This is a genomic window from Streptomyces sp. NPDC052043 (assembly GCF_044548235.1).
Taxonomy (GTDB): domain Bacteria; phylum Actinomycetota; class Actinomycetes; order Streptomycetales; family Streptomycetaceae; genus Streptomyces.
The window spans coordinates 170,891-227,198 of sequence record NZ_JBIUBT010000013.1; the positions used below are offsets into that span (position 1 = coordinate 170,891).

Here is a 56,308-nt window from a genome sequence, read left to right on the forward strand (position 1 = left end):
CACGATCCGGTACCGAAGACGGCCGCCTTGACCGGCTTGCTCACGTGCCCTGCCCCTCTTCCTGTACGGACTCCCGCTCGGCCGGCCCGCGCTGCGCGACCGGCACGGTCCTGCCCTGCTTCTGCTCCTCGGTGCGGCGGCGCTGCTCGATCCGCTCCCGGCGCGGATCGTACGGCTCGGCGGGCGCCTTCTCACCGCGGATCCGCTCCAGCTGGCGGGTGATGGCGGCCATGATGACGTCGGTGGCCTCCTTCAGCAGCTCCGGGGTCATCTCCTGGTCGTAGAAGCGGGAGAGGTCCACGGGCGGCCCGGCCAGCACGTGGTGGGTCTTGCGGGGCAGCAGGTCGGGCTTCTTGGCGTAGGGCGGCAGCAGTTCGTTGGCGCCCCACTGGGCTACCGGAATCACCGGGCACTTGGTCTGGAGGGCGACCCGGGCGGCGCCGGTCTTGCCGGTCATCGGCCAGCCGTCGGGGTCGCGGGTGAGGGTGCCCTCGGGGTAGAAGGCGACGCACTCGCCGCGCTCCACGGCGTCGATGGCGGCCCGGAACGCGCTCAGCGCGTCCGTGCTCTCGCGGTAGACGGGGATCTGCCCGGTGCCGCGCATCGCGGCACCCACCAATCCCTTCTTGAAAAGCCCGCTCTTCGCCAGGAATCGCGGTACGCGCCCGGTGTTGTACTGAAAGTGAGCGTACGCGAAGGGATCGACGTGCGAATTGTGGTTCACCACGGTGATAAATCCGCCGTCGGCCGGAATGTGCTCCATTCCGCGCCAGTCCCGCTTGATCAGAACCACCAGTGGCGGTTTGCAGATCACCGCTGCGAAGCGATACCAGAAGCCGATTCTGCGGCGGGGCACGCGGACACCTTCCTCTAGGGCCTGGGGGGCCGCACAAGTGTCGCCCCAGGCCGCCTGTCTGTCGAGGACACCGTACGCCCGCACGTCACCCGAAAGCGCCCTTGGAAGGGGCTTCGCGCCCCTGCCCCGCCCGGACCGCCGGACGGTTCGGGGGACGTCCGGGAGACAATGACGACCACACGAGAGGGGCGGAACGCCGGTGCAGTGGACCTTGGTCATCCCCCTGAAGCCCCTGACCCGGGCCAAGAGCAGGCTGTCCGACACCGCCGGCGACGGGGTGCGTCCCGGCCTGGCCCTCGCCTTCGCCGTGGACACGGTGGCGGCCGTGCTGGCCTGCCCGGCCGTGGCGGATGTGGCGGTCGTCACGGACGACGCTCAGGCCGGGCGGGAGCTGGCGGCGCTGGGCGCGCGGATCGTCGCCGACGAGCCGGGGACCGGTCTGAACGCGGCCCTCGCGCACGGAGCGGCGGTGGTGCTGGCCGCGCGCCCCCGAAGCCCGGTGGCGGCCCTGAACGCCGATCTCCCCGCGCTGCGGCCGACGGAATTGGCCCGGGTCCTGGAAGCGGCCGGACCATTCCCGCGGGCATTTCTCGCGGATTCCGCGGCCATCGGCACGACTTTGCTGGCGGCGTCCCCCGGCCATCCGCTGCTCCCGGCTTTCGGTGCCGATTCCCGGGCCCGCCACCGGGCGTCCGGCGCGGTGGAACTGTCCCTGGACGCGGTGGAATCCGTACGCCGGGACGTGGACACCGGGCAGGATCTGCGGGCGGCGCTGGCCCTCGGCGTGGGGCCGCGGACGGCCGCCGCCGCGGCGCGGCTGCCGGCCGTGGGGAAGTAGGCTGCCGTCATGCAGGCGACCGCATACACGTACGACCCCGAAAGCCGCAGCGGGCAGGTGCTCCTGGACGACGGCACCCCGGTTCCCTTCGACGCGCCGGCGTTCGACGCGGGCGGTCTGCGGCTGCTGCGGCCGGGACAGCGGGTGCGGATCGAGACCGCGGGCGAGGGGAACGGCCTGCGGATCACCCTGGTGACGCTGCAGACCTTCTGAGCAGGCAGGAAGCCCGTCCGGGCGGGCGCGAGAGGCCGCACGGCGGGCGGAAGGTGCCCGAACACGCCGCGGGCCGGGCTCCCTCGGGAGTCCGGCCCGGCGCGTGAGTGGTCCTGCGCCGCTACTTGCCGCGGGCGGTGGTCTTCTTGGCCGTGGTCTTGCGGGCGGTCGACCTCTTGGCGGGGGCCTTCTTGGCCGTCACCTTCTTCGCCGGCGCCTTCTTGGCCGTGGTCTTCTTGGCGGCGGCCTTGGTGGCCGTCGTCTTCTTGGCGGCCGCCGTGGTCTTCTTCGCCGCCGCGGTCGTCTTCTTCGCGGTGGTCTTCTTCGCCGCCGCGGTCGTCTTCTTCGCGGTGGCCTTCTTCGCCGCCGCGGTGGTCTTCTTCGCCGCGGCCTTCTTGCCGACGGCCTTGGCAATGGTGGCGGACGGGCCGGAGAGGCTGCCCTTGGGCGCCTTCTTGACCGCGATGTCGTGCTTCGGAAGCTTCTTCGAGCCGCTCACCAGGTCCTTGAAGCCCTGGCCGGCCCGGAAGCGGGGAACGGAGGTCTTCTTGACCCGCACGCGCTCACCCGTCTGCGGGTTGCGCGCGTAACGGGCGGGACGGTCGACCTTCTCGAAGGACCCGAAGCCGGTGACCGAGACCCGGTCTCCCGCGACGACCGCGCGGACGACGGCGTCCAGTACCGCGTCCACCGCATCGGCGGCCTGCTGGCGGCCGCCCATCTTGTCGGCAATCGCTTCTACGAGCTGCGCCTTGTTCACGTCTTCCCCTTCGGAGACCTTGCCGGAACGAAAGTGTTCAAGCGTTTTCGCACGTTAGGCAGATATATACCGCAAATCAAACACGAAACGGGCTAATCACCCTTGTGCCGCAACGGACTCGACGGCCTTGGGCTGTTCAGCCTTCCTCCCCGGGGATTCGCCCCTGGTCGAGGTCTGCCGTGAACCGCTCCAGACGCCTTGTCGCACCGGCGAGATCGTGCTTGGCCGCGGCCGTAATGACCAGCAGCTTCCGGGTCAGCGCCATCCGTACGCTCTCCGGGACTTGCAGTGCGCGCACTCTTTCGTGCGCTTCCTTGAGCTGGGCCGCGACCGCCGCATAGAGCTCGAGTTGGCCGTCGTTGTCCATGCACAGATTGTGCCATCTGGGGCGAGTTGTCGCCTGCGCTGGGGGGCAACTGAGGCCTGTGACGGCCCTCCGGGGCGCCGCGCCGGGCCGGGCCCGGAACCTCGCCCTCCACCGCAACAACCCCATTGACGTGGGAAGTTGAGTGTCCCGACGGCGGTGCGCCGGCCGGTACGAGCATCAAAACAGCTGTACCCCCGATCTCCTCGATCGGGGGTACAGAAGGGTCTCACAGTGGCCGAAAGTCGACTTGCCACGGCGCCGGAGAGCGGATCCGGGCTCAGCGGTCGATCATCGGCCGGGGCCGTGGATCAGACCGGCAGGGTGCGCGGCTTGAAAGCCGGGCGCTTCGCCTCGTACGCGGCGATGTCGGCCTCGTTCTGGAGGGTGATGGAGATGTCGTCCAGCCCGTTCAGCAGGCGCCAGCGGGAGTTCTCGTCCAGCTCGAAGGGGGCGGTGATCCCCTCGGCGCGCACCTCGCGGGCGACCAGGTCGACGGTCACCTCGGCCTGGGGGTCCTTCTCGACGAGCTCCCACAGCGCGTCCACGGCCTGCTGCTCCAGGACCACCGTGAGCAGACCGTTCTTCAGCGAGTTGCCCCGGAAGATGTCCGCGAAACGGGAGGAGATCACGGTCTTGAAGCCGTAGTTCTGCAGCGCCCAGACGGCGTGCTCGCGGGAGGAGCCGGTGCCGAAGTCGGGGCCGGCGACCAGGACCGTGGCGCCCTGGCGCTCCGGGCGGTTGAGCACGAACTCGGGGTCCTTGCGCCAGGCCTCGAACAACCCGTCCTCGAACCCGTCGCGGGTGACCTTCTTGAGCCAGTGGGCGGGGATGATCTGGTCGGTGTCGACGTTGCTGCGGCGCAGCGGGACGGCCCGGCCGGTGTGGGTGGTGAAGGCTTCCATGGTTCTCAGACTCCAGCGGGCGTGGGGGCGTCGGACAGGTCGGCCGGGGAGGCCAGGTGGCCGAGGACCGCGGTGGCCGCGGCGACCTGCGGGGAGACCAGGTGCGTACGGCCGCCCTTGCCCTGCCTGCCCTCGAAGTTGCGGTTGGAGGTGGAGGCGGAGCGCTCGCCGGGGGCCAGCTGGTCGGGGTTCATGCCCAGGCACATCGAGCAGCCCGCGTGCCGCCATTCGGCGCCGGCGTCCTTGAAGACCACGTCCAGGCCCTCGGAGACCGCCTGGAGGCCCACGCGCGCGGAGCCCGGGACGACCAGCATCCGTACGCCGTCGGCGACTTTACGGCTCCGCAGGATCTCGGCGGCGGCGCGCAGGTCCTCGATGCGGCCATTGGTGCAGGAGCCTACGAAGACGGTGTCCACGCTGATGGAGCGCAGCGGCTGTCCGGCCTCCAACCCCATGTATTCCAGGGCCTTTTCGGCGGCCATGCGCTCCGATGCGTCATCGTACGAAGCCGGGTCGGGGACGGCCGCCGAAAGCGGGGCACCCTGCCCGGGGTTGGTACCCCAGGTGACGAACGGGGACAGTTCGGCGGCGCCGATGACGACCTCGGCGTCGAAGACGGCGTCGTCGTCCGAGCGGAGGGTCCTCCAGTACGCGACCGCGGCGTCCCAGTCGGCGCCCTCGGGGGCGTGGGGGCGGCCCTGGAGGTAGGCGAAGGTGGTCTCGTCGGGGGCGATCATGCCCGCGCGGGCGCCGGCCTCGATCGACATGTTGCAGATGGTCATGCGGGCCTCCATCGAGAGCTTCTCGATGGCGGAGCCGCGGTACTCCAGGACGTAGCCCTGGCCGCCGCCGGTGCCGATCCTCGCGATGATCGCCAGGATCAGGTCCTTGGCCGTGACGCCGTCGGGCAGTTCGCCGTCGATGGTGATCGCCATGGTCTTCGGGCGGGCCATCGGCAGGGTCTGGGTGGCGAGCACGTGCTCGACCTGGGAGGTGCCGATGCCGAAGGCCAGCGCGCCGAAGGCGCCGTGCGTGGAGGTGTGCGAGTCGCCGCAGACGACGGTGGTGCCCGGCTGGGTCAGTCCCAGCTGCGGTCCCACCACGTGGACGACGCCCTGCTCGACGTCGCCCAGCGGGTGCAGCCGGACGCCGAAGTCGGCGCAGTTCTTGCGCAGCGTCTCCAGCTGGGCGCGGGAGACGGGGTCCGCGATGGGCTTGTCGATGTCCAGGGTCGGGGTGTTGTGATCCTCGGTGGCGATGGTCAGATCGAGCCTGCGCACGCCGCGGCCGCTCTTGCGCAGGCCGTCGAAGGCCTGGGGACTGGTCACCTCGTGCAGCAGGTGCAGATCGATGAAGAGGAGGTCGGGCTCGCCCTCGGCGCGCCGGACGACGTGGTCGTCCCAGACCTTCTCCGCGAGTGTCCTACCCATCGCTTTCCCTCCGGCCGGACGCCGAAGGCGCCGGCCCAACTAGAGATCTTGAGGATGCGGCACCCGCGCCCCCCTCCGGGCGTCCGCCGCCGAGCCCGTCGGTCCACGGGCCGTTGTGACTTCCAGAGTGGCGTGTTCCACGGAAAATTGAACTTGCGTTTCACAGAGTGAGACGCAAGTATCGTTTCATGGACAACAGTAGCGGCGTCGGCGTTCTGGACAAGGCAGCCCTCGTCCTGAGCGCTCTGGAGTCCGGTCCGGCCACCCTCGCGGGTCTGGTCGCGGCCACCGGACTGGCACGACCCACGGCCCACCGGCTGGCCGTGGCGCTGGAACACCACCGCATGGTGGCGCGCGACATGCAGGGCCGGTTCATCCTCGGCCCGCGCCTCGCGGAACTGGCCGCGGCCGCGGGCGAGGACCGCCTGCTGGCCACCGCCGGGCCGGTGCTCACGCACCTGAGGGACGTGACGGGCGAGAGCGCGCAGCTCTACCGCCGCCAGGGCGACATGCGCATCTGCGTCGCCGCGGCCGAGCGTCTGTCCGGCCTCCGGGACACCGTCCCGGTCGGCTCCACGCTCACGATGAAGGCGGGCTCCTCGGCGCAGATCCTGATGGCCTGGGAGGAGCCGGAGCGGCTCCACCGCGGCCTCCAGGGCGCCCGCTTCACGGCGACGGCCCTGTCGGGCGTACGACGCCGCGGCTGGGCCCAGTCGATCGGCGAGCGCGAGCCGGGCGTCGCGTCCGTGTCCGCGCCCGTGCGCGGCCCCTCCAACCGCGTGGTGGCCGCCGTCTCGGTCTCCGGGCCCATCGAGCGCCTCACCCGCCACCCCGGCCGTATGCACGCCCAGGCGGTCATCGACGCCGCCGCCCGCCTCTCGGAGGCACTGCGCCGCGCCGGCTGATCCTTTTCCTTTACCGCGCTCCCCCCGGGCGCGGGCCCGCCTCAACGCCGCGGCGGGCCCGCGCCCGGCCTCGCTTCTCCTTCAGGGCCCTGCGGGCCCGGCTCCCCTCACCCCGGCCCCCGCCCGGTCCCGCCCCGTCCGCGGACCGGCGAGGCGCAGACGGGCCGAGGCGGCGGGACGGGACCCGTGCGGCCCGCCCACCGCACCGCCGCCCGGCTCTTCGGCCGTCGCGGCCTTCCCCTCATCGTGGCCTTCCGATCGTCGCGGACTTCGGGGGCGCCCGCCGGGCGAGCACCCGGGGCGCTCAGGGCTTGCGCAGCCGGTCGGCCGCCCGCTCTCCCCGGCGGCCCACGGGCATGACACCGGTGGCCTTGGCCAGACCCGACTCGGGCATGTTCACGTAGACGGATTCATAGGACCCGGCCGGTACGACATAGGTCTCGTGCCAGAAGCCGACCTTGCCCTTTCCCTCGCGCAGCCGCCGGTTGAAGGCGGCCCAGGCCGGACGGTGCTTCCCGTCGGGCGCGGAGGCGTAGGCGAGGAGCTTCTCCCGGGACTCCCAGTACTGCACGAGATGCAACTCACGGGCTCCGCCCAGCAGGGACCTGAAGCCGAGCAGCCCGCTGCCACGATCGCGGGCGAGTTCCGCGAGCATCGGTCCCATCGCCCTGGCCACCGGCCACCAACTGCGCACCGCGACAAAGCTGTTGATCCGCATCCCGATAAGGAAGACAACCACCTCGTCCTCTCCCGCGGCGGTCATCCGCCCTTCGATCGGCTTGGCACCCATGAGCTCCCCCACTCTCACTCTCTCCCCTCGTTGGATAGTGGCACTATCCATGCTTAGATAGTGGCACTATCCAACAGCAGGCGCAAGAGGGAAAGGGCGCGGAACGGGAATGCGACTGGCGGAGCTGAGCGCACGCAGCGGCGTCTCCACGGCGACGATCAAGTTCTATCTGCGTGAAGGGCTGCTGCACCCCGGCCGCCGGGTCACCACCACGAAGGCCGACTACGACGAGGGGCATCTGCGGCGGCTGCGGTTGGTGCGAGCGCTGATCCAGGTGGGGCGGATCCCGGTCAACTCGGCCCGGGAGGTCCTCGCGGCGTTGCAGGACGAGGAGATGGATCGCAACACGCGCCTGGGCACTGCCACCTGGGCCCTGCCGCACGGCCCGGAGCCGGACGAGGCCGACCCCGCCACCGAGACCGCCCGTCGCACTGCCGACGAACTGATGGACCGGCTCGGCTGGGATTACGGCCGCGCGTGCGACGGAACACCGACGGCGCCGGCGTACGGGATGCTGGTGACCGCGATCGCCGCGCTGTCCCGGCTCGGCTACCCCTGCGCCACCGGGGACCTGGAACCCTACGCACGCGCGGCGGAGCGGATCGCCCTCACCGACCTGGACCTGGTGGAGCGTTACGGCACGCCCGACGAGCAGGTGGAGGCCGCGGTGGCCCTGACGGTGCTGTACGAGCCGATGCTGCTCAGCCTGCGCCGACTGGCGGAGGCCGAGGAGTCGCGTCGCCGGTTCGGCGGGCAGTGAGGTGACAGGGACCGGGTGAACATGCCGAAGGGCCCTCCACAGGGAGGGCCCTTCGATCGCGTACCCCCGACCGGATTCGAACCGGCGCTACCGCCTTGAGAGGGCGGCGTGCTAGGCCGCTACACAACGGGGGCGTGGACACTGCGTTTCCGCAGGCCCGAGCTGGTCTACCTGGACTCGAACCAAGACTAACTGAACCAGAATCAGTCGTGCTGCCAATTACACCATAGACCAATGATGGTTTAGACCAGTCGTACCCCCGACCGGATTCGAACCGGCGCTACCGCCTTGAGAGGGCGGCGTGCTAGGCCGCTACACAACGGGGGCCTTGATCCCTGGAACACACCTGGGATCCGTACCCCCGACCGGATTCGAACCGGCGCTACTGCCTTGAGAGGGCAGCGTGCTAGGCCGCTACACAACGGGGGCTTGCGGATCAAATCCGCGGTGCAGATAAGCTCTGCGAGCTGGCCTACCTGGACTCGAACCAAGACTAACTGAACCAGAATCAGTCGTGCTGCCAATTACACCATAGGCCACTGGAAGGCAAGACCCTTTGGGGATCCTGTTCTAGTGTTGCACTCGCGGTTCCGGACCTTCGGCCCGCGCCCCGCGGCGCAGGAAGAACATTACCCGAAGGTGGACGGGGCTCCAAAACGAGTATCGGCGCCGAGGATCGCGGGCAGTTCGGCGAGTGAGGCGATGCGGTGCCGCCCGGCGCCGTCGTGGCCGTCGGCGTCCACACCCACGCGGTCGATCCAGACCGACACCAGCCCTGCCTCGGCGGCGCCCCGCCCGTCGATCTCCGGGTGGTCGCCGACGTACGCCACCTGGTGCGGGCCGAGTTCCAGGGCCTCGCAGGCCGCGTGGAACGCCCGCGGCTCCGGCTTGGACACCCCGAGCTCCGCGGCGCACAGGACGGCCTCGAAGCGGTCGCGCACGCCGAGGACGCGCAGCTTGCGCTCCTGGACGTGGACGCTGGAGTTGGACAGCACGGCGTGCCGGTGGCTGGCGGCGAGCGCGTCCAGGACGGGCAGCACGTCCGGGAAGAGCGCCCAGGCGGCCTCGTAGTGGCCCAGGTAGCGCTCGAACCACGCGTCGGTCTCGTCGTCGGTCAGCTCCGGCCGGGCGAGGAAGACCCGCACCCGGTCCCGCCGCTGCCCCTCGAAGGTCGCCTCCCCCGCCGAGAACCGCGCCCACTGCGCGTCGGTGATCCGCCGCCAGTGCGCCAGGGCCTCCTCCACGGTCCCGTACCCGTCCAGCAGCCCCTCGGCCACCAGGTGCGCCCGCATGCCGGCCCGGTCGGCGGCGGTGTAGTCGAAAAGGGTGTCGTCGACGTCCCAGAGCACGGCTTCGATCGGCATGTCACCGACAGTACCGCCTGCCGCGGATCGCCTTTCGGATCATTCGGAACCGGGTGCCGTGATCCGGAAGGAGCTGCCGTTGCGCGGGCCGAGCCAGGCATGGACGGACATCCGCCGGCCGCCGTCCCCGGTCGGGACGTCCCTGCCGGCCTCGGCGAGTCGGGCCCGGCTCTGCCCTCGGTACCGGAAGTACACGCTGACATGGTGAACACCCGACGTCACGGCGATGTCCGTGGTGCCCCACTTCGCCGCGTGCTCGGTACCGTCGATTTCGATGACGGGCCGGGTGAAGAGGTGGTGGAACCATGCCGCGACAGGTGACGCCTGGACGGTGACGACGAAATGTGCCGACGGGTCGACCATGAGGCGATGTTAACCCTGCCGCGGCCGGGCCGTACGGGACAGGGCGGCAGCCTCTGAGGCTGCCGCCCTGTCGGGTGGCTCAGGCGCCGCGCACGTCGCCGGGTTCGTTCACGCCGCCAGCTTCGCCAGCGCCGCGTCGATGCGGGCCAGGGTCTTCTCCTTGCCCAGGACCTCGAGGGACTCGAAGAGGGGCAGGCCGACCGTGCGGCCGGTGACGGCGACACGGACCGGCGCCTGGGCCTTGCCGAGCTTGAGGCCGTGGGCCTCGCCGGCGGCCAGGACGGCCTCCTTCAGGGAGTCGGGGGAGGTCCAGTCGGCCGCCTCCAGCTTCTCCCGGGCGGTGCGGAGCAGGGCGTCCGAGCCCTCCTTCATCGCCTTGGTCCAGCTCGCCTCGTCGAAGACGGGCTCGGGCAGGAACAGGAAGTCCACGTTGTCCGTGATCTCGGACAGGACCTTCAGACGCGTCTGCGCCTGCGGGGCGATCGCCTGCCACCTGGTCTCGTCGAAGTCCTCCGGAGCCCAGGGGGCGGCCGGAGCCTGGAGCCAGGGGCGGCAGCGCTCGGTGAAGTCCTTCACGTCGAGCAGGCGGATGTGGTCGGCGTTGATCGCCTCGCACTTCTTCAGGTCGAAGCGGGCCGGGTTGGGGTTCACGTCCGCGATGTCGAAGGCGGCGACCATCTCCTCGACGGAGAAGATGTCCCGGTCGGCCGACAGCGACCAGCCGAGCAGAGAGAGGTAGTTGAGCAGACCCTCGGGCAGGAAGCCGCGCTCGCGGTAGAGGTTCAGCGAGGACTGCGGGTCGCGCTTGGAGAGCTTCTTGTTGCCCTCGCCCATCACGTACGGCAGGTGGCCGAAGGCCGGGACCTCCTTGGCGATGCCCAGTTCCATCAGCGCCTTGTACAGGGCGACCTGGCGCGGGGTGGAGGAGAGCAGGTCCTCGCCGCGCAGGATGTGGGTGATCTCCATGAGCGCGTCGTCGACCGGGTTGACCAGGGTGTACAGCGGGGCGCCGTTGGCGCGGACGATGCCGTAGTCCGGGACGTTCTCCGGGGTGAAGGTCAGCTCGCCGCGGACCAGGTCGGTGAAGGTGATCGTCTCGTCGGGCATGCGGAAGCGGACGATCGGGGCGCGGCCCTGGGCCTTGTACTCCTCGACCTGCGCGGCGCTCAGGTCGCGGCAGTGGCCGTCGTAGCCGGACGGCTTGCCGGCCGCGCGGGCGGCCTCGCGGCGGCTGTCCAGCTCCTCCTGGGAGCAGTAGCAGTGGTAGGCGTGGCCGGCTTCGAGCAGCTTGTGGGCGACGTCCTGGTAGATGTCCATGCGCTGCGACTGCCGGTACGGCGCGTGCGGTCCGCCGACCTCGGGGCCCTCGTCCCAGTCGAAGCCCAGCCAGCGCATCGCGTCGAGCAGCTGGTTGTAGGACTCCTCGGAGTCGCGGGCCGCGTCGGTGTCCTCGATGCGGAAGACCAGCGTGCCCTGGTGGTGCCGGGCGAACGCCCAGTTGAACAGGGCGGTGCGGACCAGGCCCACGTGGGGGTTACCGGTGGGCGAGGGGCAGAAACGGACGCGTACGGGTGCGCTAGCCACGCTTGACAACCTTGTTGGTGAGAGTGCCGATGCCTTCGATGGTGACGGCGACCTCGTCGCCGACGCTGAGGGGGCCGACCCCTGCCGGGGTGCCCGTGAGGATCACGTCGCCGGGGAGCAGCGTCATGGCCTCGGAGATGTTGACGATCAGATCCTCGATGGGGTGGATCATCTCGCTGGTGCGGCCCAGCTGCCGCTGCTCGCCGTTGACGGTGAGCTGGATGGTCAGGTCGGCCGCGGCGCCGAGGTCGAGGTCCGTCTCCACCCAGGGGCCGAGCGGGCAGGAGGTGTCGAAGCCCTTGGCCCTGGCCCACTGCTTCTCGCGCCGCTGCACGTCGCGGGCGGTGACGTCGTTGGCGCAGGTGTAGCCGAAGATCACGTCCTTGACGCGCTCGCGCGGGACCTCGCGGCACATGCGGCCGACGACCACGGCCAGTTCGGCCTCGTGGTGCAGCTCCTGGGAGAAGGAGGGGTACTGGATCGGGTCGCCGGGACCGATCACCGAGGTGGACGGCTTGAAGAAGGCGAACGGCGCGTCGGGCACCTCGTTGCCGAGTTCGCGTGCGTGCTCGGCGTAGTTGCGGCCGAAGGCCACGACCTTGTTGGGGAGCACCGGCGGCAGCAGCCGTACCTTGCTCAGCGGCACCTTCGTGCCGGAGAGCTCGAAGTCCGCGAACGGGATGCCCTTGATGATGTCGAGGACGAGCTCGTCCGGCTTGTCGCCCTCGACCGCGCCGAAGGCGACGTTCCCGTCGATGGAGAACCTGGCGATGCGCACGGGTTGCTTGGCCCCTTGACTGAAGCGGCTGGATCTGACGCTCCAGGCTAACGCGGCCGGGCCCCGGACCTCGCGCCATTACGGCGCACGGGGCATGGAAGAGGGGCGTCCTCGATCGGGACGCCCCTGATCGCCGTCCGCGAGCGGACCGGGCGCTACTTCGCGGCGACGGCCGCGACGGGCGCCACCATGAGGATGGTGCGCCGGGGGTTGGCGGTCTGCGTGGGAAGGGAGACAGGGTGCTCCGGCAGCTCCGGCGTCGGCAGCTCGTCGGCTCCTTCGAGGTGCATCAGCGTCGTGCGCCGGGGGTTGGCTATGTTGCGGAACATCATCGTCGTCTTCACGGTTGTACGAGACCTTGTCGTCTACGGGCACCCGGGAGGTCCGCATGACCCCCGCTCGGGCGCGGGTTGTCGGATATGCCATCCCTGTAAAGCGTCAGGCTAAACATTCAATTCCCGGCCGAAGACGTGAAGAGCCTGTGTTGTCAGTGTGAGTTTCCTCACGAGGGCCTCGACAATCCAGACAAATCCATGGTGCGGTCTTGATCGTCGAATCGGACATTGGGCCACTGAAGCCATCATTCCGCTCCCGATCATGGCGACTGGGACACCTCAAGTGACTCGCGGGTACGCAGCGAAATGTCCCCTATGCGGGAGATCACTTTCCACATCGGGTAATGCGTCACTCACGGGCTGTCACGGTGGTCACGGCCTGGCCCACATGCCTTGTTGGAGATCCGGCACTGTGCTGGAATGCCACGGACCGCTGCAGGATCGAGCCGGCGCAGGGGGCGCAACGCAGCGCCGAGTGGCGGTGAGAAGGGGGAACCAGCGCCGGTCACTCACGACCATCAGGGAAGTGTGTTCAAGACGCTTCCCACAACGCCGACACCGTCCTTCCGCTCGCGCGGAGGGGCGCCTGGTCCAGAGGTTGCGACGCTAGTGCAGGGACGTTTCAAGAGGGATGGCAGCGCTTCGGCGGAGCCGGAGCCGCACGGCGGGACTGGCCCCATGGCCGTCAGCTCCTCGCCCCAGCACGCCCAGAACCCGGCCGCGGCCGGCGACGGCGCCGGACGCTCGGGCACGACCGGCCCGACCGGTGCGTCCGGGTCGTCGGATCCGGCTCCGGGGGCCAAGCAGACCAGCAGCCAGGGTCCGGGGGGCCCCGGCTCGCGCATGGCCCTGCGCAACTGGCGCATCTCCACGCGTCTGGTGTCGCTGCTCGCACTGCCCGTGGTCGCCGCGACCACGCTGGGCGGGCTGCGTATCAACCAGAGCATGGACGACATCCAGCAGCTCGACAACATGAAGCTGCTGACGGAGATGACCAAGCAGGCCACGGAGCTGGCCGCCGCGCTCCAGGAGGAGCGCGACCAGTCCGCCGGCCCGCTGGCGCACCCCTCCAGCGCGAGCGCCATCACCATCAAGGGCTACCGGGACCGGACCGACCGGGCCCGGGACAACTTCGTCTCCGCGTCCGAGGAGATCGACGCCGCCAGCAAGAACGGCAACCTCCTCGGTGTCCGCGACACCCTCGTCGGCCTCGCCAGCGACCTCAACGGCCTCAGCAAGATCCGTAAGGACGCGTACCAGTCCAAGGAGAACTCGGCCCGGACGGTCGAGAGCTACCACCGGCTCATCACCGAGCTGCTCGCCCTCTCCCAGGACATGGCCGAGGCGACCAGCAACCCGCAGATGATCCAGCGCACGCGCGCCCTGGCCGCGTTCTCCTCCGCCAAGGAGTACGCCTCCGTCCAGCGCGCCGTCATCGCCGCCGCCCTGCCGGCCAACAACACCAGCGCGGGCAACCTCTCGGAGAACGACCGCCTCTACGCCCAGCAGGCGTTGGAGAGCCAGACCTCCGACCTCAACGGCTTCCGCAACATCTACGGGGACGGCTCCGAGGAGCTCATCAAGCCCATCGAAGAGGGCAACCCGACGATCCAGTCCGCGGACACCTACGCCAAGCGCGTCCTCGACAACACCGAGGGCCTGAAGCAGGCGAACAAGCGCTCCTACCGCGACTGGGTCGACGACAGCTCGACCAAGATCGAGCAGATGAAGAAGATCGAGCACACGCTGCTCGAGGAGATGGAGCAGAAGGCCCGCGAGCTGCGCAGCGCCACCGAGTACGACGCCATCGTCTCCGGTGTGCTGATCCTGCTCGTGCTCGGCGTGTCGCTGGTCGGCGCCTTCGTCGTGGCCCGCTCCATGATCCGCTCGCTGCACCGGCTCCAGGAGACCGCCACCAAGGTCGCCCAGGACCGTCTGCCCGAGCTGGTCCGCCAGCTGTCGGAGTCCGACCCGCAGGACGTCGACACGTCCGTGGAGTCGGTCGGTGTGCACTCCCGGGACGAGATCGGCCAGGTGGCCGCGGCCTTCGACGACGTGCACCGCGAGGCGGTCCGCCTCGCCGCCGAGCAGGCCCTGCTGCGGGGCAACGTCAACGCGATGTTCACCAACCTCTCGCGCCGCTCCCAGGGTCTGATCCAGCGCCAGCTGTCGCTGATCTCCGAGCTCGAGTCCCGCGAGGCCGACCCGGACCAGCTGTCCTCGCTCTTCAAGCTCGACCACCTCGCGACGCGCATGCGCCGTAACGGTGAGAACCTCCTCGTCCTCGCGGGTGAAGAGCCCGGCCGTCGCTGGACCCGTCCGGTCCCGCTGGTCGACGTGCTCCGCGCCGCCGCGTCCGAGGTGGAGCAGTACGAGCGCATCGAGCTGGCCTCGGTCCCCGGCACCGAGGTCGCCGGCCGGGTCGTCAACGACCTCGTGCACCTGCTCGCCGAGCTGCTGGAGAACGCGACGTCGTTCTCCTCGCCGCAGACCAAGGTCAAGGTCACCGGTCACGCGCTGCCGGACGGCCGGGTGCTGATCGAGATCCACGACACCGGTATCGGCCTGTCCCCGGAGGACCTCGCCGCGATCAACGAGCGGCTCGCCGCGCCGCCCACCGTGGACGTGTCGGTCTCCCGCCGCATGGGCCTCTTCGTGGTCGGTCGTCTGTCCCAGCGCCACGGCATCCGCATCCAGCTGCGCCCCTCCGACTCCGGTGGTACGACGGCTCTGGTCATGCTGCCCGTCGACGTCGCCCAGGGCGGCAAGAAGCCGGGCGCGGGCAAGCCCGGCGGCCCGTCCGCGGGCGGTCCGGCCGCCGCGGCCGCCGCCGCAGGCGCCGCCGCGGCCCGCCGCCAGGGCGGTCAGCAGGGCGGCGGGGCCCTCGGTGCGGGCGGTCAGCAGGGCGGAGCCGGCCGGCTCGGTGCCGGAGCCGCTCCGCGCGGCCAGGTCGGCGGCGGCCAGGGTCCGCGGGCCGCGCTGCCCGGTGCCGGCCGCCAGGGCGGTCCGAACGGACCGCGCGGGCAGCAGGGTCCGGGGCAGCCTCAGCAGGGCCGCCCAGCCGGGTCGGGCATGGCCGGCGGCTTCGGCGGCCAGGCACCCGGCGGGCCGCAGAGTCAGCAGGCCCCCGGTGCGGGCGCGCCCCAGGGCTTCGGCGACGGCCGGCAGCCGGCCGCCCCGCAGGGCTTCGACGACGGACGCCGTCAGGACGTCTTCGGCGGCGCGCGCGGTGGCGTGCCCCCGCAGCGCGGGAACGGCGGGGAGCCGGGCCGGCAGCCGCAGCTGCCGCCGCGCGGTGGCCCGCGGGCCGAGCTGCCGGGCGGCAGCGGTCCGTCCCGCACGCAGGGTTGGGCCGACGAGAACGCTCAGGGCCGGGCCGCACTGGACGCGCCGCGCGGCCACGACGAGCAGGACCCGGCGCAGACCTCCCGGATGCCGCGGATCGACGACCGGCAGGGACCCGGCTCGACGGCGGACACCTCGGCGATCCCCCGCTTCGACGACCGGCAGGCACCGGGCTCCCCGGCGGACACCTCGGCGTTCCCCCGTCCCGACTTCGACGCGCCGCAGCCGGGCGCGGACGGCTCGCAGAACACGGGCCAGTTCACCCGCTCGGACGTCTACAATTCCGGCGCGCAGAACAACCCGGCCGACACGGGCCAGTTCGCGGCTCAGCAGGGCTACGACAGCGGTTCCACGGGCCAGTTCGCCGCTCAGCAGGGCTACGACAACGGCTCCACCGGCCAGTTCGCGGCCCAGCAGGGCTACGACAACGGCTCCACCGGCCAGTTCCCGGCCCAGCAGGGCTACGACAACGGCTCCACCGGCCAGTTCCCGGCCCAGCAGGGCTACGACAACGGCTCCACCAGCCAGTTCCCGGCCCAGCAGGGCTACGACAACGGCTCCACCAGCCAGTTCCCGGCCCAGCAGGGCTACGACAACGGCTCCACCAGCCAGTTCGCCCAGCCCGGACACGACAACGGAGCGCCCGGCCGGAACGCCCACCCGGGCGGCGCCGCCGACTTCGGCGGTCTGCACGGGCCGGCCGCCCAGCGGCCGCAGCAGCGTCCCGCACGCCCGGAACGGGGCAACGCGGGTGCCGCGCAGCAGCGGCCCGACGACGCCTGGGCGCTGCCTCCGGCCCCGGGTCCCGGCGACGGCCGTACGCCGCTGTTCGACACCCTGGAGACCAACTGGTTCCGCGGTGAACGGCAGCAGCAGAGCAGCGAACCGGCTCCGTCCTCGCCGCAGCAGCAGCCGCAACAGCCGCCGCAGACTCCTGCGGCCCCCCAGCGTCCCGCAGCCTCCACCTGGCGCACCTCGCCGAACGACGACCTCGTTCGGCAGGCCGAGCGTGTCAGGCAGCCGGCCGCGGGCGGTGTCACCACCTCCGGCCTGCCGCGCCGGGTGCCCCGGGCGAACCTCGTCCCGGGCACGGCTCAGCAGCAACAGCACCAGAGCGGTCCGCAGGTCTCGCGTTCGCCAGACGAAGTACGCGGCCGGCTGACCAATCTCCGTCGGGGCATCGCACAGGGCCGTCAGGCCGGTACCGGTCAGACGGGCAGTTTCCCGAGCCCCACTCACCAGCAGGAGCGTTAGTTGACCCCGATGAGCCAGGCGGCACAGAACCTGAACTGGTTGATCACCAACTTCGTGGACAACACCCCCGGGGTGTCCCACACCGTCGTGGTGTCCGCGGACGGACTCCTACTGGCGATGTCCGAAGGCTTCCCCCGCGACCGCGCCGACCAGCTCGCGGCCGTCGCCTCCGGTCTGACCTCGCTGACCGCGGGCGCCTCCCGGATCTTCGAGGGCGGCACCGTGTCGCAGACGGTCGTCGAGATGGAGCGCGGCTTCCTCTTCCTGATGTCCGTCTCGGACGGGTCGTCCCTGGCGGTCCTGGCCCACCCCGAGTGCGACATCGGCCTCGTCGGCTACGAGATGGCGCTGCTCGTCGACCGCGCGGGGGCGGTCCTGACACCCGATCTGCGCGCCGAACTGCAGGGCAGTCTGCTGCACTGACCGGCTCCGGCACCAACCAACTCACCACATCACCGTCCGGCCGCCACAATCCCCCCACCGGCCCCGTCAGACGGCTTGACTGACCGACTTGCTGTCCCGCCCGGAGGATTCATGACCCCGCCCCCCGCCTCTCATGATCCGTACGCTGAGCCGTACGGGGATGAGGGCGACCAGCCGCTGGTACGTCCGTATGCGATGACCGGCGGCCGGACCCGGCCGCGCTACCAGCTCGCCATCGAGGCACTGATCAGCACGACGGCCGACCCGGCAGCGCTGATGGGACTGCTCCCGGAGCACCAGCGGATCTGCCACCTGTGCCGCGAGGTGAAATCCGTGGCCGAGGTCTCGGCGCTCCTGGCCATGCCGCTCGGCGTGGCCAGGATCCTCGTCGCGGACCTCGCTGAGGCCGGCCTGGTGGCCATCCACCAGCCGGGCGGGGACGAGAACAACGGTGGCGCTCCGGACGTGACGCTGCTCGAAAGGGTGCTCAGTGGACTTCGCAAGCTCTGACGCGGGCCGGGCGACGACGTCCGCGAAGATCGTGGTGGCGGGCGGCTTCGGCGTGGGCAAGACCACGTTCGTCGGCGCCGTCTCAGAGATCAACCCGCTGCGCACGGAGGCCGTGATGACGTCCGCTTCGGCGGGCATCGACGACCTCACCCACACCGGGGACAAGACCACCACCACGGTGGCCATGGACTTCGGCCGCATCACACTCGACCAGGACCTGATCCTGTACCTGTTCGGCACCCCCGGACAGGACCGCTTCTGGTTCATGTGGGACGACCTCGTCCGCGGCGCCATCGGCGCCATCGTCCTCGTCGACACCCGCAGGCTCGCCGACTGCTTCCCCGCCGTCGACTACTTCGAGAACAGCGGACTGCCCTTCGTCATCGCCCTCAACGGCTTCGACGGCCAGCAGCCCTACACTCCCGACGAGGTCCGCGAAGCACTCCAGATCGGCCCCGACGCCCCCATCATCACCACCGACGCCCGACACCGCGCCGACGCCAAGTCCGCCCTCATCACCCTGGTGGAACACGCCCTCATGGCCCGACTGAGGTAGCCAGGGCAACCGAACTAGCCCTGAAGTCGGCAGCGCCGTACGGCAGTTGTCGTAGATGCACCGGGGCCGGCTGTGTCCTTTGACACGGCCGGCCCCGGTGTTCATAACGTTTCGGCAGAGGAATCCCGTGGTACGGCCACGCGTCGCGCACATGTGATGCCGCTGTGCGCACGATTCCCCGGACTTTTGCCGGGGGTAGTTGTTTATGCCCGTTTTATCTGGGACGTGCGTCACGTGGAAGCATCCGTTTCCACTGTTTGGAAGAGCGCATGTTGACGTGCTGGAATGCCTGAACTACCCCATGGTCAAAGACGTACTCACCGGTAGTGGGCCGTCGATGGCACGGACCGGGTTCTGAGACACTGCGGCACAACGTAGGTGCCGACCGCCGAGAGGTTGTTGGTCGAGTGAGGCGAAGCAAGAACGGCCCCGAGCCGTCGGCCCGGGGTAATTTCACCCCGCCGCCGCGCGGTACGGCGCCCGCGCACGTGCCCGGTTCGAAACCGACGGCCGCGCCCACCGCGAGCGGCGGCCGACTCTCCCCGCGCAACTGGCGGGTGCCGACCCGGCTGAACGCGATCCTGCTCCTTCCCGTACTGGTCGGCCTGGTCATGGGCGGCTTCCAGGTCAACAGCTCCATCAACACCTGGCAGAACGCCCAGGACGCCGAGCACACCGCACGTCTGGTGCGGGCCTCGCTGGCCTACGCCGACGCCCTCTACCACGAGCGCGACGTCAGCGCGGCCCCGCTGCTCCAGGGCAAGGGCCAGAACGACCCGACCGTCACCGAGGCCCGCGAGCTGACCGACCAGGCCGCCGACGCCTTCGACCGGGCCGCGCAGTCCATGCCGCACAAGGCCGGCCTGGAACGCCGACTCAAGCTCTTCCGCGACACCGAGCCCGAACTCCAGCAGCTGCGTGCCGCGGCGTTCAGCTCCAAGCTGCCCGGTGTGCAGACCGAGGAGGGCTACGTCAAGGTCGCCCACCCGCTGATGGAGTTCGCCAACGAACTCGGCCTGGGCACCGGCAACATCACCTCCTACGGCCGTACCGTCTACGCCATCTCGCTGACCAAGGCCGCGCTGTCGCTCGAGCGCTCGATCGGCATGCACCTGCTGATCAAGCCCGGCCCCGGCGCCGAGGACCTGGCCGGCCAGCGGGTCGCCCTGTCCTCCTACGCCTACCTCGAGGGCGTCGCCGTCGAGGAGTACATCGGCGGCGGCACCCAGGAGGACGCGGACAAGCTGGACGCGCTGAAGCGGGAGATCCAGGCCAAGGCCACGACCATGGGCGAGCAGGCCAAGGCCAAGGACCCCGGCTACGTGGCCCCGCCGGACGACCCGACCAAGATGGTCACCGCGCTGGCCACGCTGGGCGGCACGGACCCGGCCGAGCGCGCGGCACTGGCGCAGAAGGGCATCACGCCCGAGAACTGGTGGGCGGTCAACACCCTCAAGTTCGACGCCTACCGCCAGATCGAGTCGGACATGGCCGACACCGCGGTGAACGAGGCGGCCTCGATCGCCGACAACGCCAAGCAGTCGACGTTCATCACCGGCGCGGTCGTCCTGGTCGCCCTGCTCGCCGCGTTCCTCCTGGCCGCCCTGGTGGCCCGCCAGATGAGCCGCTCCATGCGCCGGCTGCGCAACGCCGCCTTCGGCATCGCCGAGCAGCGCCTGCCGATGCTGGTCGACCAGCTCTCGCGCACCGACCCCGGCCGCGTCGACACCCGGGTCGCGCCGATCCCGATCACCTCGACCGACGAGATCGGCGAGGTCGCCCGCGCCTTCGACCAGGTGCACCGCGAGGCCGTCCGACTCGCCTCCGAACAGGCCCTGCTGCGGGGCAACATCAACGCGATCTTCACCAACCTCTCGCGCCGCAACCAGTCGCTGATCGAGGGCCAGCTGACCCTGATCACGGACCTGGAGAACAACGAGGCCGACCCGGACCAGCTGGAGAACCTCTTCCGGCTGGACCACCTGGCGACCCGTATGCGCCGCAACGGCGAGAACCTCCTCGTCCTCGCCGGCGAGGAGCCCGGCCGCCGCTGGGACCAGCCGGTCCCGCTGGTCGACGTGCTGCGCGCCGCCTCCTCCGAGGTGGAGCAGTACGAGCGCATCGAGATGTCCGGCGTGCCCGAGGCCGAGATCCACGGCCGCGCGGTCACCGACCTCGTGCACCTGCTGGCCGAGCTGCTGGAGAACGCCACCACGTTCTCCTCGCCGCAGACCAAGGTCCGGGTCACCGCGACCCGGCTGCCCGACGGCCGGGTCATGATCGAGATCCACGACAAGGGCATCGGCCTGACCGCCGAGGACTTCGCGGACATCAACCACAAGCTGGCCAACCCGCCCACCGTGGACGCGGCGATCTCCCAGCGCATGGGCCTGTTCGTGGTCGGCCGCCTGGCCGACCGGCACGGCATCCGCGTACAGCTGCGCCCCTCCGGCGAGCAGGCCGGCACCACCTCGCTGGTCATGCTGCCGGACGCGATCACCCACGGCGGTGGCGGCGAACAGGCGCTGGACCGCGACGACTTCACCGTGTCGCAGATCATCCCGGAGCAGGAGCTCCAGGGCGAGGACTTCGGCGCTCCCCAGCCCATGCGTACCGCCGCGGAGCTCGGCTTCGACGACAGCCGGTACGCCGACACCCCGGACGGCTCCCGGCAGTTGGACCCCGTCGGCCGCTCCCTCAAGCGCGAGGAGCGCCGCGCCGCCCTGGGGGCCCAGACGCACGACCGGCCGGCGGACCCGGAGACGGCCGAGCCGGCCGGGTTCCCCGACGAGCACACCGGGCAGCAGCCGGTGTACGACACCGGCCGGCCGCCGTTCCCCGAGCAGGGCGGGTACGACCCGCAGACGTCGTACGAGGAACCGCAGCACGCTGCGTACGACCAGCAGCAGACGGCCTACGACGAGCAGGGCGGCCCGTCGTACGACGAGGGGTACTACGCGCCGAACGGCGGTGCGCCGCAGGGCGATGCCTACTCGTCCAACGGCGGCTACCCCCACGCCGGTTATGCGGAGTCCGGGCAGCAGGAGCACGCGTCGGCGCACGCCGCGGCGCCGGAGGCGTACGCCGACTTCCAGGCGCAGCCCTACCAGGACGGCTGGCCGCAGCCGGACGGGTACCAGAACGGTTACCCGGACCAGTACGCTCCGGAAGCGGAATCCCCGCAGGCCGCTGACGCGACCGAGGCGGACCACGTAGGCTTCGAGCGTCCGGGACCGGCTCCCTCCGCCGTCCACGAGCTGACCGACGCCGGGCTGCCCCGCCGCGGATCCGTCGCGAGCGGTTCCAACGGCGCGGGGCCGGTGGACCAGGAGGAACCGACCGATACTTCGGAGGGCGACGTCGACGTCGACGGTTGGCGTTCGGCGAACGACAACCGCTGGCAGCAAGCCTCGCAGCTTCGCAAGCCCAAGGCAGGCGGGGTCACCTCCTCCGGACTGCCGCGGCGCGTGCCCAAGGCCAACCTGGTCGAAGGCACCGCGGAATCAACCCCGCAGGGTGGCCCACAGGTCTCCCGCGCCCCCGAGGACATCCGGGGCAGGCTGAGCAACCTGCGCCGGGGCGTCCAACGAGGACGCAACGCAGGAATTGACAAGAACGGCCAGGCCACAAGGAATGAACACAGTGGTCCTGACAGCACCTACAACCAGGAGCGTTAGTGTGAGCCCGATGAGCCAGGCGGCGCAGAACCTGAACTGGTTGATCACCAACTTCGTGGACAACACCCCCGGGGTGTCCCACACCGTGGTGGTCTCCGCCGACGGACTCCTTCTGGCGATGTCCGAAGGCTTCCCCCGCGACCGCGCCGACCAGCTCGCGGCCGTCGCCTCCGGTCTGACCTCGCTGACCGCCGGTGCCTCGCGCATCTTCGAGGGCGGCAGCGTGAACCAGACCGTTGTGGAGATGGAGCGGGGATTCCTCTTCATCATGTCCATCTCCGACGGTTCGTCGCTCGCGGTTCTCGCACACCCCGAGGCGGACATCGGCCTCATCGGGTACGAGATGGCCCTTCTGGTGGACCGTGCGGGTACGGTCCTGACGCCGGACCTCCGGGCGGAGCTCCAGGGAAGCCTTCTCAACTAACAGACAGCCGGTGCGTTTTGGCGTCCCGGGGCCGTAAGGTTTCGGGACGCGGCTCCACATGTTGGGTGCCCGGCACAGTCGGAGGAGGAGAGAACGTGGCAACACCCCCAGGCGGTTCGCCTTCGGGCAACTGGTCGTACGGCCCCGCACAGGGTGCGGGCAACGGTTCGGCGAACCAGTACGGCTTTCCCTCCACCCCCCACCACCGGCAGCCATACACGCCGCAGGGCCCCGGTCCGTCTCCGTACGACCAGCCGCCCGCGCCGCGCATCCAGCCGGTGCAGCCACAACGACGCATCCCTGAACCGGCGCCCGCGGGGGCGTCGAACAACCCCCTGGTGCGCCCGTACGCCATGACGGGCGGACGCACCAGGCCGCGGTACCAGCTCGCCATAGAGGCACTGGTGCACACCACCGCGCAGCCGCACCAGATGCAGGGCCAGCTGCCCGAACATCAGCGGATCTGCCATCTGTGCCGCGAGATCAAATCGGTGGCCGAGATCTCGGCCCTGCTTTCGATCCCTCTCGGCGTGGCCAGGATCCTCGTCGCCGACTTGGCGGAGGCGGGCCTGGTCGCCATCCATCAGCCCGGCGGCGACGAGAACGCCGGTGGCCAGCCAGACGTGACACTGCTCGAAAGGGTGCTCAGTGGACTTCGCAAGCTCTAGCGGCGGTCCTTCCCGCTCCACCACCTCCGCGAAGATCGTGGTGGCGGGCGGCTTCGGCGTGGGCAAGACCACGTTCGTCGGCGCCGTCTCAGAGATCAACCCGCTGCGCACGGAGGCCGTGATGACGTCCGCTTCGGCGGGCATCGACGACCTCACCCACACCGGGGACAAGACCACCACCACGGTGGCCATGGACTTCGGCCGCATCACACTCGACCAGGACCTGATCCTGTACCTGTTCGGCACCCCCGGACAGGACCGCTTCTGGTTCATGTGGGACGACCTCGTCCGCGGCGCCATCGGCGCCATCGTGCTCGTCGACACCCGCAGGCTCGCCGACTGCTTCCCCGCCGTCGACTACTTCGAGAACAGCGGACTGCCCTTCGTCATCGCCCTCAACGGCTTCGACGGCAACCAGCCGTACAACCCGGAAGAGGTCCGCGAGGCGCTGCAGATCGGCCCCGACGCCCCCATCATCACCACCGACGCCCGACACCGCGCCGACGCCAAGTCCGCCCTCATCACCCTGGTGGAACACGCCCTCATGGCCCGACTGAGGTAACACTCGGGACGAACCAGCAGGCGGCCCTCCCGCAAGGGAAGGGCCGCCTGCTTTTCCCCAGCGGGTGCGCACACGACACAAGAGGGCCCCTCCGACGGGAGGGGCCCTCTTTGTCATGACGGCTGGCCGGGCTGGCCGGCGACCTGCCTAGCCGTGCCAGCTGTGCGGGGCGCGGAAGCCGTTCTCGCGCTCCAGCCGGCGCCAGCCGGCCTTGGCCCGGCCACGGTGGGCCGGGGTCGTGTCGGCGGGGCGGGCCGCGGCGCGGGCCAGGAGGAGGGCCGTGATGGCGGCGACCTCCTCGGGCTCGGCGTGGCCCTTCTCGACGCGGATGTCAACGTTGTCCATGGGTGTCAGTCTCCGTGGCTGAGGGGTCCGCGGGATGACCGCGGGGCGTCCGCTGGGTTACTGCGGGGGGTTGCCGTGCTTGCGGGAGGGCAGGTCGGCGTGCTTCGAGTGCAGCATCGCCAGGGACTTCACCAGGACCTCGCGGGTGTCGGCGGGGTCGATGACGTCGTCGACCAGGCCGCGCTCGGCCGCGTAGTAGGGGTGCATCAGCTCGGCCTTGTACTCCTTGACCATCTTCTGCCGCATGGCCTCGGGGTCCTCGGCCCCGGCGATCTGGCGGCGGAAGATGACGTTGGCCGCGCCCTCGGCGCCCATCACGGCGATCTCGTTCGTCGGCCAGGCGTAGGTGAGGTCGGCCCCGATCGACTGGCTGTCCATGACGATGTAGGCACCTCCGTACGCCTTGCGCAGGATCAGCGAGATCCTCGGCACGGTGGCGTTGCAGTAGGCGTAGAGCAGCTTGGCGCCGTGCCGGATGATTCCACCGTGCTCCTGGTCGACGCCGGGCAGGAAGCCGGGTACGTCCAGAAGAGTGACGATCGGGATGTTGAAGGCGTCGCACATCTGCACGAAGCGGGCGGCCTTCTCGGACGCCTCGATGTCCAGGACACCGGCCAGGACCTGGGGCTGGTTGGCGATGATGCCGACGGCCTGGCCGTCCAGACGGGCCAGCGCGCAGATGATGTTCCGCGCCCAGCGCTCGTGGACCTCCAGGTACTCGCCGTCGTCGACGATCTCCTCGATGACCTTGGCCATGTCGTACGGCCGGTTGCCGTCCGCCGGGACCAGGTCCAGCAGGACGTCGGAGCGGCGGTCGACCGGGTCGGTCGACTCCACCCGCGGCGGGGTCTCCCGGTTGTTCTGCGGCAGCAGCGAGAGGAGGTAGCGCACCTCGGCGATGCACGTCTCCTCGTCGTCGTAGGCGAAGTGGCACACGCCGGAGGTCTCGGCGTGCACGTCGGCGCCGCCCAGGCCGTTCTGGGTGATCTCCTCGCCGGTGACCGCCTTGACCACGTCGGGGCCGGTGATGAACATCTGCGAGGTCTCGCGCACCATGAACACGAAGTCCGTGAGCGCGGGGCTGTAGGCGGCGCCGCCGGCGCACGGGCCGAGCATCACGCTGATCTGCGGGATGACCCCGGACGCCTTGGTGTTGCGCTGGAAGATGCCGCCGTAGCCGGCCAGCGCGGAGACACCCTCCTGGATGCGGGCGCCGGCGCCGTCGTTGAGGGAGACCAGCGGGGCGCCGGCCGCGATGGCCATGTCCATGATCTTGTGGATCTTCGTGGCGTGGGCCTCGCCCAGCGCACCGCCGAAGATCCGGAAGTCGTGGGCGTAGACGAAGACCGTCCGGCCCTCCACCGTGCCCCAGCCGGTGATCACACCGTCCGTGTACGGCTTCTTGGCCTCGAGCCCGAACCCGCTGGCCCGGTGCCGGCGCAGCTGCTCGACCTCCTGGAAGGAACCCGGGTCAAGGAGCAGTTCGATCCGCTCCCGCGCGGTCAGCTTGCCCTTGGCGTGCTGCGCCGCGGTCGCCTTCTCGCTGGGGCCCGCCACCGCCTGCGCACGGATCCCGTGCAGTTCGGCGACCCGGCCGCGCGCGTCCGCCGGCTCACCCGTCGTCTCTTCCAAAACGGTCATGCAGCGACCTTACGAAGGACACCTGTGAAAGCGGGCCGTTGACTCCGTACAGTCTCCGACCCGTTTTCCTGGTGCGACCGAACAGAACCGTGGCGGCTTGCAGCCCTTCCGACTGCTCAGAGGGCTTCCGCATTGTGGGGACGTCACAAAGTCCGGGCATGGGAGCCTGCTCACATTCGGACGCGGCAGATGCCCTCGCTGGAGTGATGTGCAGACCCGGACGGCGGCGGGCTCGCACAGAGCGTAGCCGCCGTCCGGGGTGACGGGCTGCGGGTCAGCAGCCGCCGCAGTTGTAGTACAGGACGTCCCAGTGGTTGCCCTCGTCGGCGTAGATGTTGCCGGAGCCGGACTGCCACTGCGGGTAGCCGTCGCCCCGCAGGCCGATGTAGGCGAAGTAGTTCTTGACGTAGTTGGTCACGCAGGTGTTCTTGCCGAAGTCGAGCTTGTAGCCGTTCCAGTGGGAGTAGGTTCCGGAGGCGTGACCGGTCTCCGTGCCGCCGGTGATGTTGAGGGCGCAGCCACTGGCCCGCTTGAGGGTCTGGGCCCCTTGCGCGGTGGCGAGGTTGAGCTGGTCGAAGGACGTACAGGTCGCGACGTTGCGATTGGAGCAGCCGCCGGAGGACGACCAGGTGATGCCCACGCTGCTGAACATCTGGGTCGCGGTGGCGTGGCTGATCTTCGTGTCGGCGGAGGCCTCGGTGGCGGTGCCGATGACCGCGACTCCGGGGGCGACGACGAGGGCGAGGGCGGTGACCGCCGCGCGGGCCCTGGTGAGCTTGCCGACCTTGGTGGTCTTCATGGGGGGGAACCTTCCTGCTGGAGGCCGTGCGTCCTGTGGGGCGGCTGTGCAGGTGGTGCAGGGAGATAGTGCCCGAGGTCTACGCGCGTCCGCCAGAGGGCGTGGGTGAATAACTGTGCGCGATTCGGCGAACACGCACCGGATGATGTTGAAAGTCGAACGGAATAGGTCTACCGTCGTAGTCGTTCACTTCATTGAATCTTCAACATACTCGGCGCCGAGTCTCCGCGCCGAGCGACCCACCGTCCTCAAAGGAGCACCTCATGGGCATCTTCGGCCGCAAGAACGACGCCGCCGGCACCACCACCGCCACCACCACCGCCGTGAACCCGGACCTGGCCGCGCTCACCGGCGACTACACGATCGACCCGGCCCACTCCACGCTCGGCTTCGTCGCGCGGCACGCCATGGTCACGAACGTCAAGGGCAAGTTCAACGACTTCACCGGCACGCTGCGCCTGGACGGCACCGACCCCGCCGCCTCCACCGCGACCATCGACGTCACGATGGACAGCATCGACACGGGCTCCGCGGACCGCGACGGCCACCTGAAGAGCGCGGACTTCTTCAAGACCGAGGAGTTCCCGCAGATGACCTTCCGCTCCACCAAGGCGGAGGCCCTGGGCGGCGACGACTACCGCATCACCGGCGACCTGACCATCCTCGGCGTCACCAAGCCGCTCGCCATCGACCTGGAGTTCAACGGCGCCGCCAAGGACCCGTTCGGCAACGAGCGCGTCGGCTTCGAGGGCAAGGCCGAGATCCTGCGCTCGGAGTGGGGCCTGACCTGGAACGCGGCCCTGGAGACCGGTGGCGTCCTGGTCTCCGACAAGATCAAGCTGAACTTCGACATCTCGGCCGTCAAGAACGCCTGAGCCGGGCTCAGAACCCGCCCCCGAAGTCACCGCCTCCCCCACCGAAGTCGCCGCCCCCGCCGTCACCGAAGCCGCCGTCGAAGTCACCCGAGTCGAAGTCCGCGCCCGACAGGTCGCCGCCCTGGTAGCCGTTCGCGCCGAAGTCGCCGTAGCCGGTGCCGTAGTCGGCCGCGTACGACGGGGTGGCCATCATGCCGCCGAGCAGCGTGCCGACCAGGAGGCCGGGCAGCAGGCCGCCGCCGAAGTAGCCGCCCGCCCAGGGGCCGTAGGCGGGGCCGGCGTCCCAGTAGGGGCGGCGGCCCCCCTCGGTGTCGACCTCGCGGACGTGCGGGTCGCGGCCGTCGGCCAGGCGGACCTGGTCGGCGGCGCACACCGGGACCTGACGGGCCGCCCCGCCCGGAGGCGTCCAGGTGGCGTCGGCGACCGAGGGGCCGTGACGCGGGTCGAAGAAGCAGGGCGGGCGGCGCTCGGGCAGCGGACGGCCCTCGCGGCGCGCGGCGAGCAGGGTGAGCGAGAACCGCCCGTCCTCCAGGGCCCGGGTCACCGCCCGCACGTCCTCCGGTCTGCGGGCGTCGGCCATGTACTGCTTGGCCTGCTCGTAGGCGTCCAGCGCGCGTTCGTAGTCCGCCCGCATGGCGTCGTCGGCGCCGGCCTCCGCCGGATGGAAGTCGAGGCGGTCCAGCTCCTCGCCGAAGGCGGTGATGTCCTCGTCGACGACGACCCGCAGCTTCTCCAGCGCGGCCCGCTGCTCCGCCTCCCGGCGGCTCCTGCCGCGCCGGGCGAGGGTGTACGCGCCCACACCGCCCGCCACCAGGACCACGGCGACGGTGATCAGCGCCGTGCCGGGCACCGTGCCGCCGCGGCCGGTGTAGCCCCAGGTGGAGGGTGCCGAGCCGCCCATGGTGGTGAGGGCACGGTCGGTGAAGTCGGTGAGCTGGGTCGGGGCGCTCTCCCCCTGGACGCTGGTGACGAGGTTGCTCACGGCGGTGCGCGACAGCACCGAGGAGTCGGCGCGGGCGTCGAAGCGGTCGCCGAGGCGGACGGCGTAGGCGCCGGTGATGCCGGTGGCCGTGCGCAGCTCGGTGAACAGGTTCCGCGTCGGGTAGTTCGCCGGCAGCACGGCGATGAACAGGGGCTTTCCGGCCTCCTTGATCCGCCGGGTGAGGGCGGCGGCCTCGGCGGGCGACAGCTGGGCGGACGCGGCCGGGTCGACGTAGACCGGGCTCCTGCGGAGCGCTGCGGCGATCGTGGAGACACGGGTGACCGTCGCGGCCCGGGGCACACCCTCGGGCGCCGTCACCCGGGGCACTCCGTCCGGCAGGACGTTCCTCACCGGTCCGTCGGGCAGGACGTTCCTGACCGGTACGGCCACAGAACGGGTGGCTCCCGCCGCCGTCGTCCCGGCGCCCTCCGTCCCGGCCGCCGCGACGGAGGCCGGCATCGCGACCAGCACGGCGGCCACGACCGCGGGCGCGAGGGTGAGCAGCGGACGGAGAAGGGCTCGGGCCGGGGCGACGACCTTCATGCTTCGAAGTTACCCGAAGCCGGACATAACCGGCCGCTCGAAGGGGGCGGTGCACGCCGGAGCGGGGGCGCCCCGCGCACCCGCGCGGCACGCCCCCGCTCACTGATCAGTGATCACTGATCAACGGTCATGCGGCCGTGTAGGCCTTGGTGAGCTGTTCCACCGCCGCCCCGTACCGCCCGGTCAGCAGCAGGTGATCCGCGTCGGCGAAGGGTTTCGCCACCGCCGCGCTCATCCGCCCGTCCGCCTTCTGCTGGACGATCAGCCGGGCCTTGGTGACCAGCTCGCGGCCCACGGCGTCGGCGCCCACCCGCTCGGCCGCCCGTGCCGCCAGGCCCAGCGCCTTGAGCGTCGCCGTACCGCCGGCCGGGACACCGGTGAGCGTGGTCAGGCCCCAGCCGTAGGGGAACTGCGGGTCGTACACCGTGTCGCCCACGTTGATCGGGAGCTGCTCCTGCGACTTCGGCCAGGTCACCGGGAGCTGCCCGATGAAGGGCCGGGTGCCGTAGAGCACGTCGGCCACGCCGTCGCCCTCGGTTCCCGGCAGCCAGGAGGCGACCAGGGCGTCGATCTTCCCGAGCCGGTCGCCGATGAGCTGCGGGCGCCCGGAGACGATCAGCACCACGCACTTCATCGCCCCGCACACCGTGTCCACGGCGGCCCGGTCGGCGGCCGACAGCTGGAGGTCGTGGCCGTTGCCGACGTCGCCCACACCCTCGGCGTACGGGGTCTCGCCGACGACGACCACCCCCACGTCGTGACCGGCCGTGGGCGCCGAGGCGTCCTTGGAGTAGGTGACGTTGCCGCCCGCCTTGCGCATGGCCTGGAGGATCGTCGTGCCCTGGGTGTGGGTGCCGGACTCGCCCTGCCAGGTGATGGTCCAGCCGCCGGTCTGGTTGCCGAGGTCGTCGGCGTTGGACCCGGCCACGTAGACCTTGGCCTTCTTCTTCAGCGGCAGCAGGCCGCCCTTGTTCTTCAGCAGCACCTGGGACTCGGCGGCGGCCTGTCGGGCGACGGCACGGTGGTCGGCGGAGCCGATCCGCCGGGCGCCGGAGGTGTCGGCGTAGGGGTGCTCGAAGAGGCCCAGTTCGAACTTCTTGGTGAGGATCCGGGAGACCGCGTCGTCGATCCGCTGCCCGCTGATCCGCCCCGCCTTCACCTCGGCGATCAGGGTCGCCCGGAAGTCCTGGTACGCGTACGGCACCATGATCATGTCCACCCCGGCGTTGACCGACGTGCGGACCTGCGCGGCGGCGTCGCCGGGGAGCTGGTCGATGGCGGCCCAGTCGCTGATGACGAAGCCGTCGAAGCCCATGCGGTCCTTGAGCACGCCGTTGAGCATGTCGCCGCGGGCGTGCATCTTCACCGGGCCCTGCCCGTCGCCGACGACGTCCAGCGAGGAGTACGACGGCATGACCGAGCCGATGCCGCGGTCCACGGCCGTCCGGTACGGCGCCAGGTGGACGTCCTCCAGTTGCTGCCGGGTGACCCTGGTGACGCCCTGGTCGGTGGTGTAGGTGCCGGTGGTGGAGGAGCCGTACAGGGTGCCTCCGTCGCCGACGAAGTGCTTGGCGGTGGCCAGCACCTTGTCGCCACGGCTCAGGTCCCGCCCGTCCGCGCGCCCCTGGAGGCCCTGGATGACGGTCTCCATGGACTCCACGAGCGCCGGGTCCTCGCCGAAGGACTCGTAGGAGCGGCCCCAGCGTTCGTCGCGGGTGACGCACAGGCAGGGCGCGAAGTCCCAGTGGATCCCGGTGGCGCGGACCTCGCTCGCCGTCACCGCGGCGGTCTTCTCGGCCAGCCTGGGGTCACGGGTGGCGCCGATGCCGATGTTGTGCGGCATGACCGTGGCGCCGGCCAGGTTGTTGTGCCCGTGCACCGCGTCCACCCCGTAGACCAGCGGGATCTGGAGGCGGGTGGCCCGGGTGCGCAGCTGGAAGTCGTCGATCATCGTCGCCCAGGCCTGCGGGGTGTTGGGCGTGGGAGTCGAACCGCCGCCGGACAGCAGGGAGCCCAGGGCGTAGGAGGCGATGTCGCCCGGCGCAGTCATCGCCCCGCGTTCGGCCTGGGTCATCTGCCCGGCCTTCTCCTCCAGGGACATCCGGGAGAGCAGGTCCGCGACCCGCTTGCGCACCGGCAGCCTGCTGTCGAGGTACGGCAGCCCGTGCGCGTCGACGACGATCTGCGGGGTCTCCGCGGGGGCCCTGGCGCCGGTGACGGTGAGCTGGAGCGGGATCGTCCCGGCGGCCTGCGCCGCCTTGGCCTTGAACGAGGTGACCTTGACGGTGCGGGAGGTGCCGGAGGCGGTGCCCGCGGGGAAGGTGAGGGTGCCGGAGACCGGGGTGTAGTCCCTGCCGGGCTCGGCGGTGCCGGTGCCGGTGCGGTAGACGACCGTCACGGGCTCGTCGAGCGGGGCGGAGCCGGTGGTGGCGAGGGTGACCTTCACCGCGGCCGTGCCGCCCCCGGTGACCGGGTAGACGGGCGCGTCGGTGGTGACGGAGGCGCGCAGCGACTGGTCGGCCCTGCCGTACAACTGCACGTCGTCCATGGCGAATCGCCCCTTGACGCCGGTGGGCAGGGTGACGGCGTACCCCCACATCGCGGTGAGGCCGAGGACGTGGTCGATGCCGCCGACCGGCTGGTAGTCCGTGCGATAGGCGAAGTCGGTGAAGGGCAGCTCGATCTGCTTCCAGCCCGTGAAGTCGTCGGTGAAGGACGTCGTCCACAGCTCGGAGGCCTCGCCGTGCGCACCGCCGTCCTTGATCTCGAAGGCGACCTTCCGGCCGTTGTCCTGGCCCTCCCACCAGAACCGGATGCCCTGGTGGGCGGACCAGTCGTGGGCCGGCAGGTCGGCCGCGAAGTCGTGGGTGAAGCCGCCGTAACCGCTGATGTCGTACGTACCGGAGAGGACCTTGGCGCCCTCGGGTGCGTCGGAGCGCTCGGCGAGCGCCAGAGTGGGCGGATCGTCGCTGTCGCCGCCCCAGGTGAAGATGCCCTCGGCGGGCTGTGCGGCGAAGGGCACCTCGCCCTCAAAACGGTCGATGGACACGGGTGCGGGGGCTGGGTCGTCGGCGTCGTCGGCGGCGTGCGCCGACGCGAGCGGGATCAGGGCGGCGAGCAGACCGGCGGAGACGAGCAGGGCGGTTCTTCGCATGGGCGGACCTTCCCTCGGCTCTGGGACTTGCCTGGGTTCATGATTCACTCACGACTTAGATCACGCCTTGAGTGAACTAGCGCCCCTCGCTACCGTCAAGAGCGCTCGCACGCCCCCTCCCCCACCTCACGAAGGGCGGCACACCGGGCCGGCGGCTCCCCGCGGACGTATCGTCGGGGATGCCCCCGTGCCCGACATGACCACCCCGACCAGGAGCGCCGGCATGACCACACCCCGGGACCTGTTGATCATCAGCATGGACGTGCCGTCCGAGCGCCCCGTCGAGCAGGGCGACCTGTCGCTCGCGCTGGCGGGTGCCGAACTGGCCGACCTCCTCGCCGCCGGAGCCGCCGGCCTGGACGGCGACCACATCGTCCCGCTCCCCCGGCGGGACACCGGGGACCGGCTCCTGGACCAGGCGGCGGCGTCGCTCAGGGAACGGACGCCGCACGAGTCCGTCGAGGACTGGCTGTGGCGCCGCGGCGAGGGTCTGGCCGCCGCCTACCACGACGCCCTGGACGCACAGGGGCAGCTCACCGGGCGACGGCGCCGCTGGTTGCCCGTCCGCGGGGACCGGGAGGCGCCCGCCGGCGCACCGGCGCGGCGCGAGGCCGCCGAGCGCTGGGCCTCCGGCGACCCCGTCATCGCCGGTCTCGCGGCCGCCGTGGGCATCGAGGCCGAGCCGGGTGCCCCGCTCACCGCCCCGGACGACGACGCCCTGGTCACCGTGCTGGCCACCGTCAACGACGCGGTGACGGAGCTGGAGGCCGTACGGCAGCGGCGGCGCATCGAGAACGCGGCCTTCGACAACATCTGGCGCGCTCCCTGACGGGAGCGCGCCGCTCCACCGGCTACCGCGCGGGTTCCACGCCGGCGCGCAGCAGGCCGTAGGTGTACGCGTCCTCCAGGGCCTGCCAGGAGGCCGCGATCACGTTGTCGGCCACGCCCACCGTGGACCACTCGCCCTGACCGTCCGAGGTGGAGATCAGGACGCGGGTGGTGGAGGAGGTGCCGTGCTTGCCTTCCAGGATGCGGACCTTGTAGTCGACCAGGCCGAGGGAGGCGAGTGAGGGGTAGATCTTCTCCAGGGCCACGCGCAGGGCGCGGTCCAGGGCGTTGACCGGGCCGTTGCCCTCGGCAGTGGCGACGATGCGCTCGCTCTTGGCCCACAGCTTGACCGTGGCCTCGTTGGCGTGGGTGCCGTCGGGGCGGTCCTCGACGATGGCCCGCCAGGACTCGACGTCGAAGTACCTCAGCGGCCTGCCCTCGACCTCGGCGCGCAGCAGCAGTTCGAAGCTCGCGTCCGCCGCCTCGTAGGTGTAGCCCTTGAGCTCGCGCTCCTTGACCCGCTCGACCACGCGGCCGACCAGTTCGCGGTCGTCGCCGAGGTCGATGCCGAGTTCCTTGCCCTTGAGCTCGATGGAGGCCCGGCCGGCCATGTCGGAGACCAGCATGCGCATGGTGTTGCCGACCTGCTCGGGGTCGATGTGCTGGTACAGGTCCGGGTCGACCTTGATGGCGGAGGCGTGCAGCCCGGCCTTGTGGGCGAAGGCGGAAACACCCACATAGGGCTGGTGGGTGGAGGGCGTGAGATTGACGACCTCGGCGATGGCGTGCGAGATGCGGGTCGTCTCCCGCAGCCGGCCCTCGGGCAGCACCCGCTTGCCGTACTTCAGCTCCAGGGCCGCGACCACCGGGAAGAGGTTGGCGTTGCCGACCCGCTCGCCGTAGCCGTTGGCCGTGCACTGCACGTGGGTGGCGCCGGCGTCCACGGCCGCGAGGGTGTTGGCGACCGCGCAGCCGGTGTCGTCCTGGGCGTGGATGCCGAGGCGGGCGCCGGTGTCCGCGAGGACGGTGGAGACAACCGCGTGGACCTGGGCGGGCAGCATGCCGCCGTTGGTGTCGCAGAGGATCACCACGTCCGCGCCGGCCTCCGCGGCGGTGCGGACGACGGCCTTGGCGTACTGGGGGTTGGCGCGGTAGCCGTCGAAGAAGTGCTCGCAGTCGACGAAGACCCGGCGGCCCTCGGCGCGCAGGTGGGAGACGGTGTCACGGACCATCTCCAGGTTCTCCTCCAGCGTGGTGCGCAGCGCCAGCTCCACGTGGCGGTCGTGCGCTTTGGCGACCAGGGTGATCACCTCGGCGCCGGATTCCAGCAGCGCCCTGACCTGGGGGTCGTCCGCGGCCTTGCCGCCGGCCCGCCGGGTCGCGCCGAAGGCCACCAGCTGGGCGTTCCTGAAGTCGATCTCCTGCCGGGCGCGGGCGAAGAACTCGGTGTCCCGCGGGTTGGCGCCGGGCCAGCCGCCCTCGATGAAGCCCACGCCGAAGTCGTCCAGGTGCCGAGCGATGGCCAGCTTGTCGGCGACCGTGAGGTTGATCCCCTCACGCTGGGCGCCGTCGCGCAGGGTGGTGTCGAAGACGTGGAACGAATCGTCGAGCTGGCTGGTTGCGGTCATGGTCTCAAGGCTCCTGTTTTGCAATCTCGGTCTTGCCGTCAATGACCGGCTCCACCGTCCCCCCAATGGTCCCTCGCGCAGCGGTCCCGGCTGTGGGTGGGCCAGGAAAACGAAAGACCCCTCGCGGGTGCGAGAGGTCTGCGCGCGGGTCGAGGACGACGATGGCCGCCCGTACCTGGTCGTACGTGGCGGTCACTGCGGACCGGCGCGCCTGCTGCCCATAATCATGGCGGACGAGAGCACGGGGGCAGTCTGGCACAGTCCCGCCCCGTTCGGACATCGCGTCTCAGGATGCGGGCGTCAGTCTGGACGCCTCGGCGTCCTTCATCCGCGTCAGATCCAGGTCCCTGGTCTCCCGCATGGTGATGTACACCACGAGCGAGACGGCCGCGCAGGCCGCCACGTACCAGAAGAATCCGGACTCCGCGCCGGCATCCTTGAACCACAGGGCGACGTATTCCGCGGTGCCGCCGAACAGGGCGTTGGCGAGGGCGTAGGGCAGGGCGACACCGAGCGCGCGCACGCCCGTGGGGAACAGTTCCGCCTTCACGCACGCGTTGATCGAGGTGTATCCGGTGACCACGACCAGGGCCAGCAGGGACAGCCCGAGCGCCGGCCAGAAGCTGTCCGCGCGCCGCAGCAGGGTCATGATCGGCACGGTCAGGACCGTCGAGCCGACGGCGAAGGTGATCAGCAGCGGCCGGCGGCCGATCCGGTCGGACAGGCGCCCGGCGAGCGGCTGGAGACAGGCGAAGACGATCAGCGCGGTGAAGGAGACGAGGGTCGCGGTCTGCTTGGGCAGGCCCGCGGAGTTCGACAGGTACTTCGTCAGGTACGTGGTGTACGTGTAGTAGGCCACGGTGCCGCCCATGGTCAGGGCCATCACCAGGAACGCCTCCCGCTTGTGCCGCCACAGCGCGCGCAGGGTGCCGCGCTCCTCGCCGCCGGTGGCACCGGCCTCGTACACCTCGGTCTCCAGCATGCTGCGGCGCAGGTAGAACACCACGGCCGCGCCGAGCGCGCCGACCACGAACGGGATGCGCCACCCGTAACTGTGCAGGGCCTCGTCGGACATGGTGCGCTGGAGCAGGATCTGGAGGCCGAGGCCGAGGATCTGGCCGGCGGTCATGGACACGTACTGGAAGCTGGAGGCGAAGCCGCGGTGGCCGGGGGCGGAGGCCTCGGTGAGATAGGTGGCGCTCGCCGCGTACTCGCCGCCCACGGACAGTCCCTGGAGCAGGCGTGCGACGAGCAGCACCAGGGCGCCGCCGTAGCCGGCGACGGCGTAGGTCGGTGCCACGGCGATGAGGACGGCGGACGCCGACATGAGGGTGACGGTCAGGGTCAGCGCGGCCTTGCGGCCCCTTCGGTCGCCGACCCTGCCGAGCAGCCAGCCGCCGACCGGGCGCATGAAGAAGCCGACGGCGAAGATGCCCGCGGTGTTCATGAGCTGGGCGGTCGGGTTCCCGTCGGGGAAGAACGCCCCGGCGAAGTAGGTGGCGAAGCTGGCGTAGACGAACCAGTCGTACCACTCCACCATGTTCCCGGCCGAGCCGATCCAGATCTTCTTCCAGTGCTGTCGTCCCATGAGCCGTCACTGCCCCGGCCGGGCCGTGGGGACGCGTCGGAATCGGCCAATCGGAGGGGAGGGTTCAGGCCTCCGTCGGCGTCGGCCCGCCCAGCGCTTCGTCGATGAACTCCTGTACGTGGCTCATGACTTGGGCCCGGTCGGTGCCGCGCAGCCCGATCGCGACGTGGATGGAGAAGCCGTCGAGCAGGGCGCGCAGCCGGGCGGCGAAGCGGTCGGCGTCGACCGGCCGGAACTCGCCGCGCGAGACGCCCTCGGCGACCAGCGCGGCCAGGTCACGGTGCCAGGCGCCCTCGATGGCGGCCTGCCGGTCGCGGGCGTCCTCGCCGGCGTTCAGCGAGCGGTTCCAGACCTCCAGCCACAGCGTCCAGTGCGGGTCGCGGTGGCCGTCCGGCACATACAGGTCGACGTAGGCGTCGAGGCGTTCGCGGACCGGGGCGGCACGGGTCAGCAGCCGGCCGCGCTCGGCCCCGAGCCGGCTCTCGCTCCACTCCAGCGTCTGGAGCAGCAGTTCGTCCTTGGAGCGGAAGTAGTACAGCAGATGACCGCTGCTCATCCCGACCTCGCGGCCGAGCGCCGCCATGGTGAGCTGTTCCAGACCGCGCTCGGCGATCATCTCCATGGCGGCGGCGAGCACCTCCTCACGCGGCGGCGCGGGAGTACGCCTGCGGGGCGCCGGGGCGGTGCTCATGCCGTGCCCCCGGGGCCGGCGCTCGGCAGGGCGGGCGGCGGCTCGGCGACGGGGCGGGTGCGGGCCGCGCAGACCAGTACGTTCACTCGTACGTTCTACCTGACTGTCCTCTGCCGGACGACCGTCTCCGCTATCTGACGACGGTCTTCGGCTGCTGCTGGGTGATGCAGTGGATGCCTCCGCCGCCGGCGAAGACGGCGCGGGCGTCGACCTGGGCCACCGTGCGGTCGGGGAAGAGCCGCCGGAAGATGCCGGCCGCGTGCTCGTCGCGCGGGTCGTCGAAGCCGCACAGGACGACGCCGCCGTTGCAGAGGTAGTGGTTGATGTAGGAGTAGTCGGCCCAGTGCCCGTCGGCCTCCAGGACGGTGGGGGCGGCGACTTCGACGACCTCCAGGGGGCGGCCCTCCGCGTCGGTGGCCGACTTCAGGACGCCGATGACCTCCTTGGTGACCTCGTGGTCGGGGTGGGCCGGGTCCGGCTGGTGGTGGGCGACGACGACGCCGGGGCGGGCGAAGGCGGCCACGATGTCGACGTGACCGAGGGTGCCGTAGCCGTAGGGCGGGTAGTCGCTGGTCAGGCCGCGCGGCAGCCAGATCGCCTTGCGGGTGCCGAGGTGGGCGTGGATCTCCGCCTCGACCTGCTCCTTCGTCCAGTGCGGGTTGCGCTCGGGGCCGAGCTGCACGGTCTCGGTCAGCAGGACCGTGCCCTCGCCGTCGACATGGATCCCGCCGCCCTCGTTGACGAGCGAGGAGGTGTACGTCTTCGCGCCCGCGAGGTCCGAGACATACGAGGCGATCTTCGTGTCGTGCTCCCAGCGGGCCCAGTCCTGGGCTCCCCAGCCGTTGAACGTCCAGTCCACGGCGGCGAGTTCACCCGCGTCGCCGGTCAGGAAGGTGGGACCGATGTCGCGCATCCAGGCGTCGTCCAGATCGCGTTCGACGGTGTCGACGCCCTCCCCCAGGAGGGTGCGGGCCTCGGCCGACTGGCCGGGGCCGCAGACCACCGTCACCGGCTCGAATTGGCGCACGGCACGGGCCACCGACGCCCAGGCGGCCCGGGAGGCGGCGACGTCGTCGGCGGTGTCGAAGGTCGGGTTGGGGCCCGGCCACGCCATCCAGGTGCGCTCGTGCGGCGCCCACTCGGCGGGCATCCGGAAGCCGTCGGCGGCGGGGGTGTTCATGTCGGGGGTCCTCGCAGAGGTCACGGAGGTCACAGGAAGTACAGGCGGTTGAGGGAGACCGAGTCGGCGGGCTCGGAGCGGACCGGGTCGCCGTCCAGGGTGACCAGGCCGGTGCGCTGGTCGACGTCGACGGATCCGGTACGGGAGTTGAGGCGCAGGTCGGCGGGGCCGATGCCGCGGGTGCCGCGCACGGCGACCCGGCGCCGCCGGGTGGGCATCGTGTCGTGGCCCTGGTCCACGGCGGCCTGGGCGACGAACGCGACCGAGATCTCGGCCGGGGTGGCGCCGTGCGCGCCGAACTGCGGTCCCAGCACCAGGGGTTCGCAGGTGTCCGTGGCCGCGTTGGGGTCACCGACCACGCCGTAGGCGGGGAAGCCCGCCTTGAGGACGAGTTGCGGCTTGGCGCCGAAGAACTCGGGCCGCCACAGCACGATGTCGGCCAGTTTGCCGGTCTCGATCGAGCCGACCTCGTGGGCCAGGCCGTGCGCGATGGCGGGGTTGATCGTCAGCTTGGCGATGTAGCGCAGGACGCGCGCGTTGTCGTCGTCCGGGCCGTCCCCCTCGACCGGGCCCAGCTCCGCCTTCATCTTCCCGGCCATGGCGAAGGTACGGCGCACGGTCTCGCCGGCCCGGCCCATGCCCTGGGCGTCGGAGGAGGTGATGCCGATCGCGCCCACGTCGTGCAGCACGTCCTCGGCGCCCATGGTCCCGGCGCGGATGCGGTCGCGGGCCATGGCGGCGTCACCGGGCAGGTCGGTCTTGAGGTCGTGGACGGAGACGATCATGCCGTAGTGCTCGGCGACCGCGTCCCGGCCGAACGGCAGGGTGGGGTTGGTGGAGGAGCCGATGACGTTCGGGACCCCGGCCATCTTCAGCACGTTGGGGACGTGTCCGCCGCCGCAGCCCTCGATGTGGAAGGCGTGGATCGTGCGGCCCTCCAGGACCCGCAGGGTGTCCTCGACCGACAGGCACTCGTTCAGCCCGTCGCTGTGCAGGGCGACTTGCACGTCGTGCTCCTCGGCGACCCGCAGGGCGGTGTCGAGGGCGCGGGTGTGGGCGCCCATGTCCTCGTGCACCTTGAAGCCCGAGGCGCCGCCCTCGGCCAGCGCCTCGACGAGCGGGGCGGCGTGCGAGGACGAACCACGGCCCAGGAAGCCGATGTTGACCGGCCAGGCGTCGAAGGCGCCGAACGCGTGCCGCAGCGCCCACGGCGAGTTGACGCCCACGCCCCACACCGGCCCGAACTCCTGGCCGATGATGGTGGTCACGCCGGAGGCGAGCGAGGCCTCCATGATGCGCGGCGACAGCAGGTGCACATGGGTGTCGACGGCGCCGGCGGTGGCGATCAGCCCCTCTCCGGAGACGATCGTGGTGCCGGTTCCGACGACAACGTCGACACCGTCGAGGGTGTCGGGGTTCCCGGCCCGACCGATGGACTGGATCCGGCCCTCGCGGATGCCGATGGAGACCTTGCGGATGCCCTGCACGGCGTCGATGACGACGACGTTGCTGATCACGACGTCGCAGGTCTCGCGGACCGCCGCCGCCTTGAGGTGCAGTCCGTCCCGGGCGGTCTTGCCGAAGCCGGCGAGGAACTCGTCGCCGTACCGCTGCGCGTCGGACTCGACCCGGACCACAAGCCCGGAGTCGCCGAGGCGGACGCGGTCGCCGGCCCGCGGGCCGTGGGTGGCCGCGTACGCGTACGGGTCGATGCTCATCGGTCGGCTCCCAGGTATCCGCAGGCGGCGGCCCGGCGCAGGGCCTCTTGCTTCGCCCCCGGCGCGTCCAGGGGCCCGTCGACGAGGCCCGCGAAGCCGATCGCGACCCGCGCGCCGCCGATCGGCACGAGGCCGACCTCGACGCTCTCCCCCGGCCCGAACCGCACGGACGATCCGGCGGGTACCGCGAGCCGCATGCCGTAGGCCCGCTCACGCGGGAAGTCCAGGCGCGGGTTGACCTCGAAGAAGTGGAAGTGCGAGGTGACGGAGACCGGCACGGACGCGGTGTTGGTGACCGTGAGCCGCACGGCCGCCTCCGGCTCGGTGTGCCCCGGTCCCGGCAGCAGCGCGCCCGGGCCCCGGTCGCCCAGCCCGCCCCCGGCGATCGGGTCGGAGACCACCGCGAGGCGTGAGCCGTCGTCGAAGACGGCCTCGACATGGACCTCGGTGACCACGTCCGCCACGCCGGGCAGGACGTCGTCCGGGCCGAGCACCGTACGGGCGCGTTCGATCGCCTCGGCGAGCCGGGCGCCGTCGCGGGCGGCCTCGCACACCGTGTCGGCTATCAGGGCGGTGGCCTCGGGCACATTGAGCCTCAGGCCGCGGGCCTTGCGGGCGCGGGCCAGTTCGGCAGCGCCGAACAGCAGCAGCCGGTCACGCTCGGTGGGGGTCAGTCTCACGCCGCGACGCCTCCTTGCTCCTCACATTAGAGCAACACTCTAAAGGTGGAATCCACGGAAAGGAACCGTTGATGGCGAAGCACTCCGGGGCCATATTGAGCGTCGCTCCAATCGCCGGACAGTCGGAGGTGGCCGGCCGAAGCCGGCGGGACCCCTGAACGGCAGTTCCCCGCCCGCCGGTTCGCGAAGTCGGCGAACCGGCGGACGGGGAACTGGGATCGGAGAACGGGAAGGAAAACGGGCGGCGGCCGGTCCGGCGAAGGGCCGGGCGGGCGGCTACGCCAGCGCGTGCATCCAGCCGTGCTTGTCCTCGGTGACGCCGCGCTGGATGTCCAGCAGGGCCCGGCGCAGCTTCATCGTGACCTCGCCGGGCTCGCCGCCCGACTGCTTCCACTCGGCGCCCGCGCGCTTGACCGTGCCGACCGGGGTGATGACGGCGGCCGTGCCGCAGGCGAAGACCTCCGTCAGCGTGCCGTTCTCGGAGTCGCGCTGCCACTGCTCGATGGAGACGCGAGCCTCCTCGGACTCGTAGCCGAGGTCGCGGGCGACCGCCAGCAGCGAGTCACGGGTGACGCCCTCCAGGATCGAACCGCTCAGGGACGGGGTGACGATCCTGTCGCCGTAGACGAAGTACAGGTTCATGCCGCCGAGTTCCTCGACCCACTTGTGCTCCACCGCGTCGAGGTAGCAGACCTGGTCGCAGCCCTCGGCGGCGGCCTCGGCCTGGGCGAGCAGGGAGGCCGCGTAGTTGCCGCCCGTCTTGGCGTCGCCCATGCCGCCGGGGACCGCGCGGACGCGGTCCTCGGAGGCCCAGATGGAGACGGGCTTCACGCCGCCCGGGAAGTACGCGCCGGCCGGGGAGGCGATCACAAGGAACAGGTACTCGTTGGCGGGCTTGACGCCAAGACCGACCTCGGTGGCGATCATGAACGGGCGCAGGTACAGAGACTCCTCGCCGCCGTGCGCCGGCACCCACGCCTTGTCCTGCCGGACCAGGGCGTCACAGGCCTCGATGAACGTCTCGACGGGCAGCTCGGGCATGGCCAGGCGGCGGGAGGACGCCTGGAAGCGCCTGGCGTTCTTCTCCGGCCGGAAGGTGGCGACCGAGCCGTCGGGCTGGCGGTAGGCCTTCAGGCCCTCGAAGATCTCCTGCGCGTAGTGCAGGACGTGCGTGGCGGGGTCGAGGGAGATCGGCGCGTACGGGACGAGCTGGCCGTCGTGCCAGCCCCGGCCCTCCGTCCACCTGATCGTCACCATGTGGTCGGTGAAGTGGCGGCCGAATCCGGGGTTGGTCAGGATCGCCTCCCGCTCCGCATCGGAGAGCGGGTTGGCCGAAGGCTTGAGCTCGATCGTGGGCGTCGTCATGAGTGAGTGTCCTTCACCGAGTTGTTGTGACAGGCCGCGCTCACGCCCGTACGGCCGGTGGCCTGTGCTAGGACGTCCGAGCATTCCCTCATACCGCGGCTCCGCGTCCGATTATCGCGCGGAGCCGACGGCGGAAGAAAACGGGGTGAATGCGGCCCAGGTACTGATGGTGGCACCCGGCGGCGGACAGGGGGAAGCCGCCGGGCGCGGATGCGACCCGACGGCTTCGAAGATTTCGAGTGCGGCCGGGTCAGCCCGCTACTCGTACGCGGAGCGCGTCGCCGATCTCGGCGGTGGAGCGCGCGGGCAGCGCGCCGCGCTCCGCGAGGTCGGCACAGACGGCGTCCTCGATCCGGGTCGCCTCGGACTCGTAGCCGAGGTGGCGCAGGAGCAGGGCGACGGACAGGACCGTGGCGGTGGGGTCGGCCTTGCCCTGACCTGCGATGTCCGGGGCCGAGCCGTGGACGGGCTCGAACATGGACGGGAACTCGCCGCTCGGGTTGATGTTGCCGGAGGCGGCGACGCCGATGCCGCCGGAGACGGCCGCGGCGAGGTCGGTGATGATGTCACCGAAGAGGTTGTCGGTGACGATGACGTCGAACCGCTCGGGCTGGGTCACCAGGTAGATGGTGGCCGCGTCGACGTGGATGTACTCGGTGGTGACCTCGGGGTACTCCTCGGCCACCTTGTTGAAGATGTTCGTCCACAGGTGGCCCGCGAAGGTCAGCACGTTGTTCTTGTGGACGAGCGTGAGCTTCTTGCGCGGACGGGCCTGGGCACGGACGAAGGCGTCGCGGACCACGCGCTCGACACCGAAGGCCGTGTTGACGGAGACCTCGGTGGCGACCTCGTGCTCGGTGCCCTTGCGGATGGTCCCGCCGTTGCCCGTGTACGGGCCCTCGGTGCCCTCGCGGACGACGACGAAGTCGATCTGCGGGTCGCCCGCGAGCGGGGTGGCGACACCGGGCAGGAGCCTGCTCGGGCGCAGATTGACGTGGTGGTCGAAGGCGAAGCGGAGCTTGAGCAGGAAGCCGCGCTCCAGGACGCCGGAGGGCACCGACGGGTCGCCGATGGCGCCGAGCAGGATGGCGTCGTGCCGCCCCAGCTGCTCCAGGTCGGCGTCGGTCAGGGTCTCGCCGGTGGCGTGGTAGCGCCGGGCGCCGAAGTCGTACTCCTTGGTCTCCAGCTTCACATCCTGCGGGAGGGCGGCGGACAGGACCTTCAGGCCCTCGGCCACGACTTCCTGGCCGATTCCGTCACCGGGGATCACTGCGAGATCGATGCTGCGAGACATGCCCGCACCCTACTCCTCGTCCCATGAGATGACATGGAGTGTCCGCGATCCGGACACCCGGGGACCGCCTCCCCGGCCTCAGTGACCCGTCTGGCCACCGTTGTCACGGCGGTCGAGGGCGCGCTGGAGGGCGGCTGCGGCGTTCTTGCGGTCGGACTCGCCGGCACGGGAGGTGTGACGGACACGGCGGCGCAGAGCGGTTGCGGCCATGGGGAACCAACTCCTTCGGCACACGTGGAGTGCGGATGAGGAAAACGGGTGACGAGATGCCGGAAGGGGCGGGGAGCGGTACCGCAGGGGTGTCCTGCGCGGGGCCCGGCTCACGACCGCCGTTCGCTTGATCAGCGAGAACGTTCGGCTTCTACAAAACTAAGCGAGGAACGGGCGCCTGTCTCCACAATTACTCGGACTTCCTACTATCTGAGACGGCGTGTCGGAGCACCCCCCGCCGACCTGCCCCTTTCCTCCGAACAGGGGTTCACAGCACCGCCGCCACCGCCCGCCGAAAACCCTGAGCCTCCTCGACCCAGGGCAGGTGCCCGGCGTCCGGGAAGGTGGTCCGGCTCACCCGGGGCAGGGCCCGCTCCAGGGAGGCCACCGCCGTGCGCGGGCGGATGTCCCTGCCGCCGTCGACGATCACGACCGGCAGGTCGAGGCGACGGCAGGCGGCGTCGAGCCCTGATGTGCCCCAGGTCCGCCTCCGCTCCTCGTTCAGCCCTGTGTTGCACGCGGAGTTGACGCCGAACCAGGGGTCGGCCATGCGCTCGGCGAGGCCGAGCGCCCGCTCCCGGTCCGCGAACTCGGCCGACCACTGGAGCACCGCCCGTTCCCGGTCCTCCGCCTCCGTCCGCCTGGGGCGGTCCGTCAACTCCCGCCAGCGGGCGAGACGTTCGGGGTCCTCGCCCAGCCGGGCCAGGAAGTTCCGCCGGTATGCGGGATGCCAGTCCGCGTCCGGCCCGATCCCCGTTCCGGCCACGTAGACCAGGGCGCTCACCCGTTCCGGGCGGGCCAGCGCGTAGCTCAGGGCGAGCTGTGCGCCCCAGGAGTGACCGAGCAGGGCCATCCGGTCGAGGCCGAAGTGCCGGCGTACGGAATCGAGGTCGGCGACGAAACGCTCGCTCGTCCACGGCCCGGCGCAGCGCTGCGAGCGGCCGCAGCCGCGCTGGTCCCAGCGGACGACCGGCGCCACGTCCGTCAGCAGGCCGGTCAGGTCCCCGAACATGTCCCAGAGGCCCGGGCCGCCGTGGCACAGCACCAGCGGGGTGCCGTCCGGGCCCGAGCGCTCCGCCCACAGGCGTACTCCGTCGTCCGTCTCCACCCTGTCCCCCACCGCTCGTGTCATGGGGAGAGTCTGGCCCGGCGGGCATGGAAACGGGCCGGGAAGCCTGCTCGGGGGTCAGGCTTCCCGGCCCGTGCCGGGGAGGGCTGGTCAGCCCATGTGGGGGTAGCCGTAGTCGGTCGGCGCGACCAGGGTCTCCTTGATGGCGCGGGTCAGGGTCCAGCGCATCAGGTTCTGCGGGGCGCCGGCCTTGTCGTTGGTGCCGGAGGCACGGCCGCCGCCGAAGGGCTGCTGGCCGACCACGGCGCCGGTCGACTTGTCGTTGATGTAGAAGTTGCCGGCCGCGTAGCGCAGCTTCTCCATGGTGTACGCCGCGGCGGCGCGGTCGCCCGCGACGACCGAGCCGGTCAGGGCGTAGTCCGACACCGACTCCATCTGGGTCAGCATCTCGTCGTAGCCGTCGGCCGCGCTGTCGTCGTACACGTGCACCGCGAGGATCGGGCCGAAGTACTCGGTCGTGAAGACCTCGTTCTCCGGGTCGGTGCACTCGATGACGGTCGGGCGGACGAAGTAGCCGACCGAGTCGTCGTAGGTGCCGCCCGCGACGATCGTGCAGGACGGGTCCTGCTTCGCCCGGTCGATCGCGGCCTTGTTCTTCGCGAAGGAGCGGTCGTCGATGACCGCGCCGATGAAGTGCGACAGGTCGGTGACGTCACCCATGGTCAGGGAGTCGACCTCGGCGGCGAACTCCTCCTTGAAACCGGAGTTCCAGATCGACGCCGGGATGTAGGCGCGGGAGGTGGCGCTGCACTTCTGGCCCTGGTACTCGAAGGCACCGCGGGTCAGCGCGGTCTTCAGCACCGCGCGGTCGGCCGACGGGTGGGCCACCACGAAGTCCTTGCCGCCGGTCTCGCCGACCAGGCGCGGGTAGGCGCGGTACTTCTCGATGTTGTTGCCGACCGTCTTCCACAGGTACTGGAAGGTCTTGGTCGAACCGGTGAAGTGGATGCCGGCCAGGTCGCGGTGGTTCAGCGCGACCTCGGAGACCTCGATGCCGTCACCGGTGAGGAGGTTGATGACGCCCTTGGGCAGGCCCGCCTCCTCCAGCAGCTTCATGAGCAGCACGGCGGCGTGCGTCTGGGTCGGGGACGGCTTCCAGATCACCACGTTGCCCATGAGGGCCGGCGCGGTGGGCAGGTTGGCCGCGATCGCCGAGAAGTTGAACGGCGTGATCGCGTAGACGAAGCCCTCCAGCGGGCGGTGGTCCATGCGGTTCCACACGCCCGGGGAGTTGGCCGGGGGCTGCTCGGCGAGGATCTGGCGGGCGTAGTGGACGTTGAAGCGCCAGAAGTCCACCAGCTCGCAGGGGCTGTCGATCTCGGCCTGCTGCGCGGTCTTGGACTGGCCGAGCATCGTGGAGGCGGCGATCGTCTCGCGCCACGGGCCGGACAGCAGCTCGGCGGCGCGCAGGATGATCGCGGCGCGGTCGTCGAAGGACATCGCGCGCCAGGCCGGGGCCGCGGCGAGCGCGGCGTCGATGGCGTCCTGCGCGTCCGCCTTCGTGGCGTTGCGGGAGGTGCCGAGGACGGCCTTGTGGTTGTGCGGCTGAACGACCTCGAAGGACGCGCCGCCACCCATGCGCCGGACACCGTCGATGGTGCAGGGCAGGTCGACCGGGTTCTCGGCCAGTTCCTTGAGCTTGGCCTCCAGACGGGCCCGCTCGGGCGAACCGGGGGCGTAGCCGTGCACCGGCTCGTTGACGGGGGTGGGGACCTGGGTCACAGCGTCCATCAGTTCCGAACTCCTTGACTTGAGCGGTGTTGCGAGCGGGGTGCGGAGGCTCAGCCCTTGCTGACCATGCTCCGGAGGAAGAAGCGCAGGTTGGCCGGCTTCTCCGCGAGACGGCGCATGAAGTAGCCGTACCAGTCGGTGCCGTAGGCGGTGTAGACGCGCATCCGGTGGCCCTCGGCGGCCAGCCGCAGGTGCTCGTCGCTGCGGATGCCGTACAGCATCTGGAACTCGTACTCGTCGAGCTTGCGGCCGGCGTTGCGGGCCAGCTCCTGCCCGATCGAGATCAGGCGCGGGTCGTGGGAACCGATCATCGGGTATCCGTCGCCCTCCATCAGCACCCGCAGGATCCGGACGTACGCCTTGTCGATCTCGTGCTTGTTCTGGTACGCGACCTCGGCGGGCTCCTTGTAGGCGCCCTTCACCAGGCGGACCCGGCTGCCGCTCGCGGCGAGGCGGCGGGCGTCGGCCTCGGTGCGGAACAGGTAGGCCTGGATGACGCAGCCGGTCTGCGGGAAGTCCTTCCGCAGCTCCTCGTGGATGGCGAACATCGAGTCGAGGGTGGTGTGGTCCTCGGCGTCCAGGGTGACCGTCGTGCCGATGGCGGCGGCGGCCTCGACGACCGGGCGGACGTTCTTCAACGCCAGCTCGTGGCCGTTCTCCAGGGCCTGGCCGAACATGGACAGCTTCACGGACATCTCGACCTTCGGGCCGAGCTCCAGGTCCTTGATCCGGTCGACCAGCTCCAGGTACGCGTCCCGGGCGGCGGCGGCCTGCTCGGGGGTGGTGATGTCCTCGCCGACCACGTCCATGGTCAGCTCCAGGCCCCTGCCGGTGAGCTCCTCGATGATCGGGACGATGTCGCCCACGGTCTCACCGGGGATGAAGCGGTCGACGACCTGTTTCGTCCCGGGGGCCGCCGAGATCAGGCGTCGCATCCGGTCGCTGCGCGACGCGGCGAGAATCACGGGACCCAGCACGGGGAACCTCCACACGAACAAGCAACACAAGGCCGCAGCCCGACGATTCGGGGGCGGCACGGAGAACCACCGTGAAAGTAAAGGTTTCCTCAGATCGTCGGCCATCGACAGCTGTCACGCATCCGCGCACATGATCTCAGACAGATGTATGAAGGCCCAGCGGAAATGGGAGAGAATGCCCGAGTGACAACCGGTGACAAGGGTGACTACCAGGAGCTGGTCGACGAGATCTCGGAGCTGCTCGGCGCCCCGGCGACCCTGGAGAACCGGAACTTCGAGCTGATCGCCTTCGGCGCCTACGACAGCGAGGGCGACCTGGATCCGTCCGCCCTGGACCCGGTGCGCACCCGCTCGATCCTCACCCGCCGCTCCACATCGGCCGTCCGCCACTGGTTCGAGGGCTTCGGCATCACCCGGGCGACCGGTCCGGTGCGAATCCCGCGGACCCCGGAGGCGGGCGTGTACCGGGGACGGATCTGCCTTCCGGTCCGCCATCGGGGTGTCGTCCTCGGGTATGTCTGGCTCCTGGACTACGACCCGGGGCCCAGTGAGCAGCAACTGGCCGCGGCCATGCTGGTGACCGCGCGGATCGGCGCGCTGCTGGCGGACGAGGCCCAGCACGGCGCGGACCTGACCCGGGAGCTGCGGGCGGTGCTGACCGCCGAGCCGGGCTGGCCGCGGGACATGGCGGTGGCGGAGCTGCGGACGGCCCTGGGCGCCCGCGCGGACGGCCCGCACACGGTGGTGTGCGTGGCCCCCTGGCCGTCGGCGGACCCGGACGACGCCCCCTCGGTCCGCACCCTGCCGGGCGCCAGGGCCCTGTGCGCGATCCCCTGGGGTGGGGACACCTCCCACGCCCTCAAGGCAGTGGGGGAGAGTGGCCAGAGCCTCGTCCTGCTGGTCAGCCTGCGCTCCACGGACACCCTGACACCGGCGGTGTCGGCGGCGACCCGCCTGCTGGAGCGGGCGGCCGCGTCGGGGTCCGGCGGCGCGGGCCGCACCGGTGCCGGGACCGGAGGAGCCCCCGCTCAGGACGGAACGACCGGACGGGACGGGCCGGGCCGGACCACGCCGGGTGGCGGCGGGGTGGCCGCCGGGATCGCCGCGGCGCGGACGGGGCTCGCCGAGCTGGGTACCGCGTGGGCGGAGGCCTCGGCGGCGGCGCGGGCCGCGCTGGCGGAGCCGCGGCTGGGGCCGGTCGCGCGGTGGGCGGCCATCGGGCCGTACCGGCTGCTCACCGCGCTGCCGCCTCGGGCCGCGCACGACCCCGCCCTGCACGGGCTGCTCTCCCCCGCCCACCGGGAGCTGGCCCGCACCGCCGAGGTCTACCTGGACTGCGCGGGCCAGGCCGGCCGCACCGCCGCCGCGCTGGGCATCCACCGCCAGACCCTGTACTACCGGCTGTCCCGGGTGGAGCAGCTGACGGGCCTCGACCTGGACGACGGCGAGGACCGCCTGCTGCTGCACATGGCGCTGAAGGCGGCGCGACTCTAGGGCCTGTTGCGCGGCAGGCGGGACTTTCGCAACGGCCCTAGGGCTAGGAGTCGCGTTCGGTTCCTTCGATGACCCGGCGCAGGCCCTCGGTGAGCTGGTCGGCGTCGGTCGCGGAGTCGGAATCGAAGAGCCACTGCACCATCAGGCCCTGCAACAGGGTCTGGTAGAAGCGGCCTTCGCTGTTGACGGCCTCCTCGCTCTGGTCGGCCTCGGGGATGCCGTTGAACAGTGGCAGCAGTCCGGATCGACCCTGCTGTTCCGCCTCCACCAGCATCTTGCGCACCTCGGGGAGCCGGTCGCCCTGGAGGACGATCTCGAAGCCCAGAAGCCAGATCCCCCGTGACTCGGGCATCGAGCGGATGATGTTCGCCCACACCTCACGGAAGCGCTCGAGCGAGCCGGGAGGCGCCTCGGTGGTCCCGCCCGCGCCCCATCCGGGTTCGAACCGGTCGCCCATCCCCTCGATGAGGGAGACGTACGCCTGCACCAGCAGCGCGTCCTTCGAGCCGTAGTGGTAGCCGATCGAGGCGAGGTTGGTCCCCGACTCCTTCACGATGTCGCGCGCGGTCGTGCGCACGAAGCCCTTCTGCAGCAGGCAGCGCTTGGCGCCCTCCAGCAGGTCCTCACGGTGTCCCATGCCGGCCACCCTACCCGCGATCCATACAACTGTCCTAGACAACTGATTTATACGAGCGTTCTAGACAAGCGTTTAATACGCCCGTACATTGCGAGGCATGACGAACTCGACGAGCACCACCACGACCCCGCCGCCCGCGAACCCGCCACGCGCGGGGCGCCGCGAATGGACCGCTCTCGGCGTGCTGATGCTGCCGCTGCTGCTGGTCTCGATGGACGTCTCGGTCCTGTACTTCGCCATCCCGGCGATCAGCGCCGACCTGGAGCCGAGCGGCACCCAGCAGCTGTGGATCTTCGACATCTACGCCTTCGTCCTGGCCGGCCTGCTGATGACGATGGGGTCGCTCGGCGACCGCATCGGCCGCCGCAAACTACTGCTGATCGGCGCCGCCGCCTTCGGAGTCGCCTCGCTGGCGGCGGCGTACGCGGGCAGCGCCGAGACCCTGATCGCCGCCCGCGCGGTCCTCGGCATCGGCGGGGCGACCCTGATGCCGTCCACGATGGCGCTGGTGCGCACGATGTTCGCCGACCCCGCCCAGCGCGCGAAGGCGATCGGTATCTGGTCGGGCGTGATGACCGCGGGGATCGCGCTCGGCTCCGTGCTGAGCGGTGTGCTGGTCCAGTTCTTCTGGTGGGGGTCGGTGTTCCTGGTCAACCTGCCCGCGATGGTGCTGCTGCTGGTGCTGGGCCCGCTCCTGCTGCCGGAGTCGAAGAGCTCCGAGCCGGGCCGCTTCGACCTACTGAGCGTGCCCCTGTCCATGGCGGCGGTGCTGCCCGTGATCTACGGCCTGAAGAAGATCCCGTCCGAGGGCGTCCACCCGCTGTACGTCGTCTCCGTGGCCGTCGGCCTGCTCTTCGCCGCCCTCTTCGTCCACCGCCAGCGCACGGCGGCCTCGCCGATGATCTCGCCGGCCCTGTTCCGCGGCCGGGGCTTCGCGCCCGCGGTGGTCCTCAACCTGGTCTCGTCCTTCGCGATGCTGGGCTCGGCGTTCTTCACCACGCAGTACCTCCAGTCGGTGCTCGGCAAGAGCGCGATGGAGGCGGCCCTGTGGGCGCTGCTGCCGTCCGTGCCGATCGGAATGGCCGCGCCGACGGCCGCCGCGCTGGTCCAGAAGGGCGTCAACCGCGCCTACGTCGTGACGGCGGGCTTCGCGATCGCCGCGGTGGGCTACGGCCTGCTGGCCCTGGCCGGCACGGACTCGCTCTGGCTGGTGCTGGTCGCGGCCGGAGTCCTCGCCTCCGGCATCGTGACGGTGCTGTCCCAGATGACCGACCTGGCGCTGAGCGCGGCCCCGGTGGAGAAGGCGGGCGCGGCCTCCTCGCTGCTGGAGACCGGCGCGGAGTTCGGCGGCGCCCTGGGCATGGCGGTCCTCGGCTCGATCGGCACGGCGATCTACCGTCACGGGATCCCGGACTCCGCCCCGGCGGCGGCCCACGAGACCCTGGGTGGCGCGCTGGCCGTCGCCGGTCACCTGCCGGGGCGCGCGGGAGACGCCCTGGCCACCGCCGCCCGGGAGGCCTTCACCAGCGGAATGCACGGCGCGGCGCTCACCGGCGCGGCGGTCCTGCTCCTCGCGGCGGCCGGTGCGGCGACGACACTGCGGCGCATCCACGTCAGGGAGACGGCGGCGCCGGTCGCGGAGTCCGAGGCGGCTCAGGCCGCAGCCTGAGAACACAAAATCGCCGGACGGGCTCCAGGAGCCCGTCCGGCGATGGACGACGAGGCCGTTCAGGCCGAAGCGGGGTCTGGGGGCGCAGCCCCCGGCGACGGTGACGTCAGACCAGGTTCACCGAACGAGCGGACGTCGCCCCGATCTCCTCGGCGACCTCCGCCAGCACCCCGGCGGGCACCGTGTCGTCGACGGTCAGCACCGCCAGCGCCTCCCCGCCCGCGGCCGCGCGGGCGACCTGCATACCGGCGATGTTGATACCGGCCTCGCCGATGACACGGCCGACGGTGCCGACGACGCCCGGACGGTCCTCGTAGCGCAGGACGACCATGTGGTCGGCGAGCGCGAGGTCGACGTCGTACTCACCGACCGCGACGATCTTCTGGAGGTGCTTGGGGCCGGCCAGCGTGCCGGAGACGGAGACCTCCTCGCCGTCCGCGAGCGTGCCGCGCACGGTGACGACGTTGCGGTGGTCGGCCGACTCCGAGCTGGTGGTCAGGCGCACCTCCACGCCCCGCTCCTGGGCGAACAGCGGCGCGTTGACGTAGGACACCGTCTCGTCGACGACGTCCTCGAAGACGCCCTTGAGCGCGGAGAGCTCCAGCACCTTCACGTCGTGCTGGGTGATCTCGCCGTACACCTCGACGTCGAGGCGGACCGCCACCTCGCCGGCGAGCGCGGTGAAGATGCGGCCGAGGCGCTCGGCGAGCGGCAGGCCCGGCTTGACGTCCTGGGCGATGACGCCGCCCTGGACGTTCACCGCGTCCGGAACCAGTTCCCCGGCGAGGGCGAGGCGGACGGACTTGGCGACGGCGATGCCGGCCTTCTCCTGGGCCTCGTCGGTGGAGGCGCCCAGGTGCGGGGTGGACACGACCTGGTCGAACTCGAACAGCGGCGAGTCCGTGCACGGCTCCTTGGCGTACACGTCCAGACCGGCGCCCGCCACACGGCCCTCCTTGAGAGCCGAGTACAGCGCCTGCTCGTCGACGATCCCGCCGCGCGCGGCGTTGACGATGCGCACGGTCGGCTTGACCTTGTGCAGCGCCTCCGCGCCGATCAGGCCGAGGGTCTCGGGCGTCTTGGGCAGGTGCACGGTGATGAAGTCGGAGACCTCGAGCAGCTCGTCCAGCGTCAGCACCTTGACGCCCATCTGCGCGGCCCGCGCGGGCTGCACGTACGGGTCGTAGGCGACGACCTTCATGCCGAAGGCCGACATGCGCTGGGCGACCAGGGCGCCGATGCGGCCGAGACCGACGACGCCGAGGGTCTTCTCGGCGAGTTCCACGCCGGTGTACTTGCTGCGCTTCCACTCGCCGTTCTTCAGCGCGGCGTTGGCCTGCGGGATGTTGCGGGCGGTGGCCAGGATCAGGCCGCAGGCCAGTTCGGCGGCGGTCACGATGTTGGAGGTCGGGGCGTTGACGACCATCACGCCCGCCTTGGTGGCGGCGGAGACGTCGACGTTGTCCAGGCCGACGCCGGCTCGTGCGACGACCTTGAGCTTGTTCGCCGCGGCGACGGCCTCGGCGTCGACCTTGGTCGCCGAGCGGATCAGGATCGCGTCCACGTCGGCGATGGCGGGGAGCAGTTCGGCCCGGTCGGCGCCGTTGCAGTGCCGGATCTCGAAGTCCGGTCCGAGCGCGTCGACGGTCGCGGGCGACAGCTCTTCAGCAATGAGTACGACGGGTTTCGAGCTCACGTGAGTCCTCACAGATCTGGGGGCACCTCCCATGCCTTGAAGCTAGGGGGGAGCATGCGGACGGCCGTGTCCCAACGGCCGCAGGCGGAGGAGGGGGCTAGCCGCGTGGAAGACGCACGACGCTGTGGGCCTGACGCGTTGTAGTTCAGAAGTGTAATGGCGCCGGGTGCATCGTATTGCGCCACCGCGGAAGGATCACCCGTCCGTGGCTGGACGGTCGGGACAACACCGGAAACCGGCCACGGCCTGCGGTGTCGCCCGGGTCGCCGAAGGGGCCGGAGCGGTACGGCTCCGGCCCCTTCGGCATGAGGCTCACGCCTCCTCGTTCACCCAGCTCATGAGCTTGCGCAGCTCCTTGCCGGTGGTCTCCAGCAGGTGCTCGGAGTCCTGCTTCTTGTACTCGTTGTACTTCTTCAGACCGCCGTGGTACTCGTCCATCCAGGTGCGCGCGAAGGAGCCGTCCTGGATCTCGGCGAGGACCTTCTTCATCTCGGCCTTGGTGGCGTCGGTGATGATGCGCGGGCCGGTGACGTAGTCGCCCCACTCGGCGGTCTCGGAGATCGACCAGCGCATCTTCTCCAGGCCGCCCTCGTACATGAGGTCGACGATCAGCTTCAGCTCGTGCAGGCACTCGAAGTAGGCGATCTCCGGCTGGTAGCCCGCCTCGACCAGGGTCTCGAAGCCGGCCTTCACCAGCGCCGCGGTGCCACCGCACAGGACGGCCTGCTCACCGAACAGGTCGGTCTCGGTCTCCTCGGTGAAGGTCGTCTTGATGACGCCGGCGCGGGTGCCGCCGATGCCCTTGGCGTACGACAGGGCCAGCGCGAAGGCGTTGCCCGAGGCGTCCTGCTCGACGGCGACGATGCAGGGAACGCCGCGGCCCTCCTCGTACTGGCGGCGCACCAGGTGGCCCGGGCCCTTCGGGGCGACCATGCAGACGTCCACGCCGGCCGGGGGCTTGATGAAGCCGAAGCGGATGTTGAGGCCGTGGCCGAAGAACAGCGCGTCGCCGTCCTTCAGGTTCGGGGCGATGGACTCCTCGTAGACCTGGGCCTGGATCGGGTCCGGCACCAGGATCATGATGACGTCGGCCTCCGCGGTGGCCTCGGCCGGGGTGACCACGCGCAGGCCCTGCTCCTCGGCCTTGGCCTTGGAGTGGGAGCCCTCGTGGAGACCGACCCGGACGTCGACACCGGAGTCGCGCAGCGACAGGGCGTGGGCGTGGCCCTGGCTGCCGTAGCCGATGACCGCGACCTTGCGGCCCTGGATGATGGACAGGTCGGCGTCAGCGTCGTAGAACAGCTCGGCCACTTTGGGTTCTCTCCTTGGTGTGCAGTTTGTGCTTCCCACCGTATGCCGGTGAGGGGACGGGAGGTCTGGGAGTCTCGGTATCCGGGCGGCCGGTGTCACCCGACCGCCCGGACCCGGATCACGCGGAGCGGTCCAGGGCGCGCAGCGACCGGTCGGTGATGGAGCGGGCGCCGCGTCCGATCGCGATCGTTCCGGACTGGACCAGCTCCTTGATGCCGAACGGCTCCAGCATCCTGAGCATGGCCGACAGCTTGTCGCTGGACCCGGTGGCCTCGACCGTCACGGCCTCCGGGGAGACGTCGACGGTCTTGGCGCGGAACAGCTGGACGATCTCGACGATCTGGGAGCGCGTCTCGTTGTCGGCACGCACCTTCACCAGGACGAGTTCGCGCTGCACGGCGTGCGACGGCTCCAGCTCGACGATCTTCAGCACGTTGACCAGCTTGTTGAGCTGCTTGGTCACCTGTTCCAGCGGGAAGTCCTCGACGCTGACCACGATGGTGATGCGGGAGATGTCGGGGTGCTCGGTGACGCCGACCGCGAGGGAGTCGATGTTGAAGCCGCGGCGGGAGAACAGGGCGGCGATCCGGGCGAGGATGCCGGGCGTGTTCTCGACGAGGACCGAGAGGGTGTGCTTGGACATGGTTCTCACTCAGCTCTCTGTCAGTCGTCGCTGTCGCCGAAGTCGGGACGGACGTCCCGGGCGGCCATGATCTCGTCGTTGGAGGTGCCGGCCGCGACCATCGGCCAGACCATCGCGTCCTCGTGGACGATGAAGTCGACGACGACCGGGCGGTCGTTGATGGAGTTCGCCTCCTCGATGACCTTGTCGAGGTCCTCCGGGGACTCGCAGCGGATGGCGTAGCAGCCCATGGCCTCCGACAGCTTCACGAAGTCGGGGACCCGGGTGCCCCTGGCGTCCGGGTTGACGTCGTCGGGGCCGGAGTGCAGCACCGTGTTGGAGTACCGCTGGTTGTAGAACAGGGTCTGCCACTGGCGGACCATCCCGAGGGCGCCGTTGTTGATGACGGCGACCTTGATCGGGATGTTGTTGAGCGCGCAGGTGGTGAGTTCCTGGTTGGTCATCTGGAAGCAGCCGTCGCCGTCGATCGCCCAGACGGTCTTCTGCGGCTGTCCGGCCTTGGCGCCCATCGCGGCCGGGACGGCGTAGCCCATGGTTCCGGCGCCGCCGGAGTTCAGCCAGGTGGCGGGCTTGTCGTACTGGATGAAGTGCGCGGCCCACATCTGGTGCTGGCCGACGCCCGCGGCGAAGACCGTGCCCTCGGGGGCGAGCTGCCCGATGCGCTCGATGACCTGCTGCGGGGAGAGCGAGCCGTCCGCGGGCTGCTCGTAGCCGAGCGGGTAGGTCTCGCGCCAGCGGCCGAGGTCGTTCCACCAGGCGGTGTAGTCGCCGCGGTGGCCCTCGCTGTGCTCCTTCTGGACGGCCTGGATCAGGTCGGCCAGGACCTCGCGGGCGTCCCCGACGATCGGCACGTCGGCGGCGCGGTTCTTGCCGATCTCGGCCGGGTCGACGTCGGCGTGGACGATCTTGGCGTACGGGGCGAAGCTGTCCAGCTTGCCGGTGACGCGGTCGTCGAAGCGGGCTCCGAGGGCGACGATCAGGTCGGCCTTCTGCAGCGCGGTGACGGCGGTGACCGCACCGTGCATGCCCGGCATTCCCACGTGCAGCGGGTGGCTGTCGGGGAATGCGCCGAGCGCCATCAGGGTGGTGGTGACGGGCGCTCCGGTGAGTTCCGCGAGGACCTTCAGCTCGGCGGTGGCGCCGGCCTTGAGGACGCCGCCGCCGACGTAGAGCACGGGCCGCCGCGCGGAGGTGATGAGCTTGGCCGCCTCGCGGATCTGCTTGGCGTGCGGCTTGGTGACCGGGCGGTAGCCGGGCAGGTCCATGACCGGCGGCCAGGAGAAGGTCGTCCGCGTCTGCAGGATGTCCTTCGGGATGTCGACGAGGACCGGACCGGGGCGGCCGGTCGAGGCGATGTGGAACGCCTCCGCGATCGTCTTGGGGATGTCCTCGGCCCTGGTGACCAGGAAGCTGTGCTTGGTGATCGGCATCGTGATGCCGACGATGTCCGCCTCCTGGAAGGCGTCCGTGCCGATCGCCTTGGAGACGACCTGGCCGGTGATCGCGACCAGCGGCACCGAGTCCATGTTCGCGTCGGCGATGGGCGTCACCAGGTTGGTGGCACCGGGGCCCGAAGTGGCCATGCAGACACCGACCTTGCCGGTCGCCTGCGCGTAACCGGTGGCCGCGTGGCCCGCGCCCTGTTCGTGGCGGACGAGCACGTGGCGCACCCGGCTGGAGTCCATCATCGGGTCGTAGGCGGGAAGGATCGTGCCGCCGGGAATGCCGAATACGGTGTCGACCCCGACCTCCTCAAGCGAGCGGATGAGGGACTTCGCACCCGTGACGTGCTCGGGCGCGGACGGGTGTCCTCCGGATCGGGGCCGCGGCTGCGGA

General features: G+C 70.8%; 50 protein-coding genes and 5 tRNA genes (2 of these 55 cut by a window edge). 16 read left to right on the forward strand and 39 right to left on the reverse strand.

The features are described from left to right. Together ACIHCX_RS29480 and ACIHCX_RS29485 are read right to left on the reverse strand one after the other, a co-directional pair. Positions 1-44, reverse strand: partial view of an NAD(P)H-dependent glycerol-3-phosphate dehydrogenase gene (locus ACIHCX_RS29480; RefSeq protein WP_400034738.1) — the beginning only. Its footprint begins 967 nt before the window's first position; 44 of the gene's 1,011 nt are visible here — the first part of the coding sequence; the start codon lies at positions 42-44; its stop codon lies off the left edge, out of view. Beyond that, positions 41-856 carry a lysophospholipid acyltransferase family protein gene (locus ACIHCX_RS29485; protein WP_400034740.1) on the reverse strand — a complete coding sequence of 272 codons (816 nt, stop codon included), beginning with the start codon at positions 854-856 and terminating at the stop codon, positions 41-43. The genes ACIHCX_RS29480 and ACIHCX_RS29485 overlap by 4 nt, the downstream gene beginning before the upstream one ends. Before the next feature lie 199 nt (positions 857-1,055). On the opposite strand from ACIHCX_RS29485, the gene cofC reads away from it, so the two are divergent. Together cofC and ACIHCX_RS29495 are read left to right on the forward strand one after the other, a co-directional pair. Further along, entirely contained in the window at positions 1,056-1,694 is a 639-nt protein-coding gene (gene cofC, locus ACIHCX_RS29490; RefSeq protein WP_400034742.1) for a 2-phospho-L-lactate guanylyltransferase, read from the forward strand. Between the two features lie 9 nt (positions 1,695-1,703). Further along, entirely contained in the window at positions 1,704-1,907 is a 204-nt protein-coding gene (locus ACIHCX_RS29495) for a hypothetical protein (protein ID WP_400034744.1), read from the forward strand. A gap of 121 nt (positions 1,908-2,028) precedes the next feature. Here ACIHCX_RS29495 and ACIHCX_RS29500 read toward each other — a convergent pair whose 3' ends face one another. From ACIHCX_RS29500 to leuC, 4 genes are all read right to left on the reverse strand, one after another. After that, positions 2,029-2,667 carry an HU family DNA-binding protein gene (locus ACIHCX_RS29500; protein WP_400034746.1) on the reverse strand — a complete coding sequence of 213 codons (639 nt, stop codon included), beginning with the start codon at positions 2,665-2,667 and terminating at the stop codon, positions 2,029-2,031. 136 nt (positions 2,668-2,803) lie between these two features. Then, positions 2,804-3,034: a hypothetical protein gene (locus ACIHCX_RS29505; RefSeq protein ID WP_400034748.1), complete on the reverse strand. Its 231-nt coding sequence runs from the start codon at positions 3,032-3,034 to the stop codon at positions 2,804-2,806. Positions 3,035-3,342: 308 nt separating this feature from the next. Beyond that, the gene (gene leuD, locus ACIHCX_RS29510; protein WP_400034750.1) at positions 3,343-3,936 is read right to left on the reverse strand and encodes a 3-isopropylmalate dehydratase small subunit; all 594 of its coding nucleotides are present in this window, start codon (positions 3,934-3,936) and stop codon (positions 3,343-3,345) included. A 5-nt stretch (positions 3,937-3,941) separates the two neighbouring features. Next, the gene (gene leuC / locus ACIHCX_RS29515; protein ID WP_400034752.1) at positions 3,942-5,366 is read right to left on the reverse strand and encodes a 3-isopropylmalate dehydratase large subunit; all 1,425 of its coding nucleotides are present in this window, start codon (positions 5,364-5,366) and stop codon (positions 3,942-3,944) included. Between the two features lie 188 nt (positions 5,367-5,554). Here leuC and ndgR point away from each other — a divergent pair, with 188 nt between their 5' ends. Beyond that, on the forward strand, positions 5,555-6,271 hold the full coding sequence (gene ndgR / locus ACIHCX_RS29520; RefSeq protein ID WP_150951308.1) for an IclR family transcriptional regulator NdgR: 717 nt from the start codon (positions 5,555-5,557) through the stop codon (positions 6,269-6,271). 304 nt (positions 6,272-6,575) lie between these two features. On the opposite strand, the gene ACIHCX_RS29525 is transcribed toward ndgR, so the two are convergent. Then, positions 6,576-7,061, reverse strand: coding sequence for a DUF4188 domain-containing protein (locus ACIHCX_RS29525; RefSeq protein ID WP_400034754.1), 486 nt, complete (start codon positions 7,059-7,061; stop codon positions 6,576-6,578). A 109-nt stretch (positions 7,062-7,170) separates the two neighbouring features. On the opposite strand from ACIHCX_RS29525, the gene ACIHCX_RS29530 reads away from it, so the two are divergent. Next, positions 7,171-7,821: a MerR family transcriptional regulator gene (locus tag ACIHCX_RS29530; RefSeq protein WP_400034756.1), complete on the forward strand. Its 651-nt coding sequence runs from the start codon at positions 7,171-7,173 to the stop codon at positions 7,819-7,821. A 61-nt stretch (positions 7,822-7,882) separates the two neighbouring features. On the opposite strand, the gene ACIHCX_RS29535 is transcribed toward ACIHCX_RS29530, so the two are convergent. The 10 genes from ACIHCX_RS29535 to ACIHCX_RS29580 form a co-directional block, all read right to left on the reverse strand. Continuing rightward, a tRNA-Glu gene (locus ACIHCX_RS29535) sits at positions 7,883-7,955 on the reverse strand. A 28-nt stretch (positions 7,956-7,983) separates the two neighbouring features. After that, a tRNA-Gln gene (locus tag ACIHCX_RS29540) sits at positions 7,984-8,055 on the reverse strand. A 20-nt stretch (positions 8,056-8,075) separates the two neighbouring features. Beyond that, positions 8,076-8,148, reverse strand: a tRNA-Glu gene (locus ACIHCX_RS29545). A gap of 29 nt (positions 8,149-8,177) precedes the next feature. Further along, a tRNA-Glu gene (locus ACIHCX_RS29550) sits at positions 8,178-8,250 on the reverse strand. Positions 8,251-8,288: 38 nt separating this feature from the next. Beyond that, a tRNA-Gln gene (locus ACIHCX_RS29555) sits at positions 8,289-8,360 on the reverse strand. A gap of 90 nt (positions 8,361-8,450) precedes the next feature. Beyond that, complete coding sequence (locus tag ACIHCX_RS29560) at positions 8,451-9,185, reverse strand: HAD family hydrolase (protein WP_400034758.1); 735 nt, start codon at positions 9,183-9,185, stop codon at positions 8,451-8,453. Positions 9,186-9,224: 39 nt separating this feature from the next. Further along, complete coding sequence (locus ACIHCX_RS29565) at positions 9,225-9,548, reverse strand: hypothetical protein (protein WP_400034760.1); 324 nt, start codon at positions 9,546-9,548, stop codon at positions 9,225-9,227. Positions 9,549-9,656: 108 nt separating this feature from the next. Beyond that, the gene (gltX, locus tag ACIHCX_RS29570; RefSeq protein ID WP_400034762.1) at positions 9,657-11,141 is read right to left on the reverse strand and encodes a glutamate--tRNA ligase; all 1,485 of its coding nucleotides are present in this window, start codon (positions 11,139-11,141) and stop codon (positions 9,657-9,659) included. Further along, the gene (locus tag ACIHCX_RS29575) at positions 11,125-11,910 is read right to left on the reverse strand and encodes a fumarylacetoacetate hydrolase family protein (RefSeq protein WP_400034764.1); all 786 of its coding nucleotides are present in this window, start codon (positions 11,908-11,910) and stop codon (positions 11,125-11,127) included. Before ACIHCX_RS29575 ends, gltX begins: the two co-directional genes overlap by 17 nt. A gap of 155 nt (positions 11,911-12,065) precedes the next feature. Continuing rightward, the gene (locus tag ACIHCX_RS29580) at positions 12,066-12,254 is read right to left on the reverse strand and encodes a hypothetical protein (RefSeq protein WP_400034766.1); all 189 of its coding nucleotides are present in this window, start codon (positions 12,252-12,254) and stop codon (positions 12,066-12,068) included. A gap of 600 nt (positions 12,255-12,854) precedes the next feature. On the opposite strand from ACIHCX_RS29580, the gene ACIHCX_RS29585 reads away from it, so the two are divergent. The 8 genes from ACIHCX_RS29585 (at position 12,855) to ACIHCX_RS29620 (ending at position 23,664) form a co-directional block, all read left to right on the forward strand. Beyond that, complete coding sequence (locus ACIHCX_RS29585) at positions 12,855-16,844, forward strand: nitrate- and nitrite sensing domain-containing protein (RefSeq protein WP_400034768.1); 3,990 nt, start codon at positions 12,855-12,857, stop codon at positions 16,842-16,844. 9 nt (positions 16,845-16,853) lie between these two features. Further along, on the forward strand, positions 16,854-17,267 hold the full coding sequence (locus ACIHCX_RS29590) for a roadblock/LC7 domain-containing protein (RefSeq protein WP_070022333.1): 414 nt from the start codon (positions 16,854-16,856) through the stop codon (positions 17,265-17,267). Between the two features lie 111 nt (positions 17,268-17,378). Beyond that, positions 17,379-17,777 (forward strand): DUF742 domain-containing protein, encoded by a 399-nt coding sequence (locus tag ACIHCX_RS29595; RefSeq protein ID WP_141358025.1) that lies wholly within the window; start codon positions 17,379-17,381, stop codon positions 17,775-17,777. Further along, entirely contained in the window at positions 17,758-18,333 is a 576-nt protein-coding gene (locus ACIHCX_RS29600) for a GTP-binding protein (protein WP_400034771.1), read from the forward strand. The genes ACIHCX_RS29595 and ACIHCX_RS29600 overlap by 20 nt, the downstream gene beginning before the upstream one ends. A 407-nt stretch (positions 18,334-18,740) precedes the next feature. Further along, positions 18,741-22,010 carry a nitrate- and nitrite sensing domain-containing protein gene (locus ACIHCX_RS29605; protein WP_400034773.1) on the forward strand — a complete coding sequence of 1,090 codons (3,270 nt, stop codon included), beginning with the start codon at positions 18,741-18,743 and terminating at the stop codon, positions 22,008-22,010. A 10-nt stretch (positions 22,011-22,020) separates the two neighbouring features. After that, positions 22,021-22,434, forward strand: a complete 414-nt coding sequence (locus tag ACIHCX_RS29610) for a roadblock/LC7 domain-containing protein (RefSeq protein ID WP_004983065.1) — start codon at positions 22,021-22,023, stop codon at positions 22,432-22,434. Positions 22,435-22,529: 95 nt separating this feature from the next. Further along, positions 22,530-23,102 (forward strand): DUF742 domain-containing protein, encoded by a 573-nt coding sequence (locus ACIHCX_RS29615; RefSeq protein ID WP_400034775.1) that lies wholly within the window; start codon positions 22,530-22,532, stop codon positions 23,100-23,102. Next, positions 23,083-23,664: an ATP/GTP-binding protein gene (locus ACIHCX_RS29620; protein ID WP_103554950.1), complete on the forward strand. Its 582-nt coding sequence runs from the start codon at positions 23,083-23,085 to the stop codon at positions 23,662-23,664. Before ACIHCX_RS29615 ends, ACIHCX_RS29620 begins: the two co-directional genes overlap by 20 nt. A gap of 147 nt (positions 23,665-23,811) precedes the next feature. Here the strand turns inward: ACIHCX_RS29620 and ACIHCX_RS29625 are convergent, their stop codons facing one another. The 3 genes from ACIHCX_RS29625 to ACIHCX_RS29635 all read right to left on the reverse strand — a co-directional run bounded on the left by ACIHCX_RS29625 (position 23,812) and on the right by ACIHCX_RS29635 (position 26,449). Then, complete coding sequence (locus ACIHCX_RS29625) at positions 23,812-24,009, reverse strand: acyl-CoA carboxylase epsilon subunit (RefSeq protein WP_392307287.1); 198 nt, start codon at positions 24,007-24,009, stop codon at positions 23,812-23,814. A gap of 57 nt (positions 24,010-24,066) precedes the next feature. Continuing rightward, complete coding sequence (locus tag ACIHCX_RS29630) at positions 24,067-25,650, reverse strand: acyl-CoA carboxylase subunit beta (RefSeq protein ID WP_400034777.1); 1,584 nt, start codon at positions 25,648-25,650, stop codon at positions 24,067-24,069. Positions 25,651-25,924: 274 nt separating this feature from the next. Continuing rightward, positions 25,925-26,449: a hypothetical protein gene (locus ACIHCX_RS29635; protein WP_400034779.1), complete on the reverse strand. Its 525-nt coding sequence runs from the start codon at positions 26,447-26,449 to the stop codon at positions 25,925-25,927. 263 nt (positions 26,450-26,712) lie between these two features. Between ACIHCX_RS29635 and ACIHCX_RS29640 the strand changes: the two genes are divergently transcribed. Further along, a complete protein-coding gene (locus tag ACIHCX_RS29640; protein ID WP_400034781.1) occupies positions 26,713-27,324 on the forward strand; it encodes a YceI family protein in 612 nt (203 codons plus the stop codon). Positions 27,325-27,331: 7 nt separating this feature from the next. Here ACIHCX_RS29640 and ACIHCX_RS29645 read toward each other — a convergent pair whose 3' ends face one another. Together ACIHCX_RS29645 and ACIHCX_RS29650 are read right to left on the reverse strand one after the other, a co-directional pair. After that, entirely contained in the window at positions 27,332-28,849 is a 1,518-nt protein-coding gene (locus ACIHCX_RS29645) for a hypothetical protein (RefSeq protein ID WP_400034783.1), read from the reverse strand. 127 nt (positions 28,850-28,976) lie between these two features. Continuing rightward, the gene (locus ACIHCX_RS29650) at positions 28,977-32,003 is read right to left on the reverse strand and encodes a glycoside hydrolase family 3 protein (RefSeq protein WP_400034785.1); all 3,027 of its coding nucleotides are present in this window, start codon (positions 32,001-32,003) and stop codon (positions 28,977-28,979) included. Between the two features lie 223 nt (positions 32,004-32,226). Here ACIHCX_RS29650 and ACIHCX_RS29655 point away from each other — a divergent pair, with 223 nt between their 5' ends. After that, positions 32,227-32,832 (forward strand): GPP34 family phosphoprotein, encoded by a 606-nt coding sequence (locus ACIHCX_RS29655; protein WP_400034787.1) that lies wholly within the window; start codon positions 32,227-32,229, stop codon positions 32,830-32,832. A 22-nt stretch (positions 32,833-32,854) separates the two neighbouring features. Here the strand turns inward: ACIHCX_RS29655 and cimA are convergent, their stop codons facing one another. From cimA to ACIHCX_RS29715, 12 genes are all read right to left on the reverse strand, one after another. Then, the gene (gene cimA, locus ACIHCX_RS29660) at positions 32,855-34,459 is read right to left on the reverse strand and encodes a citramalate synthase (RefSeq protein WP_400034789.1); all 1,605 of its coding nucleotides are present in this window, start codon (positions 34,457-34,459) and stop codon (positions 32,855-32,857) included. A 286-nt stretch (positions 34,460-34,745) separates the two neighbouring features. Beyond that, positions 34,746-36,047 carry an MFS transporter gene (locus ACIHCX_RS29665; RefSeq protein WP_400034791.1) on the reverse strand — a complete coding sequence of 434 codons (1,302 nt, stop codon included), beginning with the start codon at positions 36,045-36,047 and terminating at the stop codon, positions 34,746-34,748. Between the two features lie 64 nt (positions 36,048-36,111). Next, on the reverse strand, positions 36,112-36,738 hold the full coding sequence (locus ACIHCX_RS29670; RefSeq protein ID WP_400034793.1) for a TetR/AcrR family transcriptional regulator: 627 nt from the start codon (positions 36,736-36,738) through the stop codon (positions 36,112-36,114). A 130-nt stretch (positions 36,739-36,868) separates the two neighbouring features. Continuing rightward, positions 36,869-37,918: an agmatine/peptidylarginine deiminase gene (locus ACIHCX_RS29675; RefSeq protein WP_400034795.1), complete on the reverse strand. Its 1,050-nt coding sequence runs from the start codon at positions 37,916-37,918 to the stop codon at positions 36,869-36,871. A 29-nt stretch (positions 37,919-37,947) separates the two neighbouring features. Next, on the reverse strand, positions 37,948-39,636 hold the full coding sequence (locus tag ACIHCX_RS29680) for an urease subunit alpha (protein ID WP_400034797.1): 1,689 nt from the start codon (positions 39,634-39,636) through the stop codon (positions 37,948-37,950). Beyond that, positions 39,633-40,316, reverse strand: coding sequence for an urease subunit gamma (gene ureA, locus ACIHCX_RS29685; protein WP_400034799.1), 684 nt, complete (start codon positions 40,314-40,316; stop codon positions 39,633-39,635). Before ureA ends, ACIHCX_RS29680 begins: the two co-directional genes overlap by 4 nt. Before the next feature lie 276 nt (positions 40,317-40,592). After that, positions 40,593-41,681, reverse strand: coding sequence for a branched-chain amino acid aminotransferase (locus tag ACIHCX_RS29690; RefSeq protein ID WP_400034801.1), 1,089 nt, complete (start codon positions 41,679-41,681; stop codon positions 40,593-40,595). A 250-nt stretch (positions 41,682-41,931) separates the two neighbouring features. Next, positions 41,932-42,975 carry a 3-isopropylmalate dehydrogenase gene (locus tag ACIHCX_RS29695; protein ID WP_400034803.1) on the reverse strand — a complete coding sequence of 348 codons (1,044 nt, stop codon included), beginning with the start codon at positions 42,973-42,975 and terminating at the stop codon, positions 41,932-41,934. A gap of 78 nt (positions 42,976-43,053) precedes the next feature. After that, positions 43,054-43,185, reverse strand: coding sequence for a hypothetical protein (locus ACIHCX_RS29700; protein ID WP_400034805.1), 132 nt, complete (start codon positions 43,183-43,185; stop codon positions 43,054-43,056). Positions 43,186-43,453: 268 nt separating this feature from the next. Further along, positions 43,454-44,317: an alpha/beta fold hydrolase gene (locus tag ACIHCX_RS29705; protein ID WP_400034807.1), complete on the reverse strand. Its 864-nt coding sequence runs from the start codon at positions 44,315-44,317 to the stop codon at positions 43,454-43,456. An 87-nt stretch (positions 44,318-44,404) separates the two neighbouring features. Next, entirely contained in the window at positions 44,405-46,045 is a 1,641-nt protein-coding gene (gene pruA / locus ACIHCX_RS29710; protein WP_400034809.1) for an L-glutamate gamma-semialdehyde dehydrogenase, read from the reverse strand. Positions 46,046-46,095: 50 nt separating this feature from the next. After that, on the reverse strand, positions 46,096-47,022 hold the full coding sequence (locus tag ACIHCX_RS29715; RefSeq protein WP_400034811.1) for a proline dehydrogenase family protein: 927 nt from the start codon (positions 47,020-47,022) through the stop codon (positions 46,096-46,098). Positions 47,023-47,187: 165 nt separating this feature from the next. Here ACIHCX_RS29715 and ACIHCX_RS29720 point away from each other — a divergent pair, with 165 nt between their 5' ends. After that, positions 47,188-48,516, forward strand: a complete 1,329-nt coding sequence (locus ACIHCX_RS29720; RefSeq protein ID WP_400034813.1) for a PucR family transcriptional regulator — start codon at positions 47,188-47,190, stop codon at positions 48,514-48,516. A gap of 43 nt (positions 48,517-48,559) precedes the next feature. Here ACIHCX_RS29720 and ACIHCX_RS29725 read toward each other — a convergent pair whose 3' ends face one another. Further along, the gene (locus tag ACIHCX_RS29725) at positions 48,560-49,153 is read right to left on the reverse strand and encodes a TetR/AcrR family transcriptional regulator (RefSeq protein WP_400034815.1); all 594 of its coding nucleotides are present in this window, start codon (positions 49,151-49,153) and stop codon (positions 48,560-48,562) included. A gap of 97 nt (positions 49,154-49,250) precedes the next feature. Here ACIHCX_RS29725 and ACIHCX_RS29730 point away from each other — a divergent pair, with 97 nt between their 5' ends. After that, positions 49,251-50,822 carry an MFS transporter gene (locus tag ACIHCX_RS29730; RefSeq protein ID WP_400034817.1) on the forward strand — a complete coding sequence of 524 codons (1,572 nt, stop codon included), beginning with the start codon at positions 49,251-49,253 and terminating at the stop codon, positions 50,820-50,822. Positions 50,823-50,928: 106 nt separating this feature from the next. On the opposite strand, the gene serA is transcribed toward ACIHCX_RS29730, so the two are convergent. The 4 genes from serA to ACIHCX_RS29750 all read right to left on the reverse strand — a co-directional run. Further along, positions 50,929-52,518, reverse strand: a complete 1,590-nt coding sequence (gene serA / locus ACIHCX_RS29735) for a phosphoglycerate dehydrogenase (protein WP_400034819.1) — start codon at positions 52,516-52,518, stop codon at positions 50,929-50,931. Positions 52,519-52,830: 312 nt separating this feature from the next. Beyond that, complete coding sequence (gene ilvC / locus ACIHCX_RS29740) at positions 52,831-53,829, reverse strand: ketol-acid reductoisomerase (RefSeq protein ID WP_400034821.1); 999 nt, start codon at positions 53,827-53,829, stop codon at positions 52,831-52,833. Between the two features lie 118 nt (positions 53,830-53,947). After that, entirely contained in the window at positions 53,948-54,472 is a 525-nt protein-coding gene (gene ilvN, locus ACIHCX_RS29745; protein ID WP_400034823.1) for an acetolactate synthase small subunit, read from the reverse strand. A 20-nt stretch (positions 54,473-54,492) separates the two neighbouring features. Next, a protein-coding gene (locus ACIHCX_RS29750) for an acetolactate synthase large subunit (RefSeq protein WP_400034825.1) crosses the window boundary here: on the reverse strand, positions 54,493-56,308 show its 3' portion. It continues 29 nt past the right edge of the window; only the last 1,816 of its 1,845 coding nucleotides appear in the window; its start codon lies off the right edge, out of view; its stop codon occupies positions 54,493-54,495.

Excerpts from the sequence above, each read along its gene's own strand:
- ACIHCX_RS29495 (WP_400034744.1), top strand. The coding sequence starts at position 1,704 with ATGCAGGCGACCGCATACACGTACGACCCCGAAAGCCGCAGCGGGCAG.
- ACIHCX_RS29505 (WP_400034748.1), bottom strand. The coding sequence starts at position 3,034 with ATGGACAACGACGGCCAACTCGAGCTCTATGCGGCGGTCGCGGCCCAG.
- leuD (WP_400034750.1), bottom strand. The coding sequence starts at position 3,936 with ATGGAAGCCTTCACCACCCACACCGGCCGGGCCGTCCCGCTGCGCCGC.
- leuC (WP_400034752.1), bottom strand. The coding sequence starts at position 5,366 with ATGGGTAGGACACTCGCGGAGAAGGTCTGGGACGACCACGTCGTCCGG.
- ndgR (WP_150951308.1), top strand. The coding sequence starts at position 5,555 with ATGGACAACAGTAGCGGCGTCGGCGTTCTGGACAAGGCAGCCCTCGTC.
- ACIHCX_RS29525 (WP_400034754.1), bottom strand. The coding sequence starts at position 7,061 with ATGGGTGCCAAGCCGATCGAAGGGCGGATGACCGCCGCGGGAGAGGAC.
- ACIHCX_RS29530 (WP_400034756.1), top strand. The coding sequence starts at position 7,171 with ATGCGACTGGCGGAGCTGAGCGCACGCAGCGGCGTCTCCACGGCGACG.
- ACIHCX_RS29560 (WP_400034758.1), bottom strand. The coding sequence starts at position 9,185 with ATGCCGATCGAAGCCGTGCTCTGGGACGTCGACGACACCCTTTTCGAC.
- ACIHCX_RS29565 (WP_400034760.1), bottom strand. The coding sequence starts at position 9,548 with ATGGTCGACCCGTCGGCACATTTCGTCGTCACCGTCCAGGCGTCACCT.
- ACIHCX_RS29590 (WP_070022333.1), top strand. The coding sequence starts at position 16,854 with ATGAGCCAGGCGGCACAGAACCTGAACTGGTTGATCACCAACTTCGTG.
- ACIHCX_RS29595 (WP_141358025.1), top strand. The coding sequence starts at position 17,379 with ATGACCCCGCCCCCCGCCTCTCATGATCCGTACGCTGAGCCGTACGGG.
- ACIHCX_RS29610 (WP_004983065.1), top strand. The coding sequence starts at position 22,021 with ATGAGCCAGGCGGCGCAGAACCTGAACTGGTTGATCACCAACTTCGTG.
- ACIHCX_RS29625 (WP_392307287.1), bottom strand. The coding sequence starts at position 24,009 with ATGGACAACGTTGACATCCGCGTCGAGAAGGGCCACGCCGAGCCCGAG.
- ACIHCX_RS29630 (WP_400034777.1), bottom strand. The coding sequence starts at position 25,650 with ATGACCGTTTTGGAAGAGACGACGGGTGAGCCGGCGGACGCGCGCGGC.
- ACIHCX_RS29635 (WP_400034779.1), bottom strand. The coding sequence starts at position 26,449 with ATGAAGACCACCAAGGTCGGCAAGCTCACCAGGGCCCGCGCGGCGGTC.
- ACIHCX_RS29640 (WP_400034781.1), top strand. The coding sequence starts at position 26,713 with ATGGGCATCTTCGGCCGCAAGAACGACGCCGCCGGCACCACCACCGCC.
- ACIHCX_RS29645 (WP_400034783.1), bottom strand. The coding sequence starts at position 28,849 with ATGAAGGTCGTCGCCCCGGCCCGAGCCCTTCTCCGTCCGCTGCTCACC.
- ACIHCX_RS29650 (WP_400034785.1), bottom strand. The coding sequence starts at position 32,003 with ATGCGAAGAACCGCCCTGCTCGTCTCCGCCGGTCTGCTCGCCGCCCTG.
- ACIHCX_RS29655 (WP_400034787.1), top strand. The coding sequence starts at position 32,227 with ATGACCACACCCCGGGACCTGTTGATCATCAGCATGGACGTGCCGTCC.
- cimA (WP_400034789.1), bottom strand. The coding sequence starts at position 34,459 with ATGACCGCAACCAGCCAGCTCGACGATTCGTTCCACGTCTTCGACACC.
- ACIHCX_RS29665 (WP_400034791.1), bottom strand. The coding sequence starts at position 36,047 with ATGGGACGACAGCACTGGAAGAAGATCTGGATCGGCTCGGCCGGGAAC.
- ACIHCX_RS29670 (WP_400034793.1), bottom strand. The coding sequence starts at position 36,738 with ATGAGCACCGCCCCGGCGCCCCGCAGGCGTACTCCCGCGCCGCCGCGT.
- ACIHCX_RS29675 (WP_400034795.1), bottom strand. The coding sequence starts at position 37,918 with ATGAACACCCCCGCCGCCGACGGCTTCCGGATGCCCGCCGAGTGGGCG.
- ACIHCX_RS29680 (WP_400034797.1), bottom strand. The coding sequence starts at position 39,636 with ATGAGCATCGACCCGTACGCGTACGCGGCCACCCACGGCCCGCGGGCC.
- ACIHCX_RS29690 (WP_400034801.1), bottom strand. The coding sequence starts at position 41,681 with ATGACGACGCCCACGATCGAGCTCAAGCCTTCGGCCAACCCGCTCTCC.
- ACIHCX_RS29695 (WP_400034803.1), bottom strand. The coding sequence starts at position 42,975 with ATGTCTCGCAGCATCGATCTCGCAGTGATCCCCGGTGACGGAATCGGC.
- ACIHCX_RS29700 (WP_400034805.1), bottom strand. The coding sequence starts at position 43,185 with ATGGCCGCAACCGCTCTGCGCCGCCGTGTCCGTCACACCTCCCGTGCC.
- ACIHCX_RS29705 (WP_400034807.1), bottom strand. The coding sequence starts at position 44,317 with ATGACACGAGCGGTGGGGGACAGGGTGGAGACGGACGACGGAGTACGC.
- pruA (WP_400034809.1), bottom strand. The coding sequence starts at position 46,045 with ATGGACGCTGTGACCCAGGTCCCCACCCCCGTCAACGAGCCGGTGCAC.
- ACIHCX_RS29720 (WP_400034813.1), top strand. The coding sequence starts at position 47,188 with ATGGGAGAGAATGCCCGAGTGACAACCGGTGACAAGGGTGACTACCAG.
- ACIHCX_RS29725 (WP_400034815.1), bottom strand. The coding sequence starts at position 49,153 with ATGGGACACCGTGAGGACCTGCTGGAGGGCGCCAAGCGCTGCCTGCTG.
- ACIHCX_RS29730 (WP_400034817.1), top strand. The coding sequence starts at position 49,251 with ATGACGAACTCGACGAGCACCACCACGACCCCGCCGCCCGCGAACCCG.
- ilvN (WP_400034823.1), bottom strand. The coding sequence starts at position 54,472 with ATGTCCAAGCACACCCTCTCGGTCCTCGTCGAGAACACGCCCGGCATC.